Annotated in this window: 47 protein-coding genes (1 of these 47 only partly in view); 30 read left to right on the top strand and 17 right to left on the bottom strand. The window is 74.1% G+C overall.

Annotation, left to right across the window (positions count from 1 at the left end; all coding sequences use genetic code 11):
• Positions 1-101: 101 nt before the first annotated feature.
• Both ACZ6Y7_RS26585 and ACZ6Y7_RS26590 read right to left on the bottom strand, forming a co-directional pair.
• Positions 102-932 (bottom strand): MHYT domain-containing protein, encoded by an 831-nt coding sequence (locus tag ACZ6Y7_RS26585; protein ID WP_465760450.1) that lies wholly within the window; start codon positions 930-932, stop codon positions 102-104.
• 299 nt (positions 933-1231) lie between these two features.
• On the bottom strand, positions 1232-1690 hold the full coding sequence (locus ACZ6Y7_RS26590; RefSeq protein WP_465760451.1) for a VOC family protein: 459 nt from the start codon (positions 1688-1690) through the stop codon (positions 1232-1234).
• A gap of 122 nt (positions 1691-1812) precedes the next feature.
• On the opposite strand from ACZ6Y7_RS26590, the gene ACZ6Y7_RS26595 reads away from it, so the two are divergent.
• Entirely contained in the window at positions 1813-2247 is a 435-nt protein-coding gene (locus tag ACZ6Y7_RS26595) for a MarR family winged helix-turn-helix transcriptional regulator (RefSeq protein WP_030235202.1), read from the top strand.
• Positions 2248-2368: 121 nt separating this feature from the next.
• Positions 2369-3946 (top strand): MFS transporter, encoded by a 1578-nt coding sequence (locus tag ACZ6Y7_RS26600; protein ID WP_465760452.1) that lies wholly within the window; start codon positions 2369-2371, stop codon positions 3944-3946.
• Between the two features lie 160 nt (positions 3947-4106).
• On the opposite strand, the gene ACZ6Y7_RS26605 is transcribed toward ACZ6Y7_RS26600, so the two are convergent.
• Positions 4107-4643 (bottom strand): GNAT family N-acetyltransferase, encoded by a 537-nt coding sequence (locus tag ACZ6Y7_RS26605; RefSeq protein ID WP_465760453.1) that lies wholly within the window; start codon positions 4641-4643, stop codon positions 4107-4109.
• A 234-nt stretch (positions 4644-4877) separates the two neighbouring features.
• Between ACZ6Y7_RS26605 and thpR the strand changes: the two genes are divergently transcribed.
• Positions 4878-5468 carry an RNA 2',3'-cyclic phosphodiesterase gene (gene thpR, locus ACZ6Y7_RS26610; protein WP_465760454.1) on the top strand — a complete coding sequence of 197 codons (591 nt, stop codon included), beginning with the start codon at positions 4878-4880 and terminating at the stop codon, positions 5466-5468.
• 316 nt (positions 5469-5784) lie between these two features.
• On the opposite strand, the gene serC is transcribed toward thpR, so the two are convergent.
• Both serC and ACZ6Y7_RS26620 read right to left on the bottom strand, forming a co-directional pair.
• The gene (serC, locus tag ACZ6Y7_RS26615; RefSeq protein WP_465760455.1) at positions 5785-6903 is read right to left on the bottom strand and encodes a phosphoserine transaminase; all 1119 of its coding nucleotides are present in this window, start codon (positions 6901-6903) and stop codon (positions 5785-5787) included.
• Positions 6904-7053: 150 nt separating this feature from the next.
• A complete protein-coding gene (locus ACZ6Y7_RS26620; RefSeq protein ID WP_465760456.1) occupies positions 7054-8154 on the bottom strand; it encodes a citrate synthase 2 in 1101 nt (366 codons plus the stop codon).
• Between the two features lie 416 nt (positions 8155-8570).
• On the opposite strand from ACZ6Y7_RS26620, the gene pdxH reads away from it, so the two are divergent.
• The 9 genes from pdxH to ACZ6Y7_RS26665 all read left to right on the top strand — a co-directional run bounded on the left by pdxH (position 8571) and on the right by ACZ6Y7_RS26665 (position 21733).
• Positions 8571-9203, top strand: coding sequence for a pyridoxamine 5'-phosphate oxidase (pdxH, locus tag ACZ6Y7_RS26625; protein WP_465760606.1), 633 nt, complete (start codon positions 8571-8573; stop codon positions 9201-9203).
• Between the two features lie 169 nt (positions 9204-9372).
• Positions 9373-9564 carry an FxSxx-COOH cyclophane-containing RiPP peptide gene (gene fxsA / locus ACZ6Y7_RS26630; protein ID WP_465760457.1) on the top strand — a complete coding sequence of 64 codons (192 nt, stop codon included), beginning with the start codon at positions 9373-9375 and terminating at the stop codon, positions 9562-9564.
• Between the two features lie 220 nt (positions 9565-9784).
• The gene (locus ACZ6Y7_RS26635; RefSeq protein WP_465760458.1) at positions 9785-11179 is read left to right on the top strand and encodes a TIR-like protein FxsC; all 1395 of its coding nucleotides are present in this window, start codon (positions 9785-9787) and stop codon (positions 11177-11179) included.
• A complete protein-coding gene (fxsT, locus tag ACZ6Y7_RS26640; protein WP_465760459.1) occupies positions 11169-15182 on the top strand; it encodes an FxSxx-COOH system tetratricopeptide repeat protein in 4014 nt (1337 codons plus the stop codon). Before ACZ6Y7_RS26635 ends, fxsT (ACZ6Y7_RS26640) begins: the two co-directional genes overlap by 11 nt.
• Positions 15183-15367: 185 nt before the next feature.
• Positions 15368-16546, top strand: coding sequence for an FxsB family cyclophane-forming radical SAM/SPASM peptide maturase (locus ACZ6Y7_RS26645; protein ID WP_465760460.1), 1179 nt, complete (start codon positions 15368-15370; stop codon positions 16544-16546).
• A 513-nt stretch (positions 16547-17059) separates the two neighbouring features.
• Positions 17060-17956: an aKG-HExxH-type peptide beta-hydroxylase gene (locus tag ACZ6Y7_RS26650; protein WP_465760461.1), complete on the top strand. Its 897-nt coding sequence runs from the start codon at positions 17060-17062 to the stop codon at positions 17954-17956.
• A gap of 260 nt (positions 17957-18216) precedes the next feature.
• Positions 18217-18402 carry a hypothetical protein gene (locus tag ACZ6Y7_RS26655; protein WP_465760462.1) on the top strand — a complete coding sequence of 62 codons (186 nt, stop codon included), beginning with the start codon at positions 18217-18219 and terminating at the stop codon, positions 18400-18402.
• Between the two features lie 44 nt (positions 18403-18446).
• A complete protein-coding gene (locus ACZ6Y7_RS26660; RefSeq protein ID WP_465760463.1) occupies positions 18447-20846 on the top strand; it encodes an FxsB family cyclophane-forming radical SAM/SPASM peptide maturase in 2400 nt (799 codons plus the stop codon).
• Positions 20847-21013: 167 nt separating this feature from the next.
• Complete coding sequence (locus tag ACZ6Y7_RS26665) at positions 21014-21733, top strand: AAC(3) family N-acetyltransferase (RefSeq protein ID WP_465760464.1); 720 nt, start codon at positions 21014-21016, stop codon at positions 21731-21733.
• 32 nt (positions 21734-21765) lie between these two features.
• Here the strand turns inward: ACZ6Y7_RS26665 and ACZ6Y7_RS26670 are convergent, their stop codons facing one another.
• Both ACZ6Y7_RS26670 and ACZ6Y7_RS26675 read right to left on the bottom strand, forming a co-directional pair.
• Entirely contained in the window at positions 21766-22425 is a 660-nt protein-coding gene (locus ACZ6Y7_RS26670; RefSeq protein WP_465760465.1) for a DUF4097 family beta strand repeat-containing protein, read from the bottom strand.
• Between the two features lie 233 nt (positions 22426-22658).
• Positions 22659-22853, bottom strand: a complete 195-nt coding sequence (locus ACZ6Y7_RS26675) for a DUF397 domain-containing protein (RefSeq protein WP_465760466.1) — start codon at positions 22851-22853, stop codon at positions 22659-22661.
• 198 nt (positions 22854-23051) lie between these two features.
• Between ACZ6Y7_RS26675 and ACZ6Y7_RS26680 the strand changes: the two genes are divergently transcribed.
• Genes ACZ6Y7_RS26680 through ACZ6Y7_RS26690 form a run of 3 tightly spaced genes read left to right on the top strand, consistent with a single transcriptional unit; the run spans position 23052 to position 29490 of the window.
• Positions 23052-24470, top strand: a complete 1419-nt coding sequence (locus ACZ6Y7_RS26680; RefSeq protein WP_465760467.1) for a TIR-like protein FxsC — start codon at positions 23052-23054, stop codon at positions 24468-24470.
• Positions 24467-28474, top strand: coding sequence for an FxSxx-COOH system tetratricopeptide repeat protein (gene fxsT, locus ACZ6Y7_RS26685; protein ID WP_465760468.1), 4008 nt, complete (start codon positions 24467-24469; stop codon positions 28472-28474). The genes ACZ6Y7_RS26680 and fxsT (ACZ6Y7_RS26685) overlap by 4 nt, the downstream gene beginning before the upstream one ends.
• A 29-nt stretch (positions 28475-28503) precedes the next feature.
• Positions 28504-29490, top strand: a complete 987-nt coding sequence (locus ACZ6Y7_RS26690; RefSeq protein ID WP_465760469.1) for a 2-hydroxyacid dehydrogenase — start codon at positions 28504-28506, stop codon at positions 29488-29490.
• Positions 29491-29517: 27 nt separating this feature from the next.
• Here the strand turns inward: ACZ6Y7_RS26690 and ACZ6Y7_RS26695 are convergent, their stop codons facing one another.
• The 3 genes from ACZ6Y7_RS26695 to ACZ6Y7_RS26705 all read right to left on the bottom strand — a co-directional run bounded on the left by ACZ6Y7_RS26695 (position 29518) and on the right by ACZ6Y7_RS26705 (position 32547).
• Complete coding sequence (locus ACZ6Y7_RS26695) at positions 29518-30372, bottom strand: alpha/beta fold hydrolase (protein WP_465760607.1); 855 nt, start codon at positions 30370-30372, stop codon at positions 29518-29520.
• 23 nt (positions 30373-30395) lie between these two features.
• On the bottom strand, positions 30396-31505 hold the full coding sequence (locus ACZ6Y7_RS26700; protein ID WP_465760470.1) for a DUF4231 domain-containing protein: 1110 nt from the start codon (positions 31503-31505) through the stop codon (positions 30396-30398).
• 277 nt (positions 31506-31782) lie between these two features.
• Positions 31783-32547, bottom strand: coding sequence for an SIS domain-containing protein (locus tag ACZ6Y7_RS26705; RefSeq protein WP_465760471.1), 765 nt, complete (start codon positions 32545-32547; stop codon positions 31783-31785).
• 221 nt (positions 32548-32768) lie between these two features.
• Between ACZ6Y7_RS26705 and ACZ6Y7_RS26710 the strand changes: the two genes are divergently transcribed.
• Positions 32769-33461 carry a metal-dependent transcriptional regulator gene (locus ACZ6Y7_RS26710; RefSeq protein ID WP_465760472.1) on the top strand — a complete coding sequence of 231 codons (693 nt, stop codon included), beginning with the start codon at positions 32769-32771 and terminating at the stop codon, positions 33459-33461.
• A 450-nt stretch (positions 33462-33911) separates the two neighbouring features.
• Here the strand turns inward: ACZ6Y7_RS26710 and ACZ6Y7_RS26715 are convergent, their stop codons facing one another.
• A complete protein-coding gene (locus ACZ6Y7_RS26715) occupies positions 33912-34622 on the bottom strand; it encodes a bifunctional DNA primase/polymerase (RefSeq protein ID WP_465760473.1) in 711 nt (236 codons plus the stop codon).
• 306 nt (positions 34623-34928) lie between these two features.
• Here ACZ6Y7_RS26715 and ACZ6Y7_RS26720 point away from each other — a divergent pair, with 306 nt between their 5' ends.
• Both ACZ6Y7_RS26720 and ACZ6Y7_RS26725 read left to right on the top strand, forming a co-directional pair.
• Positions 34929-36305 (top strand): transcriptional regulator, encoded by a 1377-nt coding sequence (locus ACZ6Y7_RS26720; RefSeq protein ID WP_465760474.1) that lies wholly within the window; start codon positions 34929-34931, stop codon positions 36303-36305.
• A gap of 191 nt (positions 36306-36496) precedes the next feature.
• Entirely contained in the window at positions 36497-37669 is a 1173-nt protein-coding gene (locus ACZ6Y7_RS26725; RefSeq protein WP_465760475.1) for a hypothetical protein, read from the top strand.
• Between the two features lie 126 nt (positions 37670-37795).
• On the opposite strand, the gene ACZ6Y7_RS26730 is transcribed toward ACZ6Y7_RS26725, so the two are convergent.
• Positions 37796-39091 carry an ABC transporter substrate-binding protein gene (locus tag ACZ6Y7_RS26730; RefSeq protein WP_465760476.1) on the bottom strand — a complete coding sequence of 432 codons (1296 nt, stop codon included), beginning with the start codon at positions 39089-39091 and terminating at the stop codon, positions 37796-37798.
• Between the two features lie 256 nt (positions 39092-39347).
• Here ACZ6Y7_RS26730 and ACZ6Y7_RS26735 point away from each other — a divergent pair, with 256 nt between their 5' ends.
• Together ACZ6Y7_RS26735 and purU are read left to right on the top strand one after the other, a co-directional pair.
• On the top strand, positions 39348-39782 hold the full coding sequence (locus ACZ6Y7_RS26735) for an SCO4402 family protein (protein WP_465760477.1): 435 nt from the start codon (positions 39348-39350) through the stop codon (positions 39780-39782).
• A 233-nt stretch (positions 39783-40015) separates the two neighbouring features.
• Entirely contained in the window at positions 40016-40882 is an 867-nt protein-coding gene (purU, locus tag ACZ6Y7_RS26740; RefSeq protein ID WP_465760478.1) for a formyltetrahydrofolate deformylase, read from the top strand.
• An 11-nt stretch (positions 40883-40893) separates the two neighbouring features.
• Here the strand turns inward: purU and ACZ6Y7_RS26745 are convergent, their stop codons facing one another.
• Both ACZ6Y7_RS26745 and ACZ6Y7_RS26750 read right to left on the bottom strand, forming a co-directional pair.
• Entirely contained in the window at positions 40894-42105 is a 1212-nt protein-coding gene (locus ACZ6Y7_RS26745) for an anti-sigma factor family protein (protein WP_465760479.1), read from the bottom strand.
• Positions 42102-42677, bottom strand: coding sequence for a sigma-70 family RNA polymerase sigma factor (locus ACZ6Y7_RS26750; RefSeq protein WP_465760480.1), 576 nt, complete (start codon positions 42675-42677; stop codon positions 42102-42104). The genes ACZ6Y7_RS26745 and ACZ6Y7_RS26750 overlap by 4 nt, the downstream gene beginning before the upstream one ends.
• 649 nt (positions 42678-43326) lie before the next feature.
• Here ACZ6Y7_RS26750 and ACZ6Y7_RS26755 point away from each other — a divergent pair.
• Positions 43327-43806 (top strand): ATP-binding protein, encoded by a 480-nt coding sequence (locus tag ACZ6Y7_RS26755; protein ID WP_465760481.1) that lies wholly within the window; start codon positions 43327-43329, stop codon positions 43804-43806.
• 596 nt (positions 43807-44402) lie between these two features.
• Here ACZ6Y7_RS26755 and ACZ6Y7_RS26760 read toward each other — a convergent pair.
• Positions 44403-45374: a GlxA family transcriptional regulator gene (locus ACZ6Y7_RS26760; RefSeq protein WP_465760482.1), complete on the bottom strand. Its 972-nt coding sequence runs from the start codon at positions 45372-45374 to the stop codon at positions 44403-44405.
• Between the two features lie 175 nt (positions 45375-45549).
• Here ACZ6Y7_RS26760 and ACZ6Y7_RS26765 point away from each other — a divergent pair, with 175 nt between their 5' ends.
• The 4 genes from ACZ6Y7_RS26765 to ACZ6Y7_RS26780 all read left to right on the top strand — a co-directional run bounded on the left by ACZ6Y7_RS26765 (position 45550) and on the right by ACZ6Y7_RS26780 (position 49262).
• Positions 45550-46881 carry an MFS transporter gene (locus ACZ6Y7_RS26765; RefSeq protein ID WP_465760483.1) on the top strand — a complete coding sequence of 444 codons (1332 nt, stop codon included), beginning with the start codon at positions 45550-45552 and terminating at the stop codon, positions 46879-46881.
• Between the two features lie 160 nt (positions 46882-47041).
• Positions 47042-47566, top strand: a complete 525-nt coding sequence (locus ACZ6Y7_RS26770) for a GNAT family N-acetyltransferase (protein ID WP_465760484.1) — start codon at positions 47042-47044, stop codon at positions 47564-47566.
• Positions 47567-47748: 182 nt separating this feature from the next.
• A complete protein-coding gene (locus tag ACZ6Y7_RS26775) occupies positions 47749-48093 on the top strand; it encodes a DUF4229 domain-containing protein (protein WP_465760485.1) in 345 nt (114 codons plus the stop codon).
• Positions 48094-48137: 44 nt separating this feature from the next.
• Positions 48138-49262, top strand: coding sequence for a LacI family DNA-binding transcriptional regulator (locus tag ACZ6Y7_RS26780; RefSeq protein ID WP_465760486.1), 1125 nt, complete (start codon positions 48138-48140; stop codon positions 49260-49262).
• Positions 49263-49478: 216 nt separating this feature from the next.
• Here ACZ6Y7_RS26780 and ACZ6Y7_RS26785 read toward each other — a convergent pair whose 3' ends face one another.
• Positions 49479-50690, bottom strand: coding sequence for an MFS transporter (locus ACZ6Y7_RS26785; protein WP_465760487.1), 1212 nt, complete (start codon positions 50688-50690; stop codon positions 49479-49481).
• Positions 50691-50900: 210 nt separating this feature from the next.
• Between ACZ6Y7_RS26785 and ACZ6Y7_RS26790 the strand changes: the two genes are divergently transcribed.
• Entirely contained in the window at positions 50901-51053 is a 153-nt protein-coding gene (locus ACZ6Y7_RS26790; protein ID WP_465760488.1) for a hypothetical protein, read from the top strand.
• Positions 51054-51151: 98 nt separating this feature from the next.
• Positions 51152-52495 carry a dicarboxylate/amino acid:cation symporter gene (locus ACZ6Y7_RS26795; protein ID WP_465760489.1) on the top strand — a complete coding sequence of 448 codons (1344 nt, stop codon included), beginning with the start codon at positions 51152-51154 and terminating at the stop codon, positions 52493-52495.
• A 288-nt stretch (positions 52496-52783) separates the two neighbouring features.
• On the opposite strand, the gene ACZ6Y7_RS26800 is transcribed toward ACZ6Y7_RS26795, so the two are convergent.
• Positions 52784-52987 (bottom strand): cold-shock protein, encoded by a 204-nt coding sequence (locus ACZ6Y7_RS26800; protein WP_045692393.1) that lies wholly within the window; start codon positions 52985-52987, stop codon positions 52784-52786.
• A gap of 374 nt (positions 52988-53361) precedes the next feature.
• On the opposite strand from ACZ6Y7_RS26800, the gene ACZ6Y7_RS26805 reads away from it, so the two are divergent.
• The 3 genes from ACZ6Y7_RS26805 to mqnC all read left to right on the top strand — a co-directional run.
• Positions 53362-54291: a menaquinone biosynthetic enzyme MqnA/MqnD family protein gene (locus ACZ6Y7_RS26805; protein ID WP_465760490.1), complete on the top strand. Its 930-nt coding sequence runs from the start codon at positions 53362-53364 to the stop codon at positions 54289-54291.
• A 387-nt stretch (positions 54292-54678) separates the two neighbouring features.
• Positions 54679-56484: a serine/threonine-protein kinase gene (locus ACZ6Y7_RS26810; protein ID WP_465760491.1), complete on the top strand. Its 1806-nt coding sequence runs from the start codon at positions 54679-54681 to the stop codon at positions 56482-56484.
• Positions 56485-56557: 73 nt separating this feature from the next.
• Positions 56558-56679, top strand: the 5' end (the start) of a protein-coding gene (mqnC, locus tag ACZ6Y7_RS26815; RefSeq protein ID WP_465760492.1) for a cyclic dehypoxanthinyl futalosine synthase. Its footprint extends 1102 nt past the window's final position; the window shows 122 of its 1224 coding nt (coding positions 1-122); it begins with the start codon at positions 56558-56560; the stop codon falls past the right edge of the window.

Raw genomic sequence — 56679 nt, forward strand, 5'->3', positions numbered from 1 at the left:
CTCCCTCTCTCGACTTGTGCTACAGGGCCCTACCCCCCCCCCCCCCCCCCCACACCCCCCCCCCCCCCCCCCCCCCCCCGCGCCCGCGGACCGAACCGCGTTCAGCGCCGGACGCCCGCCCCGGCCTGCCGCTGCGGCGGGACGCGGGGCGGCCGGGGCGCCCGCGGCGGCAGTGGCGCGGCCGGGCCGGCCAGCAGCGGCTGGGAGCTGGGGCGGCTCGGCGAGACGGCGAAGGCCAGCGAGCCGAAGAACACGTAGCAGCCGAGCCCGACCCCGAGCGGGAAGATGAACTGCAGGGCCATCACGCCGTCCTGGGTGGACCGCGAGAAGTCCACCTGCACCGACAGCGCCGCCATGCCGGTGTAGTGCATCGCGCAGACCGCCACGCCCATCACCGGCGCCGCCGCCAGGACGGCGAGCGTGCCCCGGATGTTCAGCGCGGCCCACAGCGCGGCCGTCGCCGCGAACACCGCGATGCCGATCGACAGTCCCACCGTCACGTGGTTGTAGCCGAGCCGGCCCGGCAGGACCATCGCGGCCATGCCCAGGTAGTGCATCGCGGCGACCCCGAGGCCGGTGGTCAGCCCGCCGACCAGCAGCGCCAGGACGGGACGCCGGCGCCAGTAGCCGACGGTGAACAGGCCGATGCCGACCACGGCCACGGCGACCAGCAGGCTGAGCACGGTCAGCCCGGGCTGGTAGCTGATCTGGACGCCGCTCACCGAGAAGCCGAGCATCGCGATGAAGTGCATGGACCAGATGCCGGCGCCGAGCGAGGTGGACGCGAAGAGCAGCCAGACCGCGCGGCTCTTGCCCGTGGAGACCAGCGCCCAGCGGGCGCTGCGCAAGGCCACGAAGGCGCCGAGGCAGGCGACGAAGTACGAGACCGCCGGTGTCACCCAGCCGTGGTCGGCATGGTGGATCGCACCCAATTGAGCTCCCTGGAGGCGAGGTTGCGGGCACCAGGGCCGGAGGCGGACGCGGTTCGGCCGGGGCTGCCGGGACGAGAGGGAGCGCGGAAGCGGCCACGACAACGCGAAAAGGGGTCCGCCGAGGGGGGCCTGGCGTGTGGTGCCCCTGACAACCGGGGACAGTAGCCACTGCCCGGCGGTCGCACAACGTTCGCGTTTTTCGTGAAGTCCCAGGTCAGGGCAGGCTTTTACGGCATCTACATGATCTTGGCACCAAGCCCTGACATCCCCTCCCCAGGCTCCTCGGCCCCCTTTGTGGCTTACTCCAGCGGGGCTAGCCCGAACGGGTGGCCGGCCGGGTCGATCAGCACCTTGAGCGTGCGTCCGTGCTGGTAGGCGGGCTGGGTCGCGCCGAGGGCGAGGGCCTTCGCGGTGGACTCCTCCAGGTCGTCCACGTAGAAGTCCAGGTGGAAGTGCTTGCTCCCGTCCGGCTCCGTCCACGGCTCCGGCCGGTACCCGTTGACCCGGCCGAAGCCGAGCGGGCTGCCGCCCTCCGGGTTGTCCAGGATCGCGAAGTTCTCGTCCACGTGCCGGGTCTCCCAGCCCAGCAGCTCGCCGTAGAACGACGCCAGGGCGACCGGGTCGGCGCAGTCGATGGTGACCATGGCGAGCCGGGCGAAGCCGGTGTCGTCCTGCCCGGGTTGCGTGGCCTGCCCGGGTTGCGTGGACTGCGCGGGCGGGGCGGGCGGCTGGGACTGCTCGGCGGCGAGGTCGGACATGTCTGGTCGGCCCTTCCGGGAGACGGGAACGATCACCCACTGACCAATATGGCACCGGGCCGGTGCTCCGGCTCGGTGGGAGGCGATTTTCTTTAGGGAGAGTAATGACGTAGTCTAAAGAGATGCCCGAGATGTCCGAGCAGGACCTCGCAGCGATCAGTCAGCTGCGGTCGTCCACGATGCGCCTCTCCCGACGACTCAAACACCAGCGGGTGGAGGAGTCGCTGAGTCCCACCGAGATGGGAGTGCTGGGCACCCTCGCCCGGTGCGGGAAGGCGACGCCGGGTGAGCTCGCCCGGAAGGAGCATGTGCAGCCTCCTTCGATGACCAGGATCGTCGCGATGCTGGAGGAGAAGGGGCTGGTGCGGCGGGAGCCGCACCCCGAGGACCGCCGGCAGGTGGTCGTCAGCAGCACCGAGCAGGCCGAGACGATCCTGGCGGAGAGTCGTCGGCGCCGGAACGTCTGGCTCGCCGAGCTCGCCCAAGGGCTCGACGAGGAGGAATGGGCCGTCCTCCGGGAGGCCGCGCCCGTGCTCTACAAGCTCGCACACCTCTAGGCACACCGAACCCGGCCGGCCGCCGGGAGACGAAGGAGCAAGCATCACCGCAGGACCGACCACGAACACCAGGAGCGCGACGGCCACCGCCATGGCCGTCGCGCCGCGAGGGGAGACCACCGTGACACCGCCGGCCGCAGCCAGCGCCGCCGCCATCCGTACCCGTACCGACGAACCGACCACCGACCCCGCCGCGGCGAGCGCCGCGGCCGCCGACGCCCAGGCACCCGCCCCCACGGGGCTGCCCGGCAGCGGCGACGACGACCCCGACGAACGCACCGCGGCGGACTCCGCCGCTCAGGGCCGCAGCCACGCGTCCCGCCCGTCGCCCGCCGCCACCCGTCCGGCGACGAGCACCGCTCGGCCCCTCTCCTCCCCGACCGGCGCCCGGTTCACCCGGCCCGGGGGAATGTTCTCCTCCTTGCGCGTTCGCAACTACCGCTATTACTTCGCCGGCCAGGTGGTGTCCAACACCGGGACCTGGATGCAGCGGATCGCCCAGGACTGGCTGGTGCTGAGCCTCACCGGCAGCCCGCTCGCGGTCGGCATCACCACCGCCATGCAGTTCCTGCCGATGCTGCTGCTCGGCCTCTTCGGCGGCGTGCTCGCCGACCGGATGCCCAAGCGCCGGCTGCTGATCTACACCCAGGGCGCGATGGGCCTGCTCGCCGCGGGCCTCGCGGTGCTGACGGTCGGCGGCGTGGTGACGCCCTACTACGTGTACGCCTTCGCGCTGCTGCTCGGCCTGGTCACCGTGGTGGACAACCCGACCCGGCAGGCCTTCGTCTCCGAGATGGTCGGGCCCAAGGACCTCGCCAACGCCGTCAGCCTGAACGCCGCCAACTTCCAGACCGCCCGCCTGGTCGGCCCCGCCGTCGCGGGCCTGCTGATCGCCGCGGTCGGCAGCGGCTGGGCCTTCGCCGTCAACGCGCTGTCCTTCGCCGCCGTGATCGGCGGACTGCTGGCGATGCGGGAGGACGAACTGCGCCCGACCGAGCCGATCGCCCGTGAGAAGGGACAGCTGCGGGAGGGCCTGCGGTACGTGAAGGAGCGGCCCGAGCTGCTCTGGCCGATGGTGCTGGCCGGGTTCATCGGCACCTTCGGCTTCAACTTCCCGACGCTGCTGTCCGGTTTCGCGTACGACACCTTCAAGGTGGGAGCCGGCCAGTACGGCCTGCTGAACACCGCGATGGCGGTCGGCTCGCTGGCCGGCGCCCTGCTCGCCGCCCGCCGGGGCGCCCCCCGGCTGCGCCGACTGGTCGGCGCGGCGCTGGCCTTCGGCACGCTGGAGGTGGTCGCGGCCTTCGCGCCCGACTACTGGACCTTCGCGCTGCTGCTGATGCTGATCGGCGTGTTCGGGCTGAGCTTCAACACCTCGGTCAACTCCACGCTGCAGCTGGCCACCGACCCCGAGATGCGCGGCCGGGTGATGGGCCTGCTGGTGCTGGTCTTCACCGGTGGCACCCCGATCGGCGCCCCGATCGTCGGCTGGGTGACCGCCTCGTACGGGCCCCGGCTCGGCCTGCTGGCCTGCGGGCTGGTGTCCGCGCTGGCGGCCGGTGCGGTCGGCCTGGTGCTGGCCCGCAGCGCGGACCTGCGGGTGCGCTTCGACCTGCACCCGGGCCGCGGCGGCCGGGTGGTGGCCGTCGTGCCGCGGGCCGGCGCGCCGCGCAAGGCGGAGCTGGCCGCCGCCTGCTGACGGTGGCTTCCCGACGACGGCGAGGCGGGTGCTGACGGCGAGGCGGGTGCCCCGGAGGTCGTGGCGGCCTCCGGGGCACCCGCCGGGTCGTCGGGCGGGGTGGACCCTCCCGCGGGTGGACCCTCCCGCGGGTGGACCGCCGGGCGGGGCCGGGCGGAGATCAGAGCCGCATGGCGAGGACCTGGCCCGGCCAGACGCCGTTCGGCTGCTCGACCTCGAAGGCCTCGGTCTCGGTGAAGCCGAGCGCCCGGTACTGGGCGACCAGCCGCCGGTCGGCGCCGCCGTAGCAGTCCACCCGCAGCAGGCCGATGCCGCGCCGACGGGCCTCCGCCACCGCGTCGGCGATCAGCGCCGCGCCGATGCCCGAGCCCTTGCGGCTGCGGTCGGTGACCAGGTTGCGGACGTACAGCTCGCGCTCGTCCACGGCGGGGATGTACGCGCCGCGCTCCTCGGACAGCACGCAGGAGCCGACCGTACGGCCCTCGTCGTCCACGGCGAGCCGGATCAGGAACGGCTCGCGGCCGTACTGCTCGATGTGCTCGACCCGGGCGGGCGAGGTGCTGAACGGTCGGTCGCCCCACTGGCCGGTGCGGCCCCGGCCGGCCAGCCAGGCCACGGCGCCGTCGAGCAGGGCGAGGATGTCGGGGATGTCCTCGGGGCCTCCGGTGCGGATCTTCACGCCGCTGGAATCGATCATGGACCCGTTCTAGCCCAGAAACGGGCGCGAGGACACCCCCGCGGCCGGGTGGCGCCCGGCGGGGAGGCCGGGGGAGCGCCCGCCCGGGCCTGTATGCCCGGGCCTGTGTGCCCGGGTCCGTGTTCCCGGGCCCGCGTGCCCGGGTCCGTGTGCCCGGGCCCGCGTGCCCGGAGCCGCCCGGCTGGAGCCGCCCGTCCCGCGCCGGCCCCGCGGCAGGCGCGGGAAGATGGGCGCATGAGGCTTTTCGTGGCGGTGATCCCGCCGGTCGCGGCGCTGCAGGGGCTCTTCGACGCGGTCGAGCCGGTGCGCGGCCTGCCCGGGGCGGACCGGCTGCGCTGGACCACCGTCGAGGGCTGGCACCTCACCCTGGCCTTCCTCGGCGAGGTGGCGCCCGAGCGGCTGCCGGAGCTGGAGGCGGGCCTGGCCGGCGTCGCCGAGCTCCACGCGGTGCACCGGCTGCGGATCGCGGGCGCCGGGCGGTTCGGCGACCGGGTGCTCTGGGCCGGCGTGGAGGGCCAGACCTGGGCGCTGCGCCGGCTGGCCGAGGCGGTCACCGAGGCCGTCGCCGAGGTGGTCGGGGAGTCCACCGACACCTTCGCCTTCCACCCGCACCTCACCCTCGCCCGGGCCGGCTCCTCGCGCGGCCACCGGCGGGCCGTCCAGCGGGTCGCGGCGGCCGAGCTGGACGGGCTGACGGCGGCGCTCACGGACTACCGGGGGCCGGAGTGGGAGGCCGCCGAGCTGCACCTGATGAAGAGCGACCTGGACGGCGGCTTCGCGCACTACGAGTCGCTGGGCTCCTGGGCGCTGGCCGACTGGTGCTGAGCCCCGGGGCGCTTTCGCCGTACGGGCCTCCCGGGCCGCCCCCGCCAGCCAGGCTCCCGGGCTTCCCCGGCGTCCCCGGCTTCCCGGGCCGCCCTCGCCGTCCGCTCCGGCGTGCGGCGGAGGTACGCTCGTTGACCGTGGATCCCAAGACTCGTATGCGCATCGTCTCCGGCACCCTGGTGCTGCTGCTGGTCGTCGTGCTGATCAGCTCACTGGTCGGCCGGTAGGCCCGGAACGGCCGTGAGGGCCACCACCCCCGGGGTGGTGGCCCTCACGCACGCCTCGCCGGGTGCTCCGGCGGCTGCGTCGAGCTGTGTCAGAGCTGCTCGACCACGTAGTCGATGCACTGGGTGAGCGCCTCGACGTCCGCCGGGTCGATCGCCGGGAACATCGCGATGCGCAGCTGGTTGCGGCCCAGCTTGCGGTACGGCTCGGTGTCCACGATGCCGTTGGCACGCAGTGCCTTGGCGACCGCGGCGGCGTCCACCGACGCGTCGAAGTCGATGGTGCCGACCACCTGGGAGCGCTCGGCCGGGTTCGCCACGAACGGGGTGGCGAAGGCGGACTTCTCGGCCCAGGCGTACAGCCGGGACGAGGAGTCGGCGGTGCGGGCGACGGCCCAGTCCAGCCCGCCGTTGCCGTTCAGCCACTCCAGCTGGTCGGCCAGCAGGAACAGCGTGGCGATCGACGGGGTGTTGTACGTCTGGTCCTTCGACGAGTTGTCGATGGCCGTCGGCAGCGAGAAGAACGGCGGGATGTAGCGGTCGGAGGCGGCGATCTCGGCGGCGCGCTCCAGGGCGGCCGGGGAGAAGGTGGCCAGCCACAGGCCGCCCTCCGAGGCGAAGGACTTCTGCGGGGCGAAGTAGTAGACGTCGGTCTCGGTGATGTCCACCGGCAGGCCGCCGGCGCCGGAGGTGGCGTCCACCAGGACCAGCGAGCCCTCGTCCGCGCCGGCCGGGCGCTTGATCGGCATCGCGACGCCCGTCGAGGTCTCGTTGTGGGTGAGCCCGTAGACGTCCACGCCGGCCTCGGCGACCGGCAGCGGGTGGGTGCCCGGGGCGGTCTTGATCACGGTCGGCTCGGCCAGCCACGGGGCGGCCTTGACCGAGGAGGCGAACTTCGAGGAGAACTCGCCGAAGTCCAGGTGCTGGGACTTCTCCCGCACCAGGCCGAAGGCGGCGATGTCCCAGAAGGCGGTGGAGCCGCCGTTGCCGAGGACGACCTGGTAGTCGTCCGGCAGCGAGAAGAGGCTGCTCACGCCCTCGCGTACGCGCTTGACCAGGTTCTTGACCGGGGCCTGGCGGTGCGAGGTGCCGAGCAGGGAGGTCTGGGTGGCGGCGAGGGCACTGAGGGCCTCGGGGCGCACCTTGGACGGTCCGCAGCCGAAACGGCCGTCTGCGGGCTTGATGTCAGCGGGGATCTGGATCTGAGCCACGCGCGCAGCCTACCGGCCGGGAGCACGCCCCAGGTACGGTCGTCCGCCCGCTGAGACTGTGATCTCGGCTGCTCAGAGGCGCCGACAGCGGGCCCGGCCGGGGCCGGACCCGCTGCTCAGGGGCACTGTTCGGACGTGCGTCCGGGGCGGTCAGTGGGCGATGGCGTCCCAGCCCTCGATCTCCTCGGGACGGCGCGGGCCGGGGCCGACGTAGCGCGCGGAGGGGCGCACGAGCCGGCCCGTGCGCTTCTGCTCCAGGATGTGCGCCGACCAGCCGGCGGTGCGGGCGCAGGTGAACATCGACGTGAACATGTGCGCCGGGACCTCCGCGAAGTCCAGCATGATGGCGGCCCAGAACTCGACGTTGGTGGCCAGCACGCGGTCGGGGCGGCGGTTGTGCAGCTCCTCCAGCGCGGCCTTCTCCAGCGCCTCGGCGACCTCGAAGCGCGGCGCGCCGAGCTCCTTGGCGGTGCGGCGCAGCACGCGGGCGCGCGGGTCCTCGGCGCGGTAGACGCGGTGGCCGAAGCCCATCAGGCGCTCGCCCTTGTCCAGGGCGTTCTTGACCCAGGCGGTGGCGTCGCCGGTGCGCTCGATCTCCTCGATCATGCCGAGCACGCGGGAGGGGGCGCCGCCGTGCAGCGGGCCGGACATCGCGCCGACCGCGCCGGAGAGCGCGGCCGCGACGTCCGCCCCGGTGGAGGCGATGACCCGGGCGGTGAAGGTGGAGGCGTTCATGCCGTGCTCGGCGGCCGAGGTCCAGTACGCGTCGACGGCCTTGACGTGCTTCGGGTCCGGCTCGCCGCGCCAGCGGATCATGAACCGCTCGACGACCGTCTCGGCCTTGTCGATCTCGCTCTGCGGGACCATCGGCAGGCCCTGGCCGCGGGCCGACTGGGCGACGTAGGACAGCGCCATCACGGCGGCCCTGGCGAGGTCGTCGCGGGCCTCCTCGGCGGAGATGTCCAGCAGCGGCTTGAGGCCCCAGACCGGGGCGAGCATGGCGAGCGCGGACTGCACGTCGACCCGGATGTCGCCGGAGTGCACCGGGATCGGGAACGGCTCGGCGGCCGGCAGGCCGGGGTTGAACTTGCCGTCCACGAGGAGGCCCCACACGTGGCCGAAGGAGACGTTGCCGACCAGGTCGTCGATGTCGACACCGCGGTACCGCAGGGCGCCGCCTTCACGGTCGGGCTCGGCGATCTCGCTCTCGAACGCGACGACTCCCTCAAGCCCGGGTACGAAATCGGACATGCGACGGCTCCTTCAGTTCTGCGATCGGTGCTCCGCCGTGGTGGGGCGGCGCGCCAGTGACCGAATCGTGGTTGGCACTCGGTGCCAGGGTGACAGGCACGGGGTGCATTACGCCAGACACCACCGTGGTGATCTTTGCCGTGGGCCCGCTTGACTTTCCGACGAGGGTCGGTCGTGCCCGGGAGCGACCCGGAACCAAACGCCTGGTTCCGGGCAATTCCCCGTACGACGGACGGCCACGCGGTGGCGAGTCACCTTATCTCCGACCGGGGTTTGTCCGGAGGTAGCGGTGCCGGTTGCTTGTCGTACGGGATGATGTTGGCGTGCAGACCCCGGAACGCGCCCAGTCGACGCCCCCGAGCCCCGTCACCCGGTCCCTGGCCGACGAGGCCCGCCCCGGCCCGGACCTCACCGTGATGCGCAAGCACTACACCCACGAGGGCCTGGTCGAGGAGGAGCTCGCGCCCGAGCCGATCGGCCAGTTCACCCGCTGGTTCCACGAGGCGGACGACGCCGGGGTGACGGAACCCAACGCGATGGTGCTCTCCACCGCCGACGCCGAGGGGCGGCCCAGCTCGCGCACCGTCCTGCTCAAGGGCTACGACCGGCGCGGCTTCGTGTTCTTCACCAACTACGGCTCCCGCAAGGGCTCCGAGCTCGCCGTCAACCCGCACGCCGCGCTGCTGTTCCCGTGGGTCGCGCTGGCCCGCCAGGTGATCGTCCAGGGCCGGGTCGAGAAGGTCGGGCGGGACGAGACCGCCGCCTACTTCCGTACCCGCCCGCACGGCTCCCAGCTCGGCGCCTGGGCCAGCGAGCAGTCCAGCCCGGTGAGCGGGCGCGAGGTCCTCGAACAGCGCTACGCCGAGCTGGAACGCCGCTACCCGGAGGGCGAGGGCGTCCCCGTCCCGCCGTTCTGGGGCGGCTACCGGGTGCTCCCGGAGACCGTCGAGTTCTGGCAGGGCCGGGAGAACCGCCTCCACGACCGCCTGCGCTACCTCGCCGACCCGGCCTCCCCCACCGGGTGGCGGGTGGAGCGCCTCTGCCCGTGAGCCGGCCGGGACGGCGGGGCCGGTGGGCGGGCCAGGGCCGACGCGGGCGCGGCGTCCGCGCGCAACTGACGGCCCGTCACGCCCCGGGTGTAGGATGCCCGTCGCGGACCTGGGTCGATGCACATCCGGCCAGCAACGCGCTGTGCCGGCACGATCGAGTGAGGGACTGATGGGCGTCACCGGTGCGGGAACCGCCAATGGACTCGGCTCTGACCTGGTCGACGTCACCGCCCTGCCGCTCGAAGACCTCGACGCCCTGCCCGACACCGTCCTCGGAGACCTGCTGCGCCGGGTGGTCGCGGACGCCCTGACACCCGGCGCGGAGCCGCTCGCCGCGTTCCAGTCCTCGCTCGACCGGTAGCGCGGCCCGCCGCCCACCACCCCTCGGTGCGCCCGTGCCCCCGCCGGTGCGCCTCCGGGCGCCGGAGCGCTCCCGGTCGAGGGTGTGCGCCTGACCACCGGCTAAACCCCCGAGGCGGCCCGAATCCGCCAACTCCCCTTCGTGACTGGTGGAGTTCACGACATGCTGGGGTATGAAACCAGCGCCGTCGCGGCACCGTCGGGCACGGGGGGAACAGGTGATGGAGCAGGACCAGCAACGCCCGTACTTCTTCTTCAGCTACGCGCGTCGAGACTTCGAGGCCGAGGACGCCTTCGTCAACCAGTTCTTCAACGACCTGCGCGACGAACTCGGCCGGCTCGTCGGGGCGGGCGTCCGCGTCGAGGAGCTCGCCTACCGCGACACCGAGCAGCTGCGGCTCGGCGACGACTGGGCCGAGAAACTGGCGGCCGTGCTGGGCCGCAGCCGGACCATGATCGCGCTCTACTCGCCCGCCTACTTCACCAGCCTGTACTGCGGCAAGGAGTGGACGGCGTTCCGCGGGAGGGTCCGGCGCCACCACGAGGACTCCGGCGAACTCATCTCGGCGCTGATCCCGGTGCTCTGGGAGCCCGTCGTGCCCGGCGAACTGGCCGAGGAGGTCACCAAGATCCAGTGGGCCCAGCCGGACATGGGCGAGGCCTACGCCCGGCACGGCCTGCGGGCCCTGCTGCGCACCGCGCAGAGCGAGGCGTACGAGCAGGTCGTCCGGGTGGTCGCCGAGCGGATCCGGGACGCGGCCGCGCGACGCCTCGGCGAGCTGCCCGAGTTCGACCTCGGCGCCGTGCGCGGCTACTTCCCGCCACCGGCGGCACCGGAGGCGGTCTCCGCCCCCGGCATGGTGCGGCTCTTCATCGCGGCCGGCCGGGCCTCGGAGGCCGCGGTGGAGGGCGGCTCCTACGCGGGCGGCTGGTACGGCGCCAAGCCTTGGCACTGGGCGCCCTACCACCCGCCCACCCATCCGTCGCTGGCGGCGCGCGCCCAGCAGGTGATCACCGCCGCCGGTCACACCACCACGCTGGAGGAGGTCGGCGACGGCCTCGGCGGGAAGCTCGACCAGGCCCGCGAGGACAGCCAGGTCAGCATCCTGCTGGTGGACCCCTGGGTGGCCGGCGGCACGCGCTACCGCTCCGCGCTGCGCGAGTACGACGACCAGAACCACCCCGTCACCGGTGTGATGGTGCCCACCGGCAGCGCCGACCCGGCGGACGGGCCGGAGCGCGACGTGCTGTGGGCAGGCGTGCGTGACGTGTTCCGGCGCAACTGGCTGCGCCGGAGCGACCTGGAGCACTTGTTCCGGGTCAAAGTGAGCCGGGAGAGCTTCGACAGCGATCTCGCCATCATGGTGACGGTAGCTCAGAACAAGCTGATGGACGACAACTTGGATTGGGGGGACGATGGCGACGACCCCTTCGGCTTCGGCGCCGGCGGCGGCCCGGCGATGCCCGGGCTCGCCATTCCGGCCGCCCCGCCGGCCCCCCGCCGGGAGCCGTCCGCGTCGCCCGGCCGCGGCCCGGGGCCGCAGGACGTCCCGCACCAGAGTCGTGGCAAGGACAACGCCGTCCCGCTGAGGGGAGACCAGGACCATGAGCACTGAGCCCGGTACGGGGCCGGAGCGCGGCGGACCGGGCTCGGTCGTCACGTTCTACTCCTTCAAGGGCGGCACCGGCCGGACCATGGCGCTCGCCAACGTCGGCTGGATCCTCGCCAGCCGGGGCCTGCGCGTCCTGGTCGTCGACTGGGACCTGGAGGCGCCCGGTCTCCACCGCTACTACCACCCCCTCCTGGTCGATCCCGAGCTCCACTCCACCGACGGCCTGATCGACCTGCTGCGCTCCTACGTCAAGCAGGCACTGCCCTCCGCCTCCGGGCCGGTCGGGCTCCCGCCGGCCGCCTGGCTGGACGAGCCGGGGCGCCTCGACGGCTACCTCTGCGGCCTCGCCCTCGACCTGCCGCCCGGCGGCCGGCTCGACTTCCTGCCGGCCGGCCGCCAGAACGCCGCCTACGCCGCGGCCGTCACCAGCTTCAACTGGCGCAGCTTCTACCACGGCCGGGACATCCGGGGCGGGGAGTTCCTGCGCGAACTGCGCGAACGCTGGGCCCGCTCGTACGACTACGTGCTCATCGACAGCCGTACCGGTGTCAGCGACACCTCCGGCATCTGCACCGTCCTGATGCCCGACACCGTCGTGGACTGCTTCACCTTCAGCGCCCAGAACATCCGCGGCGGTGTCGACGCCGCGCGCGCCATCGCCGAGGCCGAGGAGCGGGCGATCCGGGTGCTGCCGGTGCCGATGCGGGTCGAGGACGCCGAGCAGGAGCGCCTGGAGGCCGGCCGTGACTACGCCCGCGAGGCCTTCGCCCCCTACCTCGGCCGCTGGCTGCCCGGGGACCGCCGGGCCGGCTACTGGGCCGACGTCGAAGTGCCGTACAAGCCCTTCTACGCCTACGAGGAGGTGCCGGCCACCGTCGCCGACCGGCCGCAGGAGGCCCGCAGCCTGCTCAACGCCTTCGAGCGGCTGGCCGGCTGGATCACCGACGGGCGCGTCCGCACCCTGCGTCCGCTCACCTCCGAGACCCGCCGCCGGCTCTACGGCGCCTACCTGCGATCCGCCCGCGCGGTGCCCCGCCAGGTGTTCGTCAGCTACGCCCCCGAGGACCGGATGTGGGCCGAGTGGGCCGCCGGGACCCTCACCCGTTTCGGCTACCAGGCCTCCCTGCACAGCGCCGCCGAGCCGTACACCGGCCCCCGCCCGCCGGAGGTCGCCGGGCCGATCGAGGGCCAGGGGCGGCTGCTCGCCCTGCTCTCGCCCGAGTACACCGCCCTGCCCCGCGCCGCGGAGGTCTGGCAGCTCCTGCAGGGGCGCGAACTCGCCTCAGGATCACCGGCGTTGGTCGCCCTGCGGCTGCAGGACCCGGACGAGGCGGTGCCCCGCCCGTTCGCCGGGCAGGCCGCCCCCGACCTGGTCCGCTCCTCCGCGGCGGGAGCCGAGTCCCAGCTCTACGGCGAACTCGGCCCGCCGCCCGGCAGCACCCGCCAACTCGACGGCGACAGCGGCGAGATCATCGCACCCGCGCGCTTTCCCGGCACAGCACCGCAGGTCCAGGAGGCGCCCTCGCGCAACGCCGCCTTCATCGGCCGCGGCAAGCTGCTCGAACTGCTCCGCAACCGCTTCACCGGCGGCCCGGCCGCCGTGCTCAGCCAGGTGCTCTACGGCTTCGGCGGCGCCGGCAAGTCCCAGATCGCCGCCGAGTACGCGCACCGCTTCAAGGCCGCCTACGACGTGGTCTGGTGGGTGCCCGCCGAGGAGCCCGCCAACATCCCGCAGAAGCTCGCCGAACTCGCCCCCCGGCTCGGGGTGCCCACCAGCGACGACGTCGCGCACACCGCCGCCGCCGTGCTCGACGCGCTGCGGCGCGGGCAGCCGTACCGCCGCTGGCTGCTCGTCTTCGACAACGCCGGCACCCCGGAGGAACTCGCCCCCTGGCAGCCGGCCGGCTCCTCCGGCGGACACGTGCTGATCACCTCCCGCAACCAGGGCTGGGCCCGGCACGCCGGAATGGTGGAGGTCGACGTCTTCCTCCGCGAGGAGAGCGTCCGGCTGCTGCGCCGGTTCAACAGCGGAGTCTCCCCGGAGGACGCCGACCAGGTCGCGCACCGCCTCGGCGACCTGCCGCTCGCCGTCGGCCAGGCCGCCGTCTGGCTGCAGGAGACCTCGATGCCGATCGCCACCTACCTCGAACTCCTCGACGAGGAGCTCACCGAGATGCTGGAGCGCACCCGGCTGCGCACCGCCGACTACCCGCACTCGGCCGCGGCGACGTGGCGCATCTCCGTCGAGGAACTGCGCCGGATGAACGCCCCGGCCGCCCAGATCCTGGAGATCTGCGCCTTCTTCGGCCCCGACGCCATCCCGATGCGGCTGCTCTACAGCCGTGCCGTCACCCGCGCCCTGCGGCTACCCCCGCGTGCCCCCCGCGACAAGCTGGCGATCGGCGAGTTCCTGCGCGCCATCAACCGGTTCGGGCTCGCCCGCACCGACCAGGGCAGCGAGACCATCACCGTGCACCGGCTGGTCCAGGCGGTGCTCCGGGACCAGGTCGAGGAGGAGCGGCGCGCCGAACTGCGCGGCGTCGTCCACGCCGCCCTCGCCACCGCCAACCCCGGCAACCCGGACGTCCCGGCCGACTGGGCCGAGTACGCCGAACTCCTGCCCCACCTCTGGCCCTCCGGGGCCGTCGACAGCGCGGACGAGGACGTCCGGCAGTGGATCATCGACTCCGTCCGCTACCAGTGGAAGCGCAGCCTGCACGAATCCGGCCGGGAACTGGCCGAGCGGACCCTGGAGCACTGGCGCCGGGACGGCTACGGCGGGCCCGACTTCGACGTCGACAACGACGCCCAGACGCTCATGCTGCGCACCCAGCTGAGCAACATCCGCCGCTCCCAGGGCGCCCTCCAGGAGGCGTACGAGATGGACCGCGACATCCTGGAGCGCTTCACCGCGACCCTCGGCCCCGAGCACTCGCACACCCTCGCCGTCGCCAGCAGCCTCGGCGCCGACCTGCGCTTCCTGGGCCGCTACGACGAGGCCCGGGCGCTCGACCGGCGGACCCTGGACGCGGCCCGCCGCACCCTCGGCCCGGACCACCCGCGCACCCTGATGATCACCAACAACCTGGCCGTCTCCGACTATTTGGCCGGCGACCGCCGGGCCGCCCTGGAACGGCACCGCAGCAACTACCTCCAGCAGCGCGACGCGCTCGGCGCGCACAGCCTCTACGCGCTCTCCTCCGCCTCCAACTACGCCCGCGACCTGCGCGAGACCGGGCGGCTGCGGGAGGCCCTGGACCTGCTGGAGGAGACCGTCCGGATCTACCAGCAGACCATCGGCGACAGCCACACCGACACCCTGCGCGCCCGCAAGAACCTCGCCGTGGCGCTGCGGCGGGCCGGCCGCTACCACGAGGCCCTGGAGATCGACGAGGACATCTACCAGCGCTACCTGGACATCAACGGCCCCGAGCACCCCGACACCCTGGCCGCCGCCACCAACCTGGCCAGCGACCTCAACGCCCTCGGCGACACCACGCGGGCGATCCCGCTGGCGGAACGGGCCCTGGCCCGGTACCGCGACTACCTGGGCGAGGACCACCCCGTCACGCTGGCCGGCGCCAACAACCTGTCGGTCTACCTGCGGCTGGCCGGCCGCACCCAGGAGGCCCTGGAGCTGTCCGGGCGGACGCTGGCCCAGTTCCGGACCGTCCTCGGCGCCCACCACCTCTACATCCCGATCGCGATGATGAACCACGCGAACGACCTGGCGCTGTCCGGGCAGACGCAGGCCGCGCTCGACGTGGAACTCGAAGCCGCGCCGCTGATGACCGAGGCCCTCGGGCCGGACCACTACGACTCCATCGGCATCAACTCCAACCTCTCGCTGTCGCTCGCCGCCGCCGGCCACGCCGAACGGGCCGCGGAGCTGCGGGCGGACTGCATCCGGCGGGCCCGGGTGACCCTGGGGGAGGAGCACCCGACCACGGTGGCGGTGCGGGCGGGGACACGGCTGGACTCGGACGTGGAGCCGCCGCACGTGTGACGGTGGGGTGCCGTGGCCGGTGGGGTGGCATTGGCGGGAGCTGAAGTGGGAGTGGGGGCGGGAGCGAGGGCGGGATGGGTGGGGTGGGGTGGGGTGGGGGGAATGGTGGGACGCCGTCGGGGGCTGAAGAGGCTCGCGCCTGACGGTGGCTCAGGGCGTGCGGGAACGGTGTTAGGTTGCCGGGCATGGTGGCGTTCCGGCAGTTCCTGCTGAAGATCCACAGTCGGTGCAACCTGGCCTGCGACTACTGCTACGTGTACGAGGGGGCCGACCAGAGCTGGCGGAGGCGGCCCAGGCGGATGGAGCTGGTGACGGCCCGCCGCACCGCGCGGCGGATCGGCGAGCACGCGGCCGAGCACGGGCTGGACGAGGTGTCGGTGGTGCTGCACGGCGGCGAGCCGCTACTGGTGGGGGCCGCCCACCTGGACGCGCTGCTCAAGGAGTTGGCGGGTTGCGGGCCCCGGGTGCGGTTCGGCCTGCAGACCAACGGGCTGCGGCTGCTGGAGGAGCCGGCGCTGCTCGACGTGCTGCACCGGTACCGGGTCGCGGTCGGGGTCTCGCTCGACGGCACCCGGGCCGACCACGACCGGCACCGCCGGCTGCCCTCCGGCGCGGGCAGCTGGGCGCGGACCGCCGAGGCCGTACGGCTGCTCGGTCAGGACCGGCACCGGGCACTGTTCGCCGGCCTGCTCTGCGTGGTCGACCTCGCGGCGGACCCGGTGGAGACCTACGAGGCGCTGGTGGACTTCGCGCCGCCCCGGCTCGACCTGTTGCTGCCGCACGGGACCTGGCTCGCTCCGCCGCCAGGGCTGCGGCGGCGTCCGGTGCCCGGTGCGCCGCCCTCCGGGGCGGAGCCGGCTCCGTACGGGGAGTGGCTGATCGCTGCCTTCGACCGCTGGTACGACGCGCCGCGGCGGGAGACCGGGGTACGGCTGTTCGAGGAGCTGGCCGTGCTGCTCCTCGGCGGGCGGGCGGCCAGTGAGGCGGTCGGGCTGACGCCGGTGGACCTGGTGGTGGTCGAGTCGGACGGGAGCATCGAGCAGGCGGACAGCCTCAAGGTGGCCTACGACGGTGCGCCTGGGACGGGCCTGGACGTGTGGCGGCACGGGTTCGCGGACGCCGCCGCCCACCCGGCCTTCCGGGCCCGCCAACGCGGCCTCGCGGGGCTCGGGCCCGTCTGCGCGGGGTGTCCGCTGGCCCGGGTCTGCGGGGGTGGGCTGTACGCGCACCGGTGGGCGGGGGACGGGTTCGGGCATCCGTCGGTGTACTGCGCGGATCTGGGGCGGTTGATCGGGCACGTCGGGGCGCGGTTGCGGGAGGGGGTGGCGGGGTTGGGAGGGGTGCGGGTGCGGGGGCGGGTGTGAGGGTCCGCTGCGCGGGGCTGGGGGGTGGGTGGGTGCTCTCGGGAGGGTGGGGGCGGGGCGGCTCCGGGGGTGGCCGCTCCGAGGGGCTGGATGATTTTCAGACTGCCGGCTCTGTGGGTGGGGGTTGGGCGTCGTTGGCAGTCTGAAAATCACCCGCAACGCCCCTCTCCGGGCCACCCCCTGCGCCGCCCCTTCCGCAGCGCGTCCCTCTCGCGGGGGTGGGTGAGGGGGAGGTGGGTGGGGTGTGCGGGGTGGGGTGGGTGTTGGGGGTGGGCCGGCGAGGGGGTGTTCGGCCGTTTGGGGGAATGGCCGGATTGTCCGGTGTGGTGGGGGGAGACTGCGGGCGGACGGGGTCGGTGCGGTGAGGGAGGAGGAGTGGTGGCGGGTGCGGGTGAGGCGGTGGCGGCTGGGGTGGAGGGGTTGCCGCGGCACGGGGTGGAGCGGGCGGTGTTCCGGGCGATCGCGGGGGCGCGGGGTGGGGCGGAGGCCGTTCGGCTCTTGCGGGCGGGGCAGTTGAGCAAGCGTGCCCTGCTGTTGCTCGCGCTGCGACGGGCGGCGCCGGAGCACGAGGGCTACCGCGAGGCGTACGCCAGGGTCCGGGCGTTGCAGGGGGTGGACCGGGCGCGGTGGGAAGAGGTGCTGCTGCGACCGGAGTTGGACGCCTGGGCGGCTGACTGTCTGCGGGGGATCGCGGCCGGTGAGGAGGTTCCGCTGGATGGGCTGGGCGGGTTCCTCCGGGGCGGGGGCGCAGCGGTGCTGCCGGTGGAGTGCGACGGGCTGAGCTGGGCGCCGGTGATGGATCAGGCCGGACCGTACCGGGTGGACTACGGGCGGCCGCCGGCCGGCCCGCTGTCGGGCTCGGAACTGGGTTTGTGGCACGAGGAGTTGGATCTGGCCTGGGGCGTTCTGGTGCGCCGCCACCGGTGGCACGCGGAGGCGGTCGCGGCGTGTGTCGGCACCATCGTGCCGCTACGGTCCGCGCCCGGTGGGGAGGCGGTCAGTGCGGCGGCTCGGCGGGCGTACGGTGCGGTGGCGGCCTCGTTGCCGGGGAATCCGGTGTTGCTGGCGCTGGCGCTGGTCCATGAGTTCCTGCACGTCCAACTCGGTGCCCTGCTGGACCTGGTGCCGCTGCACCGCCCCAACGGGCCGGCCGTGTACCACGCTCCCTGGCGGCCGGATCTGCGCCCGGCCGGCGCGCTGCTGCAGGGGACGTACGCGCACCTGGGGGTGGCGGACTTCTGGTGCGCCGAGGCGGCCGCGGGTGGAGGGGAGCGGGCGGAGCGGGAGTTCGCGCGGTGGCGGGGGCACACCCTGGAGGCTGCGGAGACCTTGCTGGGCTGCGGGGAATTGACCGCGCAGGGGGAGGAGTTCACCGAGGAGTTGGCCCGGGCCGCGCGTGCGTTGGGCTGAGAGGAATCAGTCGGCCGGGTCGAATGGTTGCTCGGATGTCGGCCCTGCGGTGCGCTTCGGCGCGCGCCAGGGCGAAGTGCGCGACCGCTGAACGGGTGAAAATCGAGGGTTCCGCGCCCCGTCGTGCGACGTCGGCCGCGTGGGGCGCCCAACGTGAGTCGACAACGTGCCGCGTGGAGTCTTCGCGGGCACTACATTGGTCGCAATCAGGTGGCTTACCCACCCTCGGCAGGTCCTAACCGCGCCCTAAGGAAACGAATATGACTCCGGTAACCAGTAGCAGGCCGGCCGGCAACCTCACTGACCTTCAGGAGACGCCGGAACGTCCGTCCCTCGCCGATCTGGCCGCCCTCGGGGCGGAGGAACTCGCCTCCCGCCTCCAGCGCGCGCTCCCCGGCGCGGAATCCGGCCTCGTGCCGGTCGCGGCCTTCAACTCCTCGATCTGACCCGCCGAGCGACACCCGATCCGAACGGATCCCCGAAAAGTTCCATGACGACGTCGATCCCGCTGCCCCTGACGCAGTTCGTGGTGAAGATGCACAGCAGGTGCGATCTTGCGTGCGACCACTGCTACGTCTACGAGCACGCGGACCGCAGCTGGAGCTCCCGCCCGAAGGTCATCGCGGACGGGATCATGGCCAAGGCCGCCGAGCGCATCGGCGAGCACGCGGCCGCCCACCGGCTGCCCGCCGTCCGGGTCGTCCTGCACGGGGGAGAACCCCTGCTCGCCGGCCCGGACCGCTTGCGCCGCGCCGCCGAGGCGCTCCGGGCCGCGCTGCCGCCCGGCTGCGCGCTCGACCTGCGCATCCACACCAACGGCGTGCTGCTGAGCCGCGCCTTCTGCGAGCTGTTCGCGGAGTTGGACCTCAAGGTCGGCGTCTCGCTGGACGGCGACAGGGCCGCCAACGACCGCCACCGGCGCTTCGCCGACGGGCGCAGCAGCCACCCGCAGGTCCTGCGGGCCGTCGGGCTGCTGAACGAGCCCGGGTTCCGGCACCTCTTCGCCGGGCTGCTGTGCACGATGGACGTCGAGAACGACCCGGCGGCGGTGTACCGGGCGCTGGCCGAACTCCGGCCGCCCGCCGTCGACTTCCTGCTTCCGCACGCCACCTGGGACGAGCCGCCCAAGCGCCCCGACGCGCTCGGCGCGACCCCGTACGCGGACTGGCTGCTGACCGTCCACGGGTTGTGGGAGGCGGACGGGCGGCCGTTCGCGGTGCGGATCTTCGAATCGGTGCACCGGACGCTGCGCGGGTTCTCCAGCCTCACCGAGTCGCTCGGACTGGAGCCCTCCGACCTGGCCGTCCTGGAGACGGACGGCACCTTCGAGCAGGCCGACAGCCTGAAGACCGCGTACGACGGCGCGCCCGCCACCGGGATGAACGTTTTCGCGCACAGCCTCGACGACCTCGCCCGCCACCCCGGCATCGCCGCCCGCCAGTCCGGCCTGGCCGGACTGAGCGAGGCCTGCCGCGCCTGTTCCGTGGTCCGCTCCTGTGGAGGCGGGCTGTACGCCCACCGCTATCGGAGCGACGATGGAGGAGGCAGCTTCGACCATCCCTCCGTCTACTGCGGTGATCTCATGACGCTCATCAACGGTCTTGCGGGGAGCGGAGGTTCCGCCGCCGTGCCGGTGCAGGGCGGCGGGCCGGCCGCCGACCGCGCGGTGCTGCCCGGCGCGCTCACCGCCGCGCAACTCGACGAACTCGCCCGGGGCTACGGCAGCGCGGACACCGTCGCCGCGCTCGGCCGTTCCCAACTCGCCCTCACCCGGGCGATGCTGGCCGCCGCCTGGGACGCCTCCGGGCAGGGCCGGCCCGAGGCCTGGGCCCTGCTGTCGGACCTGGACGTCGCGGCCCCCGCCGCGGTGGACGCCGTCCTCGCCCACCCGTACGCCCGTGCCTGGGCGGCTCGGCGGCTCGCCGGGGACCTCCGGTTCGGGCTCGGTCCGCTGGCCGCCCTCGCCGCGGCCGCGGCCGTCCGGGCCGGGCGCGGGGACGCGGTACCGGTGCCGGTGCGCGGCGGGTGGCTGCACCTGCCGACACTCGGGCGGATCGCCGCACCCGACGGGGAGGCGGTGGTCACCGGACGGCCCGACGGCTTCGAGGTGCGGACCGCCGACGGCTCGGTGCGCACGGCCCTGGACGAGCCCCTGCGGCGGGTCCGGCTGGCCGGCGGCTGGACGGTCGCCCTGGAGGACGCCGACCCGCTGCGCGACTGCCACGACCACCCGGTGGCCGACCGCCTGCCGGACGCCGAACTGCTCGACTGGACGGGGGCGTTGCGCGAGGCCTGGGAGCTGCTCGGGCGGGACCTGCCCGGGTACGCGGAGGGCATCCGGACCGGACTGGCGACGGTCACCCCGTTGCGGCCCGGGCCCGCCGGGCGGGACGTCAGCTCGGCGGCCCGCCAGGCGTACGGCGCGGTCGGCATCGCCCGGCCGGCCACCGCGCCGACCCTGGCACTGCTGCTCGCGCACGAGTTCCAGCACGTCAAACTCGGCGCGGTGCTCGACCTGACGGACCTGTACGACCGCGGCGACACCGCGCTCTACTTCGCCCCCTGGCGGCCCGACCCCCGGCCGCTCGAAGGGCTCCTCCAAGGCACGTACGCCCACCTCGCCGTCACCGAGTACTGGGGCACCCGCACCCGGGCGTACGACGGCCTGCCGGGCGAGGCCGCCGACCGGGCGCGCGCGCAGTTCGCGCTCTGGCGGCGGTACACCGCCGAGGCCGTGGAACGGCTGGCCGGGTCCGGCGCCCTGACCGGGGCCGGCTTGCGCTTCGCCGACGGCATGCGTGCCACCGTGGCACCCTGGCTCGCCCTGACGCTGCCCGCCGCCGCCGAGCAGACGGCCGACCGGCTGCGACGGGACCGGGCCGGGGTCTGACCCCACAACCGCCCCGCCCCGGGCCGTCCCTCGCCCGGGGCCCTCAACCCCGGGGAACCGTCATCCTCACCGAACCCCGCGCCGGCAGCCTCGCCGTCGCAGACCCCGCCCGCTCCCACGTCCGCCCGCTGCGCCGCGAGTTCGCCGACCTCGGGGTCCGCCCGGGCATGGTGCTGCACGTCCAGGCGTCCCTGCGCAGGCTCGGCCCGGTGCCGGGCGGGGCCGCCGGCGTGGTCGACGCCCTGCTCGACCTGCTGGGCCCCGAGGGCACGCTGGTCGCCTACACGGCCACCCCCGAGAACTCCGCCACCTCACGCATCCACCAGGCCGCCGTGGCCGGCCGCTCCCCGGCGGAAGTGGCCGACTACCAGGCCCGGATGCCGCGCTTCGACCCGGCCACCACCCCGGCCTCCCCGACAATGGGGGCCCTGTCGGAGGCGATCCGCACCCATCGCGGCGCGCTGCGCAGCCGCCATCCGCAGACCTCCTGGGCGGCGGTGGGCCGTCGCGCGCAGGAGATCACCGCCCGCCACCCCGACACCTGCCACCTGGGTGTCGACTCCCCGTTGGGGCGGCTCTACGACCTGGACGCCCGGGTGCTGATGATCGGCGTCCCGATGGACCGCTTCACCGCTTTCCACCTCGCCGACCTGCGGCTGCCGGACGTGGCCGTGCGCGAGTACCGGTGTGTGGGGGAGGACGGCTGGACGGCGTTCGAGGCGCCCGACCTGGACGACCTCCACTTCGGCGACCTCGGTGCCCGGGTGCTGCGGCTGGCCCGGGGCGTCACCACCGCCCGGATCGGCGGCGCGGACTGCCGCCTCGTCCCGGTCCGGGAGGCCGTGGACCTCGCGGAGCGGATCCGGCGCGCGGGGCGCCCTGGGTAGGGCGCCGCGGGCGCTCGGCGGGCGCGGGCCGCTCAGAGGCTGCGGGCGGTGATGTCGCCGTACGGGGTGGTGGCCCGGATGTCGAGCTCGATCGTGCCGTCGTTGCGCAGGGCGTTGTCGATCCGGCCGTGGGCGGTGGCGGCGTCCAGGGCGGCGGAGGTGCCGGGGGCGGCGCCGACGGTGATGGAGCCGGACTGGGTGCTGAGGGTGACGATCCCGCGCAGGGCCTGGGCGATCCGGATGTCGCCGCGGGCGGTGCTGATCTCGGCGGGCCCGTTCAGCCGGCCGATCTCGACGTCGCCGTCGACGGCGGTGAGGCGGACGCTGTCGGCCTCGTCGATCTTGATCTGCCGGTGGGCGCCGATGAAGGCGAGGTCGCCGACCCGGCCGACCGCACGCAGTTCGGCGGCCTCGGTCCTGGCCTCGACGCGGGAGCCGGCCGGCAGTTGGACGGTGACCTCCACCGAGCCGGGGCCGGTGAGTCCGCTCGTGCCCCCGGTGGTGATCCGCAGCACGCCGTCGGTGTAGGCGGCGGTGGTCTGCTCGGCGGTGCGGACGTCGCGGCCCTTCGAGGCGTCGGCGGGCCGGATCTCGACGGTGGTGTCGGTGCGGTCGGCGGCGATCAGCTGGATGCGTCCGGCCGGGACGTCGAGGACGGCGGTGATCGCGGCGGCGGTGTCGAACTTCTGCATCGTGCTCTCCTTCGTGAGGCGGCGGCCGCTCCGCGCGGTCGCCGTTTCTGACGATGGAAAAGCTACGTTGCGTTCATGAATGTGGCAACGAACATGTGGCGCAGAATTCGCATCCCTGCAGGTAGTTGCCGGGAAATCGTTGCAACTGTCGAGAATCTAATGCAACGTCATGGCTCCTGTTCGTTGCAATGGGATGAGGGTGAACGCTATCCGGCGCGGGGACGGGCGCGCGCTCAGGCGACGAAGTGGTCGAACTCCCCGGCCTTGGCGCCCAGGACCCAGGCGTTGAACTTCGCGCGGGTGGTGGTGACGACGAGGGTGGGGTCGTTGGACTCGCGGATGTGGACCAGATCGCCCTCGGAGGCGATCTCCAGGTAGTCGGCTCCGTCTCCGCTGGTGCTGGACTTCTGCCAGTCGAGGTGGTCCACGAGGTGCCTTCCTGATCGTTCACGGCGGCCCGAACGAGGGTACTGCTCCTGCGAAGCAGGCCGCGGCATCGTTTCGGTCATGTCAATTCGTGCGAGTCGTTGTGCTATTCCATTGGGGTGTCAGTCGTTCCTACACTGAAGCCCCGCCGCACGGGGGCTGCGGGAGGCAGGTTGCCGACGGGCCCGGGGGAGGCGCGTGTGACTGACCGGGGCTGGGACGAGGACGACACCCGGCCGTACTTCTTCCTCTCCTACGCGCACACCCCGAAAGCCGGTGCGCGGGGCGCCGGCGACCCGAACCACTGGGTCCGCCAGCTCTACCGGGACCTCTGCGAGGCGGTGCTCCAGCTCACCACCGTCCCCGACGGGGTGCCGGTCGGTTTCATGGACGAGTCCATGCACCAGGGCGAGTTGTGGGCCGAGCGGCTGTCCGACGAACTGGCCACCTGCCGGGTGTTCGTCCCGCTCTACTCCCCCCGGTACTTCAACAGCGTGCCGTGCGGTCAGGAGTGGCACGCCTTCACCCGTCGGCCGGTCTACCCGGCGAACCTCGACTCCGAGCGCACCAGCGGCATCGTCCCCGTGCTGTGGGCGCCGATGAGCCGCTACCGGCTGCCCAAGGTGGCCGGCGAACTCCAGTTCAACCACGCGAGTTTCGGTCCCGACTACGCCACCGAGGGCCTGTACGCGCTGATGAAGCTCAGCTACTTCCGCGCAGCCTACGAGCTGGCCGTGCACCGCCTGGCGGCCCGGATCGTGCAGGTCGCGGAGGAGACGGTGATCCCGGTCGGGCGGCGGCTCGACTTCAACTCCCTGCCCAGCGCGTTCAACGTCACCGCCCCCACCAGACAGCTGCGGATCTCGGTACTCGCCTACCACCAGGGCGAGTTGCCCGCGGATCGCAGCCCCGACTACTACGGCGAGCGGCGCACCGACTGGCACCCGTACCGGCCGGTCGGCTCGCCGATCGCGCAGCACGCGGTCCGGCTGGCCCGGCAGTTGGGCTTCCAGCCGACGGTGCACGAGTTCGACGACGAGGCCGAGTCGATCATCGAGGGCCACGCCGAGGCCCCCGGACTGCTGCTGCTCGACCGCTGGGCGCTGCGCGACCCGCACCGGCGCGAACTGGTCCGGCGCTTCGACCGCTCGGACGCGACCTGGGTCAGCGTCCTGGAGCCGTACAACGCCGACGACCCCGAGTGCCGGGAACGCGCGGGCGAGCTCGGCGACTTGAGCGACGACGCGCTGCGGAGCACCCGGCGGGCCGGCCGCCCGAGCTTCCTCGGGGCGACCGGCCCCACCGGGCTGCACTCGCTGGAGGACTTCGACGACGCGCTGCCCAGGGCCGCCATGAAGGCCAAGTACGCCTTCGAGGGGCGCACCAGGGCCGAGCCGGAGGAACCGCCGCCGCCCCGGCCGAGCCTGCGGGACGCCTTCCGGCGCGGCGGCGGGCCCGGACCGGACGGCTCCGACGACGGCCGCTCCGATCGGCACCGGAACAACGGCGACGACCCCTACCGCGAGCACGACCCGTACCGCGAGCACGACCCGTACCGCGACGACGGCGATGACCCCGATGACGGGATGGCGCCCCTGGGAGGACGAGGAAACCGATGACCGAGAACCGCACCAGGAACCTCCGCCTCGGCGGCCTCACCGCCGCCGACCTGGCCGACCGGCGTGAGGCCGAGCGGAAGGCCGCGGAGCAGGACCGCAACGGCCGGATCATCACCTTCTACTCCTACAAGGGCGGTACCGGCCGCACCATGGCCCTCGCCAACACCGCCTGGATCCTCGCCGCCAACGGCTTCCGGGTGCTCACCGTGGACTGGGACCTGGAGGCGCCGGGCCTCGCCAAGTTCTTCCACCCCTTCCTCGACCCGGCCTCCCTGGCCGGCACCACCGGGATGATGGACCTGATCGCCGAGTACCGCGAGGAGGCGCTGCGCCCGGTCGAGCACGCCGACGGCTGGCACCTGGACTTCGCCCGGGTGCACCCGCACGCGCTGTCGCTCGCCTGGCCGCACTTCCCGGCCGGCGGCAGCCTGGACTTCCTCTCCGCCGGCCAGTTCAACCGGGACTACTCCGAGGCCGTCACCCACCTCGACTGGGACATCTTCTACGACCGCTTCGACGGCGGGCAGTTCTTCGACGCGCTCAAGGCCGACATGGCCAAGCGGTACGACTACGTGCTGATCGACTCCCGCACCGGCCTGTCCGACATCGCCGAGATCTGCACCGTCCAGATGCCCGACGACCTGGTGGTCTGCTTCACCCTGAGCGACCAGTCCATCGACGGCGCCTCCCGGATCGCCCAGCACATCCACGACCGCTACCGCGAGCGGGGCATCCGCATCCTGCCCGTCCCGATGCGCATCGACGAGGGCGAGAAGGAGAAGGCGGACGCCGGCCGGGCCCTCGCCCGGGTCCGCTTCGACGGCCTGCCCTCCGGCTTGAACGGCGAGGAACTCGCCCAGTACTGGGGCTCGGTGGAGATCCCGTACCGGCCGTTCTACGCCTACGAGGAGATCCTCGCCACCTTCGGCGACCAGACCGGCACCCCGACCTCGATGCTGGCCGCCTGCGAGCGGCTGACCTCCGTGATCACCGAGGGTCGGGTCACCGGCCTGCCGCCGGTGGACGAGGAGGTGCGGCTGCGCTACGTGGACGCCTTCACCCGCCGCCGCCCGTCCGTCCCCGCCGACCTCTACCTCTCCTACGTCCCCGAGGACCGGATGTGGGCGGACTGGATCGAGTCCGTCCTCACCCGGGCCGGCTTCCGGGTGCTGCCCCGCGACCTCAGCGCCGGCACCGACCCGCGCGAGGAGACCGAGCGCGGCATCGACTCCGCGTACCGGACGGTCGCCGTGCTCTCGCCCGCCTACCAGCGCTCCCCGCAGGCGCGGGCGCTGTGGGAGTCGGTGGTCAGCTCCGACCCGTCCGGCACCCGGCGCCAGCTGCTGCCCGTCCGGGTCGGCGACGTCCGGCTCACCGCGCCGTTCAGCAACCGGAACCCGGTCGACCTGGTCGGCCGCGACGAGGCGCAGTCGGTCCAGAGCCTGCTGCGCGCGCTCGGCCGCGGCGACGCGCCGCTCGGCGACGCCCCCAGCGGCGGACCGCGCTTCCCCGGCAGCAAGCCCTCGGTGTGGGACGTCCCGCCGCGCAACCCCTCCTTCACCGGCCGCTCCGCCGTCCTGGAGCAGCTGCGCAACCAGCTGCGCGGCGGCATGGCGGCCGTCCTGCCGACCCCGCAGACCCTGTACGGGCTCGGCGGCGTCGGCAAGACCCAGGTGGCGCTGGAGTACGCCCACCGCTTCATGTCCGACTACGACCTGGTCTGGTGGATCGACGCCGAGCAGACCGAGCTGGTCGCCCCCGCGCTGGCCGAACTCGCCCGCCGGCTCGGCCTGCGGGTCGGCGACTCGGTCACCGAGGCCGCCGAGGCCGCCCGGGAGGCGCTGCGCCGCGGCGTGCCCACCTCGCGCTGGCTGCTGATCTTCGACAACGCCGACGAGCCCGCCGAGATCCGCCGCTTCTTCCCCGGCGGTTCCGGCCACATCCTGGTCACCTCCCGCAACCAGGCCTGGACCGGGCACGCCGAGGCGCTGGAGGTCGACGTCTTCACCCGCGGTGAGAGCGTCGAGCACCTGTGCCGGCGCGCCCGCAGCCTCTCCCGCCCGGACGCCGACCGGGTCGCCGAAGCCGTCGGCGACCTGCCGCTGGCCGTCGAGGTCGCCGCCGCCTGGCTGGACACCACCGGCACCCCGGTGGAGACCTACGTCGCCCAGCTGCACGCCGAGGCGGCCCGCGCGCTGGCCGTCGGCCGCCCCGCCGACTACCCGACCCCGGTCGCCGCGACCTGGAACGTCTCGATCGGACGGCTGCGCCAGCAGTCCCCGGCGGCGGTGCGGCTGCTCCAGCTGTGCGCGTTCTTCGCCCCCGAGCCGATCTCGATGAACCTCTTCTACAGCGACCAGATGATCCGCGCGCTGGTGAAGTACGACGCCGACCTCAGCGACAAGTTCATGCTGGGCAAGGTGATCCAGGCGATCGGCCGGTACGCGCTGGCCAAGGTCGACGCGGGCAGCAACAGCTTCCAGGTGCACCGGCTCGTCCAGGCGGTGATCCGGGCCGGGATGAGCGCCGACGAGCAGGAGATCGCCGTCCACGAGGTGCACCGCATCCTCACCGGTGCCCGGCCCGTCCTCGGCGACACCGACGACCCGGCCAACTGGCCCGCCTTCGACGAGATCTGGCCGCACCTGTCGCCCTCCAAGGCGCACAACTGCGACGAGGCGGACACCCGCCAGCTGCTCATCGACCGGGTCCGCTACCTGTGGAAGCGCGGGGAGCTCGACCGCGCCCGCGACCTCGGCCACGCCCTCGACGCCGAATGGACCAGCAAGCTCGGCGAGGACGACCGGCAGACCCTGCTGCTGCGCTTCCAGCTCGCCAACGTGCTCCGATCCCAAGGAAGTTACGCGGAGGCGCTGGCCCTGGACGAAGCCACCCTGGAGCGCCAGCGGGCGCTGCTCGGCGAGCACCACCCGTACACCCTGATGACGGCCGGCTCGCTCGGCGCCGACCGCCGGGCGCTCGGCCGGTTCCAGGCCGCACTCGACCTCGACCGCGAAATCCTCGACCAGTTCCGCGAGCTGTTCGGCGACGACAACCCGCGCACGCTCTCCATGGCGAACAACCTGGCGATCGACTACCGGCTCGTCGGCGAGAGCGAGGCCGCCCGCGAGCTCGACCAGGAGACCCTCGACCGGCGCACCGCCGTGCTCGGCCCCAAGCACCCGTACACCCTCATCACCAAGTCCGCGCTCGCCCGCGACCTGCGCGAACTCGGGGACTACCGGGGCTCGGTGGAGCTGCTCCAGGAAGTCACCGCGGAGTTCGGCGACGGGCTCGACCCGGGCCTGCCGGAGAGCCTGCGCAACGCCAAGTCGCTGGCCGTCTCGCTGCGCCGGATGGGCCAGCTCGCCGAGGCCCGCCGGATCACCAAGGAGACCTACGAGCGCTACCTGGAGCGCTACGGCGCCGACGCCCCCGACGCGCTCGCCTGCGCGCTCAACCTGGCCGCCGACCACAGCGCGTTCGGCGACAAGGAAGCCGCCCGCGACCTCTGCGCCACCGTCTTCGAGGGCCACCGCCGACTGTTCGGCGACGAGCACCCGTTCACCCTGGCCTGCGCCAACAACCTCGGCATCTACCTGCGCGGCAGCGGCGACATCCCGGGCGCCATCGAACGCGGCCGGCTCACCGTCGAGGGGCTGACCCGCTCGGTCGGGGCGGAGCACCCGTACACCCTCAACGCGATGATCAACCTGGCCAACGCCTACGGCGACGACGGCCAGCTCGAACTCGCCGAGCAGCTCGGCCGGACCGCGTACCGGGGCCTGTGCGAGCGCTACTCGGCGCAGCACCCGGACGCGGTGGCCTGCGAGGCCAACCTGGCCGTCACCCTGCGGGCGGCCAACCGGCACACCCAGGCCGCCGAGCTGCGGTCGCGGGCGATCGCCGAGCTGATCCGGCAGTTCGGCGAGGAGCACCCCAACACGGTGTCCGCGCGCGGCTGGAAGCGGATCAACCGCGACCTGGAGCCGCAGCCGGTCTGATCAGGAGGGGCGGGGTACGCTGCGGCACCATGAGTGACACCCCGAGTGACACCCCGCCCCCGGTCCCCCCGGTCCTGGTCACCCGGCGCCTCGCGCCCGGCGTCGTCGAGCGGCTCACCGCCCACCACGCGGTCACCTGCCACGACTCCGACCTGGCGATGGACCGGGCCGAGCTGCTCGCCGCCGTCCGCGGCCGGCGGGCCGTGCTCACCACCCTGGACGACCGGGTGGACGCCGAGTTCCTGGACGCGGCCGGCCCCGCCCTGCGGATCGTCGCCAACCACGCGGTCGGCTACCACAACGTCGACCTGGCCGCCTGCGCCGAGCGCGGCGTCCTGGTCTCCCACACCCCCGGGGTGCTCACCACCGCCACCGCCGACATGGCCTGGGCGCTGCTGCTGGCCGCCACCCGCCGGCTCGGCGAGGGCGAGCGGCTGCTGCGCTCCGGCACGCCGTGGACCTGGGCGCCCAACTTCCTGCTCGGCATGGACTTGTCCGGCACCCCGCTGGGCGTGCTGGGCATGGGCCGGATCGGACGGGCGGTGGCCCGCCGGGCCCGCGCGTTCGAGATGCCGGTCAGCTACCACAACCGCCGCGAACTGCCGTCCGAGCAGGCCGAGGGCGCCGACTGGAAGCCGCTGGAGGAACTGCTCGCCACCTCCACCGTGCTGGTCGTCACCTGCCCGCTCGGCGACGCCACCCGGCACCTGCTGGACGCCCGCCGGCTGGCGCTGCTGCCGCGCGGCGCGGTGGTGGTCAGCATGACCGCCGGCGTGGTCGACGAGGAGGCGCTGGCCGCCGCGCTGGAGTCGGGGGCGCTGTTCGCCGCGGCCGTGGACAACTTCGAGCACGAGCCGGCCGTCCCGTCCGCACTGCTCGCCCAGGAGCGCGCGGTGCTGGCCCCGCACCTGGGCAGCGCCACCGTCGCCACCCGGCAGGCGATGGGCGGCCTGGCGGTGGACAACGTCCTCGCGGTGCTCGCCGGAGGCGACCCGGTCACCCCGGTCCCGGCCTGAGCCCGGCGCGGCTGAGCCCGGCGCGCCTCAGCCCGCCGCCCAGGCCAGGGCGGTGGTCATCACCCGGAACGCCCCGAAGTGCGCGGCGCCGGGCTCCAGGAACAGTTCGGCGCCCGGGATGTGGTCGGCCAGCCAGCGGGAGTGGTCGACCGGCGAGAACTGGTCGTCCGCGCCGTGCCAGAGCCAGGTCGGCACCCGGATCGAGCCGACGTCGAAGCCCCAGTCGGCGGTGAAGGCCAGCACGTCGTCGATCCAGCCGTCCGCGCCGTGCCGGAACGCCTCCCGGTAGTTGCTCTGCAGCATCCGCCGCAGCCCGCTGTCGGCCACCACCTCCCGGTCGGCGGGGGAGAGTTCGGTGCGCAGCCCGTTCAGCAGCCGGACCGGGTCGTCCTTGATCTGCCGGGAGCGGAACTCCATCGCGTCGGCGATCCGGCCGTGCCCGCGCTCGGCCTCCTGGTACGCGCGGACGTTGGACGGGGTCATCCCCGCGTACCAGTCCAGGCCGGCCGCGTCGCGCGGCGCGAGGCCCACCAGCACGGCGACCCGGCTGACCCGCTCCGGCAGCAGCGCCGCGCAGGCCAGCGCGTGCGGGCCGCCGCCGGACCGGCCGAGCACCGCGAAGCCGTCCAGCCCGAACTCGTCCGCGATCGCCCGGACGTCGGCCGCCGCCGCGCTCACCCGGCGGCCGAACAGCCGGGTCGAGTCGCCGTAGCCGGGGCGGTCGTAGGAGATCAGCCGCACCCCGAGCCGGTACAGCACGGTGCTGCGCGGGTGCGGGCCGACCCGGCTGCCGGGCATGCCGTGCAGCAGGAACACCGGGCGGCCGCGCGGATCGCCGAGGGACTCCACCGCGAGGGCGCGGTCGTCCGCGGTCTTGACCATCCGTAACGACACCTGCGGCCTCCTCAGTGCTCCCGGTCGATTCGGTGCACCGGGTCGCTTCGCTGTTCCCGGCCGGTCGTCCGCTCCGGGTCGGTTCCGTGTGCGCGTTCGGTCCCCTGCTGCGGACCGGTCCCGTGCTGTGGGCCGGTGTCCTGTTCCGGGCCGGTCTCCCTTTCCGGGCCGGTGTCCTGTTCCGGGCCGGTCCGGGGCTCCCGGTCGGTGGTGGTGCGCACCTCCCGGCGGGCCTGCCAGGTGGTGTGCTCGCGGGAGATCGCGTCCTCGGCGTCCCGGGCCAGCCGGGCCCAGATCTCCTCGGCCTCCGGCGCGTCCAGGTCCAGCTCGGCGAGTTGGACCTGGATCTGGGTCAACTCCTCGGCGGCCAGCCCGTACGCGGCCGCCAGCGGCCGGTACTGGCGCAGCTGCGCCCAGGCGGTGACCGAGGCGGCCACCGCCGAGACGGTGCCCAGCGCGTCGTAGGTGAACGCGCCGAGCGCCCGCAGCAGCGCCAGCACCAGGCCGAGCGCGGGCAGCAGCACGCCGAGCACCCCGGCCCAGTGCCCGGCCCGGGCGCAGTGCCGGGCCTTGGCGCGGTACCAGTCGCGCTGCACCCGGATCCGCTCGTCCAGGTACACCTCACGGCGCACCGCCAGCGGCCGGTCGCGTAGCTCGCGCATCGCCGCGGTGATCTCCACCCCGCCGTCCGGGCCGACGACCGGGCTGTCCCGGAAGGCGCCGAGCACCCGGCCGAGCTGGAAGCGGTACAGGCCCTCGGCGTCCGGCAGGGTGCGCGGCGGCGGCTGGTAGGCGTCGGCCCGGACGGCGTACTTCCAGGCCAGGGTCTTCACGGACTCGGCGGCCGCCCGGCCCTCGTACCAGAGGCCCTGCGGGTTCTGCCGGCTGATCACCACCGCCAGGACGATCGCGCCGAGGTAGGCGACGGCGGCCGGCCAGGCCCAGGGCTCGCCGTCGGCCGAGCCGGTCGCGGCGGCGACCACCAGCAGGACGAGTTCCCAGGCGGAGAGCAGCACCGAGCGCTGCTGCCCGCGCAGCGAGGCCGCGTCGGCGGACCAGAAGAACCCGGGCAGCAGGTCCCGCTCGCGCACCCACCCGGTGCGCCCCGCACCAGACGCCATGTTCGGCCCCCACCCGTCGCTCCGGTCGCACCGCTCTCCTGCCCCGGGCGGGTTCCCGGTACGCCTGGCGCCACCCGGGGCGGCCCGCAATGGCCGGGAAGACCCGGTGGATTGTCCGGTACGCCCCGTGTTCACGTCGGCACTCAGCGTGTGTGGATGTGTCGGGTGCACGGGCACCGCGCGGTTCGGGGGGCGTACGGGTTGCGTGGGCGTACGGGGTGCGCGGGTGCACGCGGTTCAACGGTTCAGCGGTTCAGGGGGCGTGCGGGTTCGGTGCTCAGTGGGTGTAGAAGACCCGGTCGGCGTTGTCGGCCATCTGCTTGGCGTTCCACTCGGTGCCGCCCGGGACGTTGCCGGAGCGGAACAGCGGCGGCGCGGGCGCGTCCCCGGCGGCCGCCCGGTCGGCCAGCCGGCCGACCGCGGAGGCGACCACGGCCTGCATCAGCGCGCTGGTCACGATGGTGGAGACCGGGCCGAAGGCGGTCTCGGCGCCGGGGTGGGTGAGCTCGCCGTCGCCGACCGCGATCTTGCTGTCCAGCACCACGTCGCAGTGGTCCTTCAGGTACGTGCCGGACGGGTGCGCCGAGGGCACCTCCTCCGGGTAGGCGAGCGAGGTCACCCCGATCACCCTCAGGCCGCGGTCCCGGGCGTACCGGGCCAGCTCGACCGGCATGACCTGGCGGCCGGACAGCGAGATCACGAAGAGCAGGTCCCCGCTGGTCGCCGGGGTCAGGTCCAGGGTGGCGGTGGCCAGCCCGGAGACCCGCTCCAGGGCGCTCGACAGCGGCGCGGGCATCACCGTCACCCCGGCCGTCCCGGGCACGTTCAGCAGGTTCATCGGGACCAGCCCGCCGGCCCGGTAGACCACGTCCTGGGCGGGCAGCGAGGAGTGCCCGGCGCCGAAGGTGAACACCCGGCGGCCCTCCGCGATCGCCTCCGCCAGCAGCGCGGCGGCGGCCTCGACGGTGTCGGCCTCCTCCTCGCGGACCCGCTGGAGGTGGGCGATCGCGGCGTCGAAGTACCTGCCGACCAGGTCGTTCATCGGGTGCCTCCGCTCTCTGCCGGTGAGGGAGCCGGCTCGGTGGGGCGGTCCTGCTGGTCCGGACCGCCGGTGGAGAAAGCTACGGCGAGCACGGTCGCGTTCCGGTGGTGCCGCTGTCAACAGGAACGAAATCCCGTCCCCGGAGCCCCCGCGCGGGCCCGGTTGCCGCCCCGGTACGTCAGAATTGGCGATGAGGACACCGAGGAACGGAGCCAGCGGCGATGTCTGGGCTGATCGACACCACTGAGATGTACCTTCGCACCATCCTGGAGCTGGAGGAGGAGGGCATCGTCCCGATGCGCGCCCGGATCGCGGAGCGCCTGGAACAGAGCGGCCCCACGGTCAGCCAGACGGTCGGCCGGATGGAGCGCGACGGACTGCTCCAGGTCGCCGGGGACCGTCACCTCGAACTCACCGAGGAGGGCCGCCGGCTCGCGGTGCGCGTCATGCGCAAGCACCGCATCGCCGAGTGCCTGCTGGTCGACGTGATCGGCCTGGAGTGGGAGCAGGTGCACGAGGAGGCCTGCCGCTGGGAGCACGTGATGAGCGAGACCGTCGAGCGCAAGGTGCTCGCCATGCTCGGCCACCCGACCCAGTCCCCGTACGGCAACCCGATCCCGGGCCTGGACGAGCTGGGCGACGCCAAGGCCGAGGGCGAGGGCTTCGACGCCGGGCTCGTCCCGCTGGACACCGTCAAGCCGGGCGAGGCCGGGGCCGACGTGGTGGTCCGCCGGATCGGCGAGCCCATCCAGACCGACAGCGTGCTGATGAGCACCCTGCGCCGGGCGGGCGTCCGGCCGGGCTCCACGGTCAAGGTGAGCGCCGGCGTCGCCGGTGTGCTGGTCGGCAGCGGCGACAACGCGGCGGAGCTGGGCAAGGACATCGCCCAGCACGTCTTCGTCGCCCGGTCCTGACGCAGTCCTGACCCCGGGCTCGATCCGGTTCCACTTCCAGTCCCAGTCCTGACCCTCCGCTCCCCGGACCGCCGAGCGGGCCCGCTGCTCCCTCCCAGAGCAGCGGGCCCGACCCGCCTCCCCGTTCCCTCCCGCCCTCCCCGATCCCTCCCGCTTCCCCGCCACCGCCTCGCCCGGCTTCCCCGTCCGAGCGCCCCTTCGGCGTCCCCGCACCGCCATTCCTCCCCTCGGCCGATCATGGCAATCCTTGAGCGCTGTCACTCGTACGGGGGGCTTCTCCGGTTGACCAGCGGGTAGGCGGAGGCCTTATCCGGACACGCGTATGACGGGCCCCGCCTCCGGTGGGAGACAAGGCCCGTCACTCGCGCGCGTTGTGTCGCGCGGTGCGCGCCCTCGCCCGATCGGCGTAAGGCGGCTGTCCGGGGGGAGGTGGGCAGGCCGGGCGCCCGGTCAGCCCACCGGGGCCGGCTGGGCGGCCGGGGCGGCGCGGTGGGCGGGCGCGTCGCGGCCGCAGGCGTACGCGAGCGGGCTGATCAGCTCGGCGGCGTCCGGCAGCCAGCGGTTGAGCGCGGAGGGGGAGCGGGCCCACTGGGCGTACCCGGTGGAGCCGATCCGGGACGGCGGGGCGACCGTCCAGTCCCCCTCGCCGCGGGCCACCAGGTCCAGTCGGCCGGGCGGCCAGCCGAGCTTGCGGAGCATCTCCGGGAGCTTGGCGGCGACCCCGGGCAGCACCAGGAAGTGCAGCCTGCGGCCGACCCGGCCGGGCGCGGCGGGCAGCACCGCGACCGGGCCGAGTTGGAGGTCCATCCGCTCCATCCGGGCCAGCGCCAGGCAGCCGGCCGTCTCCGGCACGTCCAGGACGTCGAACGAGCGGCCGGTGGGCAGCAGGATCGAGGCCTGCGGCCGTTCCGTCCACCAGCGCCGCACCGCGCCCGGTCCGGCGCTCGCCTTGCGGGCCCAGTCCGCGTCCATCGGGTGGGCGCCCGGCAGCGCGCAGCGCGGATCGCCGCAGGAGCACCGGGCGGGCCCTTCGCCGTCGATCAGCCAAGCGCCCGGGGCCACCTCCCAGTGGCGGTTCTCGGCGTAGCCGACGGCTTCGATGAGCAGCGGGGGCAGACCGGCGTTCTTGTCCTGGCCGGAGGCGTCGGGGATGTCTTCCACGCGCTGCTCAACTACCGTGCGTGAGGCGGGTTACGGCCCGGAGGTGCCCGGTTGGGCGCATCCCGGCAATGTCACCCGTTCCGGTTACTCGACCGAGTTGGTGCGGTCGGGGGCGGGCGCAGCGGGGGCGCACGGGAGCATTTCCCAGGGCGCAAGGGGGGTGCGGATCGTCACCGTGGGTATCCCGCTGGCGTTGCTGATCGCTAACCTGGTGTCAGATTCCTTGGACGGTCGGACAGTCGGCAACAGATCAGCAGAATCGTCGCCCACCGGCCGGGACCGGAGGGTGTGGGGAGGCGAAGCCCAATGGCCGCGAGACCACTCGTCGCACGACAGCCCAACGAGCGTCTGCAGCAACTGATCCAGGAGGCCAGCTGCTCCAACGCCGGCCTGGCCCGGAGGGTCAACCTCTGCGGTGCCGAGCACGGTCTGGACCTGAGGTACGACAAGACCTCCGTCGCCCGCTGGCTGCGCGGTCAACAGCCGCGCGGGCAGGCGCCGGCCGTGATCGCCGAGGCCCTGGGCCGCAAGCTCGGCCGCAGCGTGTCGGTCGAGGAGATCGGCATGGCCGACGGCAAGAACCTGAGCTCGGGCATCGGGCTGCAGTTCGCGCCCACCCTGGGCGCGGCCCTGGAGCAGGTCTGCGAGTTGTGGCGCAGCGATGTCGGCCGGCGGGACTTCCTGACCGGGGCGACGGTCGCCGCCTCCGCGCTGGTGGAGCCCAGCCGGGACTGGCTGATCACCCCGCCGGACCCGGTGGTGGCGCGCACCGGCGGCCCCCGGGTCGGTCCGACCGATGTGGCCGCGATCAAGGCGACCACGGCGATGCTGGTCGACCTGGACCACCGCTTCGGCAGCGGGCACGTGCGCCCGGTCGTGGTGCACTACCTCAACTCGGTGGTCTCCGGCCTGCTCGGCGGGGCCTACCGGGAGGAGACCGGGCGCCAACTCTTCGCCGCGGTAGCCAGGTTGACCGAACTTGCCGGCTACATGGCGGTGGACACCGGACAGCCGGGACTGGCCCAGCGCTACTACATCCAGGCCCTGCGACTCGCCCAGGCGGCCGACGACCGCGGCTACGGCGGCTACGTGCTGGCCGCCTCGATGAGCCACCTGGCGGCCACTCTCGGCAACCCGCGGGAGATCGCCCAACTCGCCCGCGCCGCCCAGGAGGGCGCCCGCGCGGTGGCCACCCCGACGGCGATGGCGATGTTCTACGCCGCCGAGGCCCGCGGCCACGCCCTGCTCGGCGACGCCCGCTCCTGCGAGGCGGTGGCGGCCAGGGCGCTGGAGATGATGGAGAAGCGCCGCGCGGAGGACGATCCGGACTGGATCGCCCACTTCGACGACGCCTACCTCGCGGACGAGCTGGCCCACTGCCACCGGGACCTGGAACAGGCCGGCCAGGCCGAGCACTACGCCCGCCGGGCGCTCGACCTGCACCCGCCGACCCGGGTCCGGCGCCGTGCGGTCGACCTGGTGCTGCTGGCCACCGCCCAGCTGCAGCAGCGGGACCTGGAACGCGCCTGCGAGACGGGCACCCAGGCGGTGCGGCTGCTGAGCGGGCTGCGCTCCAACCGGGGCGTGGAGTACCTGGACGAGTTCCGGCGCCGGCTGGAGCCGTACCGGGAGCAGCGGGTGGTCCGGGAGTTCCACGCCCGGGCGGACGCCGAGGCGGCCTGAGGGGAGGCGGACCGGCCGGGGCGGCCCCGGATCGTCTGTGCAGGGAGCGTGACGGATGTCCCGCCCACGTGGTCACCCGGTGAGGTGAACCGGTAGCGTGGGCGCGACGTCCAAGGAACTGTGATGCTCCCAAGAACCGACGAGATGTGGTCCGCCGTCAGCGCGCGGTCCTGCACAGGTGAGGAATCGCGTTGAGTCAGCGCCGCTCGTACCCCAACTCGGGTGACTTCAACCTGGACGACCTGTTCCGCCCCGAACCGGGCCAGCCGCAGGGCCAGCCGGCCCAGCCCCCGTACCCGGGGCAGCCGGGCCAGCCGGGCCCCGCGGCGGTGCCGCCCGTGGGGCAGCCGTCCGGGCAGCCGGAGTACCTCGGCGAGGGCGCGCACGCGCTGCCGACGCACGTCGCCCCGGCCCCGCCGACGCCCGCGGCGGGCGCTCCATGGGGCGCGCCGCAGCCCGGGTACGGCGCTCCGCAGGCCGAGCCGGCCCCGGAGACGCAGCACCTGCCGCCGTACCCGGTCGGCGACCCGCAGGCGGGCGGCTACCCGGCGCCGCAGCCCCAGCCCGGCTTCCCGCAGCAGCAGGCCGCGCCCGGCTACCAGGCGTACCCGCCGGCCGCGCAGCCCCAGCCGGCCCACCCGGCGCAGGACTACCAGCCGGGCTACGCCCCGAGCCACGGGCAGGGCTTCGACGCGACCCAGGGGGGTGGGGGCGGCCGCGACCGCCGCCCGTCCGGCAAGCTGATCATCGGCGGGGTGGTGGCGGGCTGTGCGGCGGCCGGCATCCTGGTCGCCGTGCTGATGGGCGGTGGCGGCACCGACACCAAGGATGACAAGAAGACCACCCCGGTGGCCGCCGGCACCGGTACGACCACCGGCGCGGCGAGCGCGAGCGGCTCCGGTGCCGCCGTCGACCCGGAGGTCAAGGCCCAGGCGCAGCCGCTGTCGGACCTGCTGGGCACCGCGAGCGACAGCCGCAGCTCGGTGGTCTCCGCGGTCGCCTCGGTGCAGAAGTGCGACAAGCTCCCCGAGTCCCAGCAGGCCCTCACCGCGGCGGCCGGCAAGCGCCGCGAGCTGCAGACCAAGCTCGGCCAGCTGAAGACGGACAAGCTGCCCGGCGGCCAGCAGCTGGTCGAGCAGCTGAACGCGGCGTGGGCCGCCTCGGCCCAGGCCGACGACGAGTACGCGGCCTGGGCGCAGGACGCGCAGGCCGGCTGCGACGCGAAGAAGCAGGACAACCAGCACTACAAGAACGCCGTCCAGGCCAGCGGCACCGCGACCACCGCGAAGAAGCAGGCCTCCACGCTCTGGAACACGATCGCCGGCCAGACCGGCCTGCCGGTCCGCGGCGACGGCGACCTGTAGACGGCGGCGGCCCGGAGGCGACGGCGGTCGGTGGGCGACGGCGACGTCCGGGTGCCTGCGGCCTGGGGCGGGAGCGGCAGGACGGGCGGGCGGGGCGGGGCCTCCGGCGGGCCCGCCCCTCGCGTGTCAGGCCGGCGGGCGGCCTCCGGTGAGCGCCCAGCGGATGTCCACGAAGCCCGGCTGCTGCAGGGTCATCCGGCCGTTCTTGACCACCTGGTAGGTGACCCAGGTGTTCACCAGCCGGGGCGACTCGGTGCTGGGCAGCATGTTGGTGCCGCCCCAGTTCAGCGGCGGGGTGATCCCGGTGTCGATGCCCTCGCCGGCGTCCAGCAGCCCGGTGACGGACTTCGAGGTGACCGGCTTGCCCGCCTCCGACAGCTTCTGCGTCACCGTGCGGAACACCTCGTAGGCGACCCAGGTGGTCTGCACCCCGGGGTCGGAGACGTCGATGGTGTTCCCGCCGGTGGTGTCGGCGCGCACCACCGCGCGCAGCCCGTCCCAGATCTTCGCCGACTCCGGCGGGTACCAGCTGGTGACGTAGGCGCCGCCGAGCGGGCCGGTGTCGCCGCCGGTGGAGTCGACCACGGACTGCTGGACGCTGCCGATCACCGAGGCGATCCGGGTGTTCTTCGGGTTCAGCCGGCGGTAGGAGTCGAGCAGGTTGCCGGTGGGCAGGGCGGCCAGGGCGCTGGTGACGCAGTTGCCCGCCTCGTCCTTGCCGATCGCCTTGCGGGCCACCTGGGTGTAGTCGGAGGACTGCTCGGGCGCCTTCACGTCCTGCAGCCTGATCCCGGCGGGGCGCAGCGCGTTGCCCAGGTAGCCGAGCAGGTTGTCGCCGGCCGGGGTGTCCGGGCGGACCAGGGCGACGGTCTTGCAGCCGGCCTCCACCAGCTGGCGGCCGTTGCCGGCGATCAGCGCCGGCAGGCCGCCGTCCACCGGGTAGGACAGCGGGCTGGAGAACTCCGGCTGGGAGAGGCCGTATCCGCCGATCAGCGGGATCCCGGCGCGCTCCAGCACCGGCATGAAGGCCTCGCCCCACTGGCTGTACGAGCCGATCACCGCGACGACCTTGGCGTCCACCGCCTGCTGGGCGCAGGCGCGGGCGCCGTCGGCGCTGTTGCGCTCGTTGCAGGTGAGCACCCGCAGTCGGCGGCCGTTCAGCCCGCCCTTGATGTTGACGTCCTGGCCGATCGCGGAGGCGAGCGCGGTCATGCCCGGCCGGTCGGCGGTTCCGGTGCCGGACGGGGCCCAGGTCATCACCGTCAGGTCGTCGCCGCCGGCGGCGTCGGCCGGTCCGCCGCACGCGGAGGCCGAGAGGAGGGTGGGGAGTAACGCGGCCGCGGTCACGGCGGCGGCGATCGGACGGCGGCGGCGCCGCCCGGACGGGGGACGGCCCTGGAACGAGTCCCTTCGGCTGGTCATCGGTCTTCCCTCTCTCTGGGCGCACTCCGGCGCACCGGAGACAGCCAAGCCCCGGTGCCACACGCCGAGAGGGCCGAAATGTGAACGGTTCACCAACGGCAGCCGAAATCCGTACCGGTACGCGTGTAGATCGCGAGTGGAGTACGAACGGACAGGGAACGTACGATCGCTCACCATGTCCGCCAGCACAGATTCTTCGCACCGGTACGCCCGAAACCCTTCTCGTCCGGGCCACCGCTCCAGCACGATGGGCGGCATGCCGCTCAACGACCTGCCCTGGTGGCGCTGGCGAGCCCGACTGCGCTCGGCGCTGCACATGCTGTCCGACCCCGTCTTCCAGCAGGAGGCCTGGCTGTCCGGCCGGGAGGGGTACGGGGACGTGACCGACGCCGTCTACCGGCTGGTCGAGGACACCTGGCTGGACCGCTGGTCCGCCGAGAAGTACGTGGGCACGATCTTCCGTGACTCCGCCGAGGCCGCGCTGGTCGACGTCGCGGTGCTGCGGGCGGTGCGGCTGCTGCACGAGGTCGGCGCGGACGCCCCGGCCTCCGCCTACCTCGGCCACCCGGGCTGGCCGGAGACCGTCCGGGCCGCCCGCGAGGCGCACGTCCTGCTGGCCGTCGGCGACGGGGACGACCCGGACGCGGCGCCCAAGTCGCTGGACGTGCTGCGCATCCTCACCCAGGTCTGAGCGCCGGGGCCGGCCGGTCCCGCTCCCGGCACCCGGCGCCCGGCACCCGGCACCCGGCACCCGGCACCCGGCACCCGGCACCCGGCGCCCGTTCCCGGGGCCGGCCGGGCCGGCGGGTCGGCCGGGGCGGACGCCGCCGTCCCGCAGTACGGGCAGCGGGGCGGCGAGTGTCCAGGATGTGACACGCTGGACCGTCCACGCACGTCACGAGCTCAGAACGGGATACACCCAAAGTGGAACAGCAGCCGGCCGGCGCCCAGTACGTCCTCACGCTGTCCTGCCCCGACAAGCAGGGCATCGTCCACGCTGTCTCCAGCTACCTCTTCATGACCGGCTGCAACATCATCGACAGCCAGCAGTTCGGGGACGGCGACAGCGGACTCTTCTTCATGCGGGTGCACTTCTCCGCCCCCGAGCAGGTCACCGCGGAGAAGCTGCGGGCCAGCTTCGCCGCGATCGGCGCCTCCTTCGCGATGGACTGGCAGATCCACCCGACCGAGGAGCGGATGCGGATCATCCTCATGGTCAGCAAGTTCGGGCACTGCCTGAACGACCTGCTCTACCGCACCCGGATCGGCGCCCTGCCGGTGGAGATCGCCGCGGTGGTCTCCAACCACACCGACCTCCAGCAGCTGACCGAGAGCTACGGCATCCCCTTCCACCACATCCCGGTGACCAAGGACACCAAGGCGGAGGCCGAGCAGCGGCTGCTGGACCTGGTCGCCAAGGAGCAGGTCGAACTGGTCGTGCTGGCCCGCTACATGCAGGTGCTCTCCGACCAGCTGTGCACCGAGCTGTCCGGCCGTGTGATCAACATCCACCACTCCTTCCTGCCGAGCTTCAAGGGCGCCAAGCCGTACCACCAGGCGCACGCCCGCGGCGTGAAGCTGATCGGGGCCACCGCGCACTACGTCACCGCCGACCTGGACGAGGGCCCGATCATCGAGCAGGAGGTGGCCCGGGTCACCCACGACGTCAGCCCGGACCAGCTGGTCGCGATCGGCCGGGACGTCGAGTGCCAGGCGCTGGCCCGTGCGGTGAAGTGGCACAGCGAGCACCGGGTGCTGCTCGACGGCTCCCGCACGGTCGTCTTCGCGTAGGTCCTGCCGCTTCAGGGACGCGACAGCAGCGGGAGCGCGTGCAGCACCGCGCGGACCGCGGCCCGGTCGCCGTGCTCGCCGACCGGCAGCCGGTCCGGGTCGCGGTGCGCGGCGGCCAACTGGCAGAGCTCCAGGCCGTCCAGCACCATCGAGGCCACCGGCTCCCCGCCGGGCGCCGCCGCGTCCGGGCCGACGGCGCCGTCCAGCGGGACCAGCCACTCGCCGCTCGCCGGGCCGTCGACCACCAGCCGCAGCCGCCGGCCGGTTCCGGTGCCGCCGCCGTCCGGTACGGTCGGCGCGGTCGCGGCCCCGGCGTGCTCGGGGCGGGCGGCGCGCAGGACGTCCAGCGCCCGGGGGAGCAGCCGGACCACCAACTCCACCATCTGCCGCAGGTGCTGCGGCGCCGGCGGGTCGTACGGGTAGGCGACGGCCCGGGCCACGTCCTCGCCGTACACGTAGCACTCCAGGGCGCGGTCCACGAAGGCGTCGCGCAGCGGCAGCACCGAGTCGCCGTAGTCGACCGGGGTGTTGCCCTGCGGGGTGAGGGCGGCGCTGCGCACCAGGTCGTGGGTCTGCCGCCGCCACCGGGAGCGCACCGACTGCGGGGCCAGCGCGCCCTGGTCGGCGAGCAACCGGGCGGTGCGCGCGGTGATCACGCCGTACGGGCCGCCCTGCGGCGGGACGCGCGGCGGCGCGGCCGACCGGGCCGGATCCTGCGGCGGCACCCGGCGTTCGGCGGCCGTCTCCCGAGCGCCAGGACCGGTCGGCACCGGATCGGGCAGGCCGAGGGCGAGCGCCAGGAAGCCGTCCACGGCGGTCAGCCGGCCGAGCACCTCCGCCGGGCGCAGCCGCTCGGTGCCGCCGTGCCACGGCAGTTCGGCCACCTCCTGCCACTCCTCAGGACCGAGGTCGCGCAGCAACGCGTCGAGCTTGGCGGTCTCCGCGGTGTACGGCACGCCCCAGGCGGGGACGGGCAGTTCGGCCGGACGGCGGGCCAGGCACCAGTCGAGCACCTGCTGGCGCAGCGGGCCGGGCTGGTCCAGCGGCTCGTCCAGGGAGAGCCAGCCGGCCGCTTCGCGCAGCCGGGCCGCCTCCTCGGCGCACTCCGGGCACCCGCGCAGGTGCCGTTCCAGATCGGCGGCCTCGTGGGCCGGGCAGGCGCCGAGGGCCCAGGCGCCGAGCAGCGAGCGCAGGGCGTCGTGCTGCTCCTCGGTGCTGCTCACGTCTCCCCGTCCCCGGCTTCGTCCTGGCGGGCGCGCTCCTCGGCCAGTTCGGTGGCCAGCAGCTCCAGTCCGAGCCGCATCCGCTGCTTGGCGGCCTGCTCGCTGATGCCGAGCAGCCTGGCCGTCTCCCGGTAGGTGCGGCCGTCGTAGTACGTCACCGCGATGGTCTCACGCAGGGTCTGGGGCAGGGAGTCGACCACGTACTGGACGCGCGCGGCGGTGGCGACGGCGCGGATCTCCGCCTCGGCGCCCAGGGCGTCGCCGCCCGGAAGGTGTTCGGTGGCCCGCCGCACCCGCAGCCGTTCGACGGCGCGGGCGTGGGTGAGCGCGCCGAGCCAGGAGCGCAGGGAGCCCCGGGCGGGGTCGAAGTCCTCGGGGTGCTCCCAGACGTGGGCGAAGATCTCCCGGGTGAGCTGGGCGGCGGCCGTCTGGTCGGCGAGTATCCGCCCGGCCAGGCCGTGCACCATCGGCGCGAGCTGGTCGTAGAGTTCGCCGAGCGCGGTCTCCTCGCCGCGCGCGAGGCGGTGCTGCAGCTGCTCGTCCCAGCGTGGGGGCCGCTCCTGGGTGGCCATCGGGAACCACCCTCCTGCCCGGGTCCGCTGGCTTACCCAACGGTATCTTGCGGCCGGTGCGCGGCGGGAGGGAATCCGGCAAGAACGGAACCGGTCCTCGCGGATCGTCGGGAGCGGGCGCCGTTCGGGGCGGACCGTGGTAACGGGGCGGGGCCGCGGTGGGACCGTGGCGGGACCGGCGCGGATCGGCGCGTGGTGCGGCGGTCAGCTCGGGGGAGGTCCGTCGGGGCCGCTGTTCGAGAGCCGTTGGACATATGTCGCAGGGGTGGTTCGCGAGTGGCGGGCGGGGCGCCGGGGGCGCGCGGCGGTAGGTTCCCGACAGCGGGACCGGCGGGTCGGCCCGGCCGGACGAGCGCCGGTACGAGGCTCGCGAGAGTGAGCGGGACAGTATGCACTGCCCTGTCCCCCGATCGCCGGAATATGCCCGAAGCGCTTGCTGCGGTCCTCCCGCCCGCCCATCCTGAGGCGTATTCGTGTCGCGGCCGGTGCGCGACCGACGAGTCGGCGCGGACGAGTGGGCGCGGTGGACGGGCCGGGCGGGCGCCCGGAGGCGGCTCGGGTGGCGCCGGGCGGAGTGTGCGGGCCCGTCGGCCGGTCGATCCGGCCCGATCGGGACTTAGGCCGAACTGCGAGTGCGGGTGGTGGAGCGGTGCAGGTTCTTCAGGTACAGCTGGCGGTGCAGGCGGACCCCGCCGAGGTCGGCCGGGCCCGCCGTTGGGTGCGCTCGCGGCTGTTGAACCACGGGGTGGACCCGGAGGCGCCGATGGCCGAGACGGTGGTGCTGGTGGTCTCGGAGCTGGTGACCAACGCCGTGGTGCACACCGGGTGTCCGGCCGTGCTGCGGCTCTGCCTGCCGGTGACCGAGGGCACGGAGGAGGAGCGCGCCTGCCGGGCCGTCCCGCTGCGGGTGGAGGTCGCCGACGCGAGCCTGACCGCACCCGCCCCGCGGCACGCCGGCGCGGACGAGGACGCGACCAACGGGCGCGGTCTGGAGCTGGTCGAGCTGCTCTGCGAGCGCTGGGGGTGGTACCCGGACGGCTCGGGCAAGCGGGTCTGGTGCGAGATCGGTGCCGACGCCCGGCCGGCCGATCCGCTGGCGGACGTGGACTGGGCGGCTTTGGCGCAATAGGGGCTTCCGGGGCGGCCGGAGAGCGGTGCCGATCACCCCCGGCGATCACCGGCCGAAAGGTGACGCAACCATTCCGAATTTCGGACTACCCATTGACGTGACGTATCCGACTGATCACGCTTGGGTGCGGCTCTCCGTCGCGAGGGGACGCCGAGGGGACGTCCGTCCGCCGCCGCGGTGCCGCTGTCCAGGGGGATCGTGTCAGCGAGGGGGTCCGCGGACTGTCGGTCACGGGCCGCTCCTCGGCGAGTGCGGAGGCCGCGACGCGGGTTCAGGGCCCGCGTGTCGCGGTTGGATGGCGGCCTGCCGGTCCGCGCTCGGGGTGCGCGCGGCTCGCCGCCATCCACTGTGCCGCTCCGGGACGTACGGATCCGGCCACCTGGCGATCGTGTTCCGGCTCGCGGCGCGGGTGTTGGGCGACGGGACTCCTCCGACGGGACTCCCCCGGCAGGGTTCGTCCGGCGAGGTTCCTCCGAGGGAGTCCGTTCTCCGGCGGTCGCTCGCCGGAGTTCGCTGGCCGGTGTCCGCTGGTCGGTGTCCGCTGGTCGGTGTTCGCTCGCCGGACGCCGCCGAGGGGTGCCGTCGGGGATCGGTGGCTACCGGGGGACGGCGCGGAAGGTGCGCCGGTAGGCGCTCGGGGCCACGTCGAGCCGCCCGCGCAACTGCAGCCGCAGCGAGGCGGCGGTGCCGAAGCCGGACTCCCGGGCGATCTGGTCGATCGTCAGATCGGTCCGCTCCAGCAGTTGCCGGGCCCGCTCGGTGCGCTGGGTGGTGATCCACTGGCCGGGGCTGGCACCGGTCTCCTCGCGGAAGCGCCGGGTGAAGGTCCGTACGCTCATGCCCGCCCGGTCGGCGAGCCGGCGCAGGGTGAGCGGCTGGTCCAGGTGCTCCAGCGCCCAGGCGCGGACCGGCGCGGTGCCGGGGCCGTCGGTGTCCACCGGGCTCGGCGCGTCCACGTACTGCTTCTGGCCGCCTTCGCGCCACGGCGGCACCAGGCAGTTGCGGGCCACCGCGTTGGCCACCGCGCTGCCGTGGTCGCGGCGCACCACGTGCAGGCAGAGGTCCACCCCGGCGGCGACGCCGCCGGAGGTGAGGATGTCGCCGTCGTCGGTGTAGAGCACGTCGGGGTCGAGCCGCACCGCGGGGAACAGCCGGGCGAAGCGCTCGGTGTAGCGCCAGTGGGTGGTGGCCGGGCGGCCGTCCAGCAGACCGGCGGCGGCCAGGATGAAGGAGCCGGTGCAGATCGACATCAGCCGGGTGCCGGGGCGGATCCGGGTCAGCGCGGCGGCCAGCTCCGGGGTGAAGCAGGCGTCGGCGACCTCCGGGCTGGAATCCGCGGACGCCGGGATCACCACGGTGTCGGCCCGCTCCAGGAGTTCGGGCCCGTGGTCGACCGCGACCCGGAAGTCGGCGCTGGTGGCGATGGGCCGCCCGTCCAGGGTGCAGGTGGCCACCTCGTAGAGGGGTTGTCCGGAGGGATCCTTGGCACCCCCGAAGATGCGGGCCGGGATGCCGAGTTCGAAGGCGATCACGCCCTTCAGGGCGAGTACCGCGACCAGGTGCGCCATCGGGTCCTCCTCCGGTGTGGCTGCGGGTGGCTGTGGGCGGGCGGGCGAGGGCGGGAGTCGAGGGGCGCGTGCGGACGGGGCCGGGCCAGCGTACGCCAGGCCGTGGCCCGATTCTTGCGAAAGCTGTCATTCAGGCCACTCGTCCGGGCCGCAGCGGCCCGGGACACTCGTCCGCGTGACCGAACGCAGCGCCCTCACCCCCACGCCCGTCCCCGATCCGCACGCCCCCGCACGGCCCGCTCCGGCCGAGCGCCCCCGGGTGCACTACGCCTGGGTGGTGGCCGGCGTCGCCCTGCTCGTCCTGCTCGGCTCGGCCGGCTTCCGCTCCACGCCGAGCCTGATGATGGACGCCCTGCACAACGAGTTCGGCTGGTCCCTCGGGACGATCTCCAGCGCCACCTCCGTCAACCTGACCCTCTACGGCCTCACCGCCCCCTTCGCCGCCGCGCTGATGGACCGGTTCGGGGTTCGCCTGGTGGTGGTCTGCGCGCTGCTGACCATCTCGGTCGGCTCCGGGCTCACCATGCTGATGCGCGAGCCCTGGCAACTGGTGCTCTGCTGGGGCGTGCTGGTCGGGCTCGGCAGCGGTTCGATGGCCGGCGCCTTCGCCACCACCATCACCGGCCGCTGGTTCCGGGCCCGCCAGGGCCTGGTCACCGGCGTGCTGACCGCCGCCGGCGCGGCCGGGAACCTGGTCTTCCTGCCGGTCGGCGCCTGGCTGGTCGAACAGCACGGCTGGCGCTCGGCGGTGGTCGTGGTCTCGCTCGCCGCCAGCGCCGTCGCCGTCCCCGTCCTGCTGCTGATGCGCGAACGGCCCGCCGACATCGGCCTGCTCCCGTACGGCGCCACCGAGGAGCCCGCACCGCCCGTCACCGACGGCCGGGCCCTGGCCCGCTCGCTGCGGGTGCTGCGCGACGCCGCCCGGACCCGGCCGTTCTGGCTGCTGGCCGGATCCTTCGCGATCTGCGGCGCCACCACGGCCGGCCTGGTCGGCACCCACTTCATCCCGGCCGCGCACGACCACGGCATGCCGGTCACCACCGCCGCGAGCCTGCTCGCCCTGATCGGCGTCTTCGACGTGGTCGGCACCGTCTTCAGCGGCTGGCTCACCGACCGGGTCGACTCCCGGGTGCTGCTGACGGTCTACTACGGGCTGCGCGGCCTGTCCCTGCTCCTGCTGCCGCAGCTGCTGGCCGGCTCGCTGCACCCGCCGATCCTCGCCTTCGTGGTCTTCTACGGCCTGGACTGGGTCGCCACCGTGCCGCCGACTGTCACGCTGTGCCGCCGGCACTTCGGCGAGGACGCCCCGATCGTCTTCGGCTGGGTGCTGGCCAGCCACCAGATCGGCGCGGCCGTCGTCGCGGGCCTGGCCGGGCTGGCCCGTGACGCGCTCGGCAACTACGACCTGACCTGGTACGGCGCCGGCGGGCTGTGCGCGGTCGCGGTCGGGCTCTGCCTGGCGCTGCGCAGCGGACGGACCGACCGGGCGGTGCCGGCGCTCGGGTGAGGCCGGCGGGGGCGGGCGGGTGCGGCCCAGCGGCGGGCGGGTGGGCCGCCGGCGGGCCGCAGACGCGGTGCCGCTGCCGGTCCGCCCGCCTGCCCGGCTGTCCGCGCGCGGAGCCGTCCGCCTGTCGGCCCTGTCGGGGCGGAGGTCTAGGCTCCGCCTCATGGCGCTCACCTTCACCCTGGACCCGAAGCTCGACCCCGACCTGCGCACGGAGATCGTCCGGCTCTGGACCGACGTCACCAACGCCGGCGGCGCGGTCGGCTTCGTGGCGCCGGTCACCGAGGACGAGGTGTGGGACACCGCCGAGCGCCAGTTCGCCGGCGTCGCGCCGGACGGCCCGGACCGGCTGCTGGTCGCGCACGACGACACCGGCCGGCTGGTCGGGCTGCTGTTCTTCGAGTCGATGCGCTTCGGGCCGATGGAGCACTGGCGCATGCTCAAGCGGGTCATGGTGCACCCCGACTGCCAGGGCCGCGGGTACGGCGCCGGGCTGCTCGCCGAGGCCGAGCGGACCGCCCGGGAGTGGGGCCTGGCGGCGCTGCGGCTCACCGCGCGCGGCGGCCTGGGGCTGGAGGACTTCTACGCCCGCAGCGGCTACCGGGAGGTCGGCCGGGTGCCGGCCGCGATCCGGGTCGCCCCCGGGGACGACCGGGACGACGTCACCATGTGGCTCGACCTGCGCTGACGACTGGCCGCGACGCGGCGGGGGACGGCCGGATGGTGACCCGTCCGGTGACTCGTCCGGTGACCGGTCCGCCCGGCCCGCCCGCTCCGCGTAGAGGGGCCCCGCCCGCGCCGGCCGTCAGGCATGCTTCACTGGAGGACCGGCCCGCCAGGTCCCCCGCGCGACGAGAAGGATGTGTCCCAGTGAGCAGCACCGGCCCGGAGAAGTCGCACGCCACGCTCCGCTACACCTCCCTGCGGGTCAGCATCTTCCTCGGCTGTCTGCTGGTGGCCCTCCTGCTCGGGCACTTCGGCATCATCCCGGTCAGCGGTCAGGCCGGGGTGATCTTCCTGTTCCTGCTGGCCGCGGTCGCCTCCGCACCGCTCAGCTACGCGCTGCTGAGCAAGCAGCGCGACGAGATGTCCGCCCAGATCAGCGGCAAGGTCGCCGGGCTGCGCAGCCGGACCGCCGAGCGGATCGCCGTGCAGAACGCCGAGGAGGACGCCGCGGACGACGCCGCCCGCGCGGCCGCCGCCAAGCAGAGCTGATCTCCGGCCCCGCGCCCGACCACCGAGCCCCCGCCGCAGCCGCCGTGCCCGCCACCCCCGACCCCGTCTCGCCCGAGCAGCCGTCCAGGCGGCCCGACGACCAGCCCCCCGGGCAGTCCGACGGGCTGCCGGCCGGGCCGCCGTCGGCCGAGGGCGGGCTCGGGACCTGGCCGGCGCCGGTCCGTCGGCCCACCGGGCGGGACGTGGCCCGGCTCGCCGGGGTCTCCCAGGCCACCGTGTCGCTGGTCTTCTCCGGTGCCGAGGCCGGTCGCCGGGTCTCCGAGGCCACCCGGCAGCGGGTCCGCGAGGCCGCCCGCAGCCTCGGTTACCGCCCGCAGGCGGCCGGCCGGCAGCTGCGGCTGGGCCGCAGCGGGATGGTGCTGCTCGCCGTGCCGAACCTCCAGGGGCCGTTCTTCGGCCGGGTGCTGGAGGGCGTCCACCAGGAGGCGGGCCGCAACGGCCTGGCGGTCGTGGTCAGTTCGGGCTGGGGCAGCGCGACCCTCGCCGATGCCGCCACCGCGGGCCGCTTCGACGGCCTGCTGATCTGCTCCCCGGACGACAGCCAGCTCGGCGAGCTGCCGCCGGAGACCCCCGCCGTCTTCCTGGACGCCGACCCGGACACCGACCGGTCCCGCCCGACCGTGGAGCTCGACGTGGCCGGCGGGATGCGCGCCGCCGTCGAGCACCTGGCGGCCCTCGGCCACCGCCGGATCGGCCGGCTGCGCTCCACCCACGCCGCGCACACCTTCCGGGTCCGGCAGGCCGCCTTCGAGCGGGCCGTACGGGAACTCTGCCTGGACGTGGTGGAGTTCGGCGTGAGCCTGAACGAGGGCCACCGGGCCGCGCGGACCGTGGCGGGGCAGCTGCTGGCAGGGGCGGACCGGCCGCGCGCGGTGATCTGCGACGACGACGTGGTCGCCTCCGGGGTCTACCAGGCCGCCGCCGAACTGGGGTTGCGGGTGCCGCAGGACCTGTCCGTGGTCGGCATGGACAACGTCGCGGTGGCCGCGCTGCTCGCCCCGCCGCTGACCACCGTCGACCTGCCCGGCGAGGAGCTGGGCCGGGCGGGCGCGGCCGCGCTGGCGGGCCTGTTGCGCGGGGAGCGGGTGGCGCCGGTGGCGCCGCTGGCCACCTCGCTGGTGCTGCGCTCCTCGACGGCGTCGGCCTGATCCGTCGTCGGCCCGCCCTGCTGGGGGTTGCCCGGCTGTGGCCTGGTCGACTGTGGCCCTCCGGGCTCCGGCGTTCCCCGGCGTCGGCCGGCCCGCCCGCGGCCTCACGCGTGGCCACGGCCGATCCCGCGGGGAAGAGGAGCAGGACCGTGCCCGCCGGCCAGACCACCGGCGGGCACGGTCGTTCAGGGGGGTGGGCTCGGCCCACCGGGTGGCTCAGCCCACCGGGACGGGCTGGGCCGGGGCGGCCACGAGGGGCGTCGGGTGGAACCACCGCCGGGCGCCGAACAGCAGCAGTCCGCCGAGCGCGATCCCGCCCGCCGCGCAGAGCGCGACCTGGCGCAGCGAGCCCTCGGCGAGGTTGCCGGAGACCGCGTAGCCGAGCGAGTTGCCGGTGGCGAACAGCGTCACCAGCCAGGCGAAGGCTTCGGTGACCGTGCCGGCCGGAGCCAGCTCGGCGACCAGCACGAACGCCGCCGCGAGCAGCGGCGCCAGCATCACCCCGGACAGGAAGGCCAGCGCGGCTATCGGGTACGGCCCCGGCAGGGTGACCAGCGGCAGGTAGGAGGCGGCCATCGCGAGCGCCATCACCCAGGTGCGGGTGGCGGTGGTCTGCCGCCACCCGACCGCGCCGTAGGCGAGCGCGCCGAGCAGTCCGCCGAGCGCCGCCAGTGCGAGCAGGGTGCCCGCGCCGCCCGGTAGCGCGCCGGTGTGGTGCTCGGCGTAGGCGATGAACAGCACGTTCTGCGCGCCGACCGCCCAGCCGGCGCCGGCCAGCCCGATCAGCAGTAGCACCAGGCCGGGGGAGCGCAGCGGGCCGAGCAGTCCGGCGGAGTGCGCGCGGACCGGGGCGCGCCAGGCCTTGGCCGGTGCGGCGGTGGCCACGATCAGCGCGCCGGCCAGGCCGAGCCCGGCGGCCACCCAGAGTGCGACGACGGGGCTGAACAGTCCGGCGATCCCGGCGACGGCCAGCGGGCCCGCGACGTAGAGGATCTGCTGGGAGGCGGAGTCGAAGGCGTACGCGGTGTCGAGCTGCTCCTCCTCGACGACGTCCGGCCAGAGCGAGCGCAGGCAGGGTTCCAGCGGGGGCATGGCGAGGCCGGCGATCGCGGCGCCGACCGGTGCGGCCAGCGGGGAGGCGGGGGCGAGCGCGAGCAGCGCGTACCCGCCGCCGGCCACCACGGCGGAGAGCAGCAGGACACGGGGCTGGCCGGTGCGGTCGACGATCCGCCCGAGGACCGGCCCGCCGACGGCGGCGGAGATCGCGTACGCGGCGGTGGCCAGTCCGATCCGCCCGTACGGTGCGCCGGCCTCGCGCAGGGCGAGGGCGATCACCAGGGCGGTCATGCCGGCGGGCAGGCGGCCGAGCAGGGTGCCGAGCAGCAGGCGGGTGACGTGCGGGGCACGGAGCAGGGCGAGGTAGCCCATCGGCCTTCCTCTCCGGTGTGGGCAGGCGGGGGCGGGGACGTTGTCAAGGTTATACGTATAACCAATCGACGGTCAATCGGACCGGTGCGATGCGCTGATGGGGCGTCAGCTTCGTTCGTGTCCGGATGTCGTCGCTGGAGCCCGGGGATCGAAGGTCATCTCAAACAACAACTTTGAACATCTCAAACCTTTACTGCTAACGTGTCGGCCATGACCACCTCGGACGCACTGCGGATGCACGGCCCGGGCTCGCAGCCCGCCGCCGCCCGCCCCTGCGTTCCGACCGGTGCTGTGGACAGCCCGCGCCGTTGTCGCGCCCTCGGCCGTACCGCCCTGAGCTGTACCGGGGCGGCACGCCCCTGACCGGGGGCCCGACCCTCCCCGTCCGGCCCCGCGTCGTGCCGCCCGCTCCGCCCCACACCCCACCGTTCAGCCCCGCCCTCCCCCGGAGACGCACCCCCATGTCCACAGCGCCCGAGGCGACCTCGTCGCCGTCCGTGCTCGCCCGTATCCGCAAGACACCGTTCTGGGTGCAGATCGTCGCCGGCCTGGTGCTCGGCGTCGGCCTCGGCTACCTGGCCCGGTCCGCCGACATCTCCTGGCTGGCCACCACCCTGGAGACCATCGGCAAGACCTTCGTCCAGCTGCTCAAGCTGGCCGTCCCGCCGCTGGTGTTCACCGCGATCGTGGTGAGCGTCGCCAACCTGCGCAATGTGACCAACGCGGCCCGGCTGGCCACCCGTACGCTGCTCTGGTTCATGATCACCTCGCTGATCGCGGTCGGCATCGGCCTGGGCCTCGGCCTGCTCACCAACCCCGGCCGGGGCACCGACCTCAAGACCGACGGCCTCAAGGCGCTCGACTCCAAGGGCACCTGGGTCGACTTCCTGACCGGGATCTTCCCGACCAACGTCGTCGACGCCTTCGCCAAGGTGAACGTGCTGCAGATCGTCTTCCTGGCGGTCGTGGTCGGTGCGGCGATCATCAAGCTCGGCGCGAAGGCCGAGCCGGTCCTCAAGCTCAGCGAGTCCGTCCTGGAGCTGACCCAGACCGCGCTGTGGTGGGTCATCCGGCTCTCCCCGCTCGGCACCCTCGGCCTGATCGGCAAGTCGGTGGCCAAGTACGGCTGGGACCTGCTCAAGCCCTTCGCCACGCTGACCCTCGACATCTACGTCGGCTGCGCGCTGGTCCTGTTCGTCGTCTACTCGCTGCTGCTGCGCTTCGCCGCGGGCCTCAACCCGCTGCACTTCTTCAAGGGCGCCTGGCCCGCGATCCAGCTGGCCTTCGTCTCGCGCTCCTCGGTCGGCACCCTGCCGGTCACCCGCCGCGTCACCGAGCGCCTCGGCGTCCCGAGCGAGTACGCGTCGTTCTCGGTCCCGTTCGGCGCCACCACCAAGATGGACGGCTGCGCCGCGATCTACCCGGCGATCGCCGCGATCTTCGTCGCCCAGGTCTACAACATCGAGCTCGGCATCAAGGACTACGTCCTGATCGCCTTCGTCTCGGTGGTCGGCTCCGCCGCCACCGCGGGCCTCACCGGTGCGATCGTCATGCTGACGCTGACCCTGTCCACCCTGGGCCTGCCGCTGGAGGGCGTGGGCCTGCTGCTCGCCATCGACCCGATCCTGGACATGATGCGCACCGCGACCAATGTCGCCGGCCAGGCGCTGGTGCCGATCGTGGTCGCCGCCCGGGAGAAGATCCTGGACGTCGAGGCGTACAACAACCCCTCGGGCGACCTCTACGACACGGACGCCCCGGTGTCTGCCGCCCCGGCCGCCCCGGCCGCCGCGACGGCGGCCTGAGCCCCGGCGTGGTCTGAGCCCCGGCGTGGTCTGCGGCGCGGCCTGATCCTCGGCGCGGCCCGGCGCCGGGAGGACCAGGCGGGCCCGGTGCGACGGAAGGGCCCTCCCCCGGTGACGGGGGAGGGCCCTTCCGCGTGTGTGCGGGCCGTTCGGGCCCGGCACGAAAGGCAGGGGGCCCACCGGACGGGCGGGCCCCCTTGGGTACTGCTCTTGTGCTCATCGTGGCGGCTGTCGGGAGCCGCCGGTGGACCCGTCGGGGTCCCGAGCGATCAGATCATCAGAGGATCGTCAGACGGCGGTGACGTTCTCCGCCTGCGGGCCCTTCGGGCCCTGGGTGACGTCGAAGGTGACCGCCTGGTTCTCCTCCAGCGAACGGAAGCCGTTCGCGTTGATGGCGGAGTAGTGAACGAAGACGTCCGGGCCGCCGCCCTCCTGGGCGATGAAGCCGAAGCCCTTCTCAGCGTTGAACCACTTGACGGTTCCCGTGGCCATGCCGTTCTCCTTGCGATGCGTGTCGGGGGCCACACCGTGTGACGCCCGGTCCGCTGCGCTGATCGCCCTGCCTCCGGATGAGTCCGAAGTTTTTCGATATTGCTGAAAAACTACAAAAAGCCTGCGGTTACATGCTCCGCAGGCTTCAAGTACTGCAAGGGGAATCAAACTGCAACTGAGGGCAACGCTAGCATGCGGCAGCTGTGACGACCAGAGGTCACTTGAGGCGCCCACAGTGCGTGTCGGAAGGGCGGAAGCGGGCACCCGAGGGCGGGTTGGAAGCCCGTGAGGGCGTGTCGGGTGGCCGGTGCCGGCGGCCGTGAACGGCGGGCATACGCTGCGGGGAGGCGCACGAACAGCAAGGGAGCGGCGCAGTGGCAGCACCGGACGCACAAACACCGGACGCGCGAACGCGGGAGCCCCAGAACACCCCGGGCGGGGAGGACACCCCGGTCAGGCCCAGGGTCGGCCATATTCAGTTCCTGAACTGCGTCCCCCTCTACTGGGGGCTCGCCAGGACCGGCAATCTGCTCGATCTCGACCTCACCAAGGACACCCCGGAGAAGCTGAGCGACCAGCTCGTCGGCGGCTCCCTCGACATCGGTCCGATCACCTGCGTGGAGTACCTGCGCAACGCCGACGACCTGCTGGTCCTGCCCGACATCGCGGTCGGCAGCGACGGCCCGGTGATGTCCTGCCTGATCGTGAGCAAGGTGCCGCTGGCCGAGCTCGACGGCCGCCGGGTCGCCCTCGGTTCCACCAGCCGCACCTCCGTCCGGCTCGCCCGGCTGCTCCTGGAGGAGCGCGAGGGTGTGCAGCCGGAGTACTTCAGCTGCCCGCCCGACCTCGGCGCGATGCTCGCCGAGGCCGACGCCGCCGTCCTGATCGGCGACCCGGCGCTGCGCGCCTACCTCGGTCAGGCCGCCGACCTCGGGCTGACCGTCCACGACCTCGGCGAGATGTGGAAGGAGTGGACCGGCCTGCCGTTCGTCTTCGCGGTCTGGGCCGTCCGCCGCGAGTTCGCCCAGCGGTGCCCGGAGCTCACCGCCGCCGTCCACCGGGCCTTCCTGGAGTCCCGCGACCTGTCCCTGGTGGAGGCCGCCAAGGTCGCCGAGCAGGCCGCCCGGTGGGAGACCTTCGGGGCGGACGTGCTGGAGCGGTACTTCAGCGAGGCCCTGGACTTCTCGCTCGGGGAACGGCAGCTGTCCGGCGTCGCCGAGTTCGCCCGGCGGGTCGCGCACGACAGCGGCTTCGCGCCGGACGTGGCGGTGCGGCTGCTGGAGCCGGCGGCGTTGCCGCTGTAGGCGGCTGCGGGCGGCGGCTGGTGAGGCCGCGGGGTTGCCGTCCGGGGTGGTGGCCGGACGTGCTGTCGCGGTCGGGCGGGGTTGCCGTCGGGGTGGTGGCCGCGGTCGGGGCTACTGGTCCGGCGTGGTGGCCGGACGTGCTGTCGCGGTCGGACAGGGGCCGGGTCGGCCTCCGCCGGACGACCGGTTCGGGTGAACGCTCGCCGAGCGGGTGGGGTGATCCCGTTCGGCTGATCCTTCCCGGGTGTGTCGGACCGGGTCGGCCCGGTACGGTCTGCTCCCGGGGCGCGTCCGGCGGGTGGCCCGCGGGAGCACCCCGGGAGCGGCGCACGCGGCCGGGCACCCGCCCGGGGCCGCGCGTGCGCGTGCGAGGGGAGCGTGCGGGGCATGCGGGCACTGGGGCCGGACGATCCGCGCCAGGTGGGCGCCTACCGGCTGCTGCGGCGGCTCGGTTCGGGCGGGATGGGCCGGGTCTACCTCGGCCGGACGGCCGGCGGGCGCACCGTCGCGGTGAAGGTGGTGCGCGCGGAGCTGGCGGACGACCCCGAGTTCCGCGCCCGGTTCCGGCAGGAGGTGACCGCCGCCCGACGGGTCGGCGGCGCCTGGACGGCGCCCGTGCTGGACGCCGACACCGAGGGCGAGCAGCCCTGGGTGGCCACCGGCTACGTGGCCGGTCCGGCGCTCACCGCCGCCGTCCGGACGTACGGGCCGCTGCCCGAAGCGGCCGTCCGCGGCCTCGGCGTCGGGCTGGCCGGGGCGCTCGACCACGTGCACGGGCTCGGCCTGGTGCACCGCGACGTCAAGCCCTCCAACGTGCTGCTGACCCTGGACGGGCCGCGGCTGATCGACTTCGGCATCGCCCGGGCGCTGGACGCGACCGCCGGACTCACCCGTTCGGGTTATGTCGTCGGCTCGCCGGGCTTCATGTCACCCGAGCAGGCGAACGGGCAGCCGGTCGGCCCGGCCGGGGACGTCTTCTCGCTCGGCGCCGTGCTGGCCTTCGCCGCCGCCGGCGTCCACCCCTTCGGAGAGGGGGTGAGCGCCGCCGTCCTGCTCTACCGGGTGCTGCACGAGGAGCCGGACGTGGCCGGGCTGCCGGACGCACTGCGGGCGGTCGTCCTCGACTGCCTGGCCAAGGACCCGGCCGCCCGGCCCACCCCGCGGCAGCTCGGCGCCCGGCTGGACCCGGACGGCGTGGGGGCCGCCCGGTTGTGGGGCTTCCTGCCGCCGGCACTGGCGGCCGGGGTGGGGCGCAGCGCGGTGGAGCTGCTGGACCTGGAGGACGAACCGGCGGGCAGTGGGGCCGCTGGCGCCGGGGCCGCTGGCGCCGGGGCTGAGGGTGCGGGAGCTGCGGGTTTCGGGCGGGCTGGCGCGGGGGCTGCGGGGATCGGGCGTGCCGGCGCCGGGGCAGCGGGGGTCGGGGCTGAGGAGGGCGTGGGCCGGGACGGCACCGAAGCGGTGCGGACTCCCACCCTGCCCCCGTGTTCCTACCCGCCCGGCGGGTTCGGGCAGACCGCGACGCCCGGCCCGTCGTGGTGGCGGCGGCGGCCCGGCCTCGGGACGGTGGCGGTGCTGACGGCCGCGGTGCTCGGGGGCGTGGGGTACGGGCTGTACGCGTCTCTGCACCGCGAGGACCCGGGGGCGTCGGGGCCGGCCCGGCCGACCGGCTCCGGGCCACTGGCGGTTCCGTCCGTCGACCCGAGCGACGCCATCGTGCCGCCCGGGAGCCTGGTGCCGGCCGGCCCGTCCCCTTCCGCGTCCGCCTCCGGGGCCGCCTCCTCTTCCGGCTCGGCTTCGGCGCCGGTGACGGGCGGGCCGAACGCGGTGCCGGCGGCGTTCCTGGGCACCTGGAGCGGGGACATGGTCACCGACAAGGGGCTGCCCGGCGGCACCACCACGCTCACCATCCGTCCCGGGGCGATCGGCCAGGAGAACACCACCAGCCGCAACGCCCTCTCCGGGCTGATCCCGCTCAGCTGCGACGGCGCCTGGACCCTCACGTCCGTCTCCGACACGAAGCTGGTGTTCCAGTCCCGCCTCGTCCACTCCTCGATCCCCGGGGCCTGCACCGCCGGGGCCAACGCGGAGACGCTCACCCTGCAGGCCGACGGGACGATCCGGTTCAGCTCCGCCGATCCGCCGGGCGGGAACCCGGTCGGGACGATGCACAAGGTCAACGGGGCGGTGGGCTGAGGACGCCCGAAAGGCCTGGCGTAGGCTGGTTCGGCCGTACCCCAGTAGCACTTGAGAGAGAGAAGGCCGCCAGGTGACCGAGCTCGCAGCGACCACCCTCGATGCGTCCAGCACCGACCTGCAGGCCGTGCTCGACCGGGCCGCCGCCGGCGGCCGGATCACTCCGGAGGAGGCGCTGGAGCTCTACCGCTCGGC

The organism is Kitasatospora sp. NPDC053308, assembly GCF_055585785.1.

What these genes read in the sequence shown, in the direction of transcription:
- ACZ6Y7_RS26720 (WP_465760474.1), top strand. Translation starts at nt 34,929, where the DNA reads ATGGCCGCGAGACCACTCGTCGCACGACAGCCCAACGAGCGTCTGCAG.
- ACZ6Y7_RS26790 (WP_465760488.1), top strand. Translation starts at nt 50,901, where the DNA reads ATGACCACCTCGGACGCACTGCGGATGCACGGCCCGGGCTCGCAGCCC.
- ACZ6Y7_RS26735 (WP_465760477.1), top strand. Translation starts at nt 39,348, where the DNA reads ATGCCGCTCAACGACCTGCCCTGGTGGCGCTGGCGAGCCCGACTGCGC.
- ACZ6Y7_RS26770 (WP_465760484.1), top strand. Translation starts at nt 47,042, where the DNA reads ATGGCGCTCACCTTCACCCTGGACCCGAAGCTCGACCCCGACCTGCGC.
- ACZ6Y7_RS26810 (WP_465760491.1), top strand. Translation starts at nt 54,679, where the DNA reads ATGCGGGCACTGGGGCCGGACGATCCGCGCCAGGTGGGCGCCTACCGG.
- thpR (WP_465760454.1), top strand. Translation starts at nt 4,878, where the DNA reads ATGAGGCTTTTCGTGGCGGTGATCCCGCCGGTCGCGGCGCTGCAGGGG.
- ACZ6Y7_RS26645 (WP_465760460.1), top strand. Translation starts at nt 15,368, where the DNA reads ATGGTGGCGTTCCGGCAGTTCCTGCTGAAGATCCACAGTCGGTGCAAC.
- ACZ6Y7_RS26730 (WP_465760476.1), bottom strand. Translation starts at nt 39,091, where the DNA reads ATGACCAGCCGAAGGGACTCGTTCCAGGGCCGTCCCCCGTCCGGGCGG.
- ACZ6Y7_RS26760 (WP_465760482.1), bottom strand. Translation starts at nt 45,374, where the DNA reads ATGGCGCACCTGGTCGCGGTACTCGCCCTGAAGGGCGTGATCGCCTTC.
- ACZ6Y7_RS26695 (WP_465760607.1), bottom strand. Translation starts at nt 30,372, where the DNA reads ATGGTCAAGACCGCGGACGACCGCGCCCTCGCGGTGGAGTCCCTCGGC.
- ACZ6Y7_RS26605 (WP_465760453.1), bottom strand. Translation starts at nt 4,643, where the DNA reads ATGATCGATTCCAGCGGCGTGAAGATCCGCACCGGAGGCCCCGAGGAC.
- ACZ6Y7_RS26705 (WP_465760471.1), bottom strand. Translation starts at nt 32,547, where the DNA reads ATGAACGACCTGGTCGGCAGGTACTTCGACGCCGCGATCGCCCACCTC.
- ACZ6Y7_RS26800 (WP_045692393.1), bottom strand. Translation starts at nt 52,987, where the DNA reads ATGGCCACGGGAACCGTCAAGTGGTTCAACGCTGAGAAGGGCTTCGGC.
- ACZ6Y7_RS26710 (WP_465760472.1), top strand. Translation starts at nt 32,769, where the DNA reads ATGTCTGGGCTGATCGACACCACTGAGATGTACCTTCGCACCATCCTG.
- ACZ6Y7_RS26750 (WP_465760480.1), bottom strand. Translation starts at nt 42,677, where the DNA reads ATGGCCACCCAGGAGCGGCCCCCACGCTGGGACGAGCAGCTGCAGCAC.
- ACZ6Y7_RS26700 (WP_465760470.1), bottom strand. Translation starts at nt 31,505, where the DNA reads ATGGCGTCTGGTGCGGGGCGCACCGGGTGGGTGCGCGAGCGGGACCTG.
- fxsA (WP_465760457.1), top strand. Translation starts at nt 9,373, where the DNA reads ATGGGCGTCACCGGTGCGGGAACCGCCAATGGACTCGGCTCTGACCTG.
- fxsT (WP_465760459.1), top strand. Translation starts at nt 11,169, where the DNA reads ATGAGCACTGAGCCCGGTACGGGGCCGGAGCGCGGCGGACCGGGCTCG.
- ACZ6Y7_RS26635 (WP_465760458.1), top strand. Translation starts at nt 9,785, where the DNA reads ATGGAGCAGGACCAGCAACGCCCGTACTTCTTCTTCAGCTACGCGCGT.
- ACZ6Y7_RS26665 (WP_465760464.1), top strand. Translation starts at nt 21,014, where the DNA reads ATGGTGCTGCACGTCCAGGCGTCCCTGCGCAGGCTCGGCCCGGTGCCG.
- ACZ6Y7_RS26660 (WP_465760463.1), top strand. Translation starts at nt 18,447, where the DNA reads ATGACGACGTCGATCCCGCTGCCCCTGACGCAGTTCGTGGTGAAGATG.
- ACZ6Y7_RS26670 (WP_465760465.1), bottom strand. Translation starts at nt 22,425, where the DNA reads ATGCAGAAGTTCGACACCGCCGCCGCGATCACCGCCGTCCTCGACGTC.
- ACZ6Y7_RS26590 (WP_465760451.1), bottom strand. Translation starts at nt 1,690, where the DNA reads ATGTCCGACCTCGCCGCCGAGCAGTCCCAGCCGCCCGCCCCGCCCGCG.
- fxsT (WP_465760468.1), top strand. Translation starts at nt 24,467, where the DNA reads ATGACCGAGAACCGCACCAGGAACCTCCGCCTCGGCGGCCTCACCGCC.
- pdxH (WP_465760606.1), top strand. Translation starts at nt 8,571, where the DNA reads ATGCGCAAGCACTACACCCACGAGGGCCTGGTCGAGGAGGAGCTCGCG.
- ACZ6Y7_RS26785 (WP_465760487.1), bottom strand. Translation starts at nt 50,690, where the DNA reads ATGGGCTACCTCGCCCTGCTCCGTGCCCCGCACGTCACCCGCCTGCTG.
- ACZ6Y7_RS26595 (WP_030235202.1), top strand. Translation starts at nt 1,813, where the DNA reads ATGCCCGAGATGTCCGAGCAGGACCTCGCAGCGATCAGTCAGCTGCGG.
- ACZ6Y7_RS26690 (WP_465760469.1), top strand. Translation starts at nt 28,504, where the DNA reads ATGAGTGACACCCCGAGTGACACCCCGCCCCCGGTCCCCCCGGTCCTG.
- ACZ6Y7_RS26795 (WP_465760489.1), top strand. Translation starts at nt 51,152, where the DNA reads ATGTCCACAGCGCCCGAGGCGACCTCGTCGCCGTCCGTGCTCGCCCGT.
- ACZ6Y7_RS26620 (WP_465760456.1), bottom strand. Translation starts at nt 8,154, where the DNA reads ATGTCCGATTTCGTACCCGGGCTTGAGGGAGTCGTCGCGTTCGAGAGC.
- ACZ6Y7_RS26655 (WP_465760462.1), top strand. Translation starts at nt 18,217, where the DNA reads ATGACTCCGGTAACCAGTAGCAGGCCGGCCGGCAACCTCACTGACCTT.